58 protein-coding genes are annotated in these 55,250 nt (G+C 58.8%); 32 read left to right on the forward strand and 26 right to left on the reverse strand.

What is annotated here, in order from left to right:
* Positions 1-306 precede the first annotated feature (306 nt).
* From AC2FLE_RS13885 to AC2FLE_RS13905, 5 genes are read left to right on the forward strand one after another with little or no spacing between them, the layout of a single operon-like run.
* The gene (locus AC2FLE_RS13885; protein ID WP_142640087.1) at positions 307-957 is read left to right on the forward strand and encodes a histidine phosphatase family protein; all 651 of its coding nucleotides are present in this window, start codon (positions 307-309) and stop codon (positions 955-957) included.
* A 21-nt stretch (positions 958-978) separates the two neighbouring features.
* Positions 979-1,593 (forward strand): glutathione S-transferase family protein, encoded by a 615-nt coding sequence (locus AC2FLE_RS13890; RefSeq protein WP_496697712.1) that lies wholly within the window; start codon positions 979-981, stop codon positions 1,591-1,593.
* A gap of 15 nt (positions 1,594-1,608) precedes the next feature.
* Positions 1,609-2,655, forward strand: coding sequence for a saccharopine dehydrogenase (locus tag AC2FLE_RS13895; protein WP_496697714.1), 1,047 nt, complete (start codon positions 1,609-1,611; stop codon positions 2,653-2,655).
* 12 nt (positions 2,656-2,667) lie between these two features.
* On the forward strand, positions 2,668-2,916 hold the full coding sequence (locus AC2FLE_RS13900; RefSeq protein WP_496697715.1) for a SemiSWEET family sugar transporter: 249 nt from the start codon (positions 2,668-2,670) through the stop codon (positions 2,914-2,916).
* Positions 2,917-2,938: 22 nt separating this feature from the next.
* Positions 2,939-4,081, forward strand: a complete 1,143-nt coding sequence (locus tag AC2FLE_RS13905) for a saccharopine dehydrogenase family protein (protein ID WP_496697717.1) — start codon at positions 2,939-2,941, stop codon at positions 4,079-4,081.
* Between the two features lie 41 nt (positions 4,082-4,122).
* Here AC2FLE_RS13905 and AC2FLE_RS13910 read toward each other — a convergent pair whose 3' ends face one another.
* The 3 genes from AC2FLE_RS13910 to AC2FLE_RS13920 all read right to left on the reverse strand — a co-directional run bounded on the left by AC2FLE_RS13910 (position 4,123) and on the right by AC2FLE_RS13920 (position 6,501).
* Positions 4,123-5,193 carry a tetratricopeptide repeat protein gene (locus AC2FLE_RS13910; protein ID WP_496697719.1) on the reverse strand — a complete coding sequence of 357 codons (1,071 nt, stop codon included), beginning with the start codon at positions 5,191-5,193 and terminating at the stop codon, positions 4,123-4,125.
* Positions 5,194-5,327: 134 nt separating this feature from the next.
* Positions 5,328-5,645 (reverse strand): DUF3775 domain-containing protein, encoded by a 318-nt coding sequence (locus AC2FLE_RS13915; RefSeq protein WP_142640076.1) that lies wholly within the window; start codon positions 5,643-5,645, stop codon positions 5,328-5,330.
* Positions 5,646-5,724: 79 nt separating this feature from the next.
* Positions 5,725-6,501: a DUF1365 domain-containing protein gene (locus AC2FLE_RS13920; protein ID WP_496697720.1), complete on the reverse strand. Its 777-nt coding sequence runs from the start codon at positions 6,499-6,501 to the stop codon at positions 5,725-5,727.
* 147 nt (positions 6,502-6,648) lie between these two features.
* Between AC2FLE_RS13920 and AC2FLE_RS13925 the strand changes: the two genes are divergently transcribed.
* Entirely contained in the window at positions 6,649-7,305 is a 657-nt protein-coding gene (locus AC2FLE_RS13925) for a sigma-70 family RNA polymerase sigma factor (protein WP_496697722.1), read from the forward strand.
* A 10-nt stretch (positions 7,306-7,315) separates the two neighbouring features.
* Positions 7,316-7,966 carry a ChrR family anti-sigma-E factor gene (locus AC2FLE_RS13930; RefSeq protein WP_496697724.1) on the forward strand — a complete coding sequence of 217 codons (651 nt, stop codon included), beginning with the start codon at positions 7,316-7,318 and terminating at the stop codon, positions 7,964-7,966.
* A 60-nt stretch (positions 7,967-8,026) separates the two neighbouring features.
* On the opposite strand, the gene AC2FLE_RS13935 is transcribed toward AC2FLE_RS13930, so the two are convergent.
* From AC2FLE_RS13935 to AC2FLE_RS13960, 6 genes are all read right to left on the reverse strand, one after another.
* Positions 8,027-9,256 carry a DNA recombination protein RmuC gene (locus AC2FLE_RS13935; RefSeq protein WP_496697726.1) on the reverse strand — a complete coding sequence of 410 codons (1,230 nt, stop codon included), beginning with the start codon at positions 9,254-9,256 and terminating at the stop codon, positions 8,027-8,029.
* Positions 9,257-9,308: 52 nt separating this feature from the next.
* A complete protein-coding gene (gene mutL / locus AC2FLE_RS13940) occupies positions 9,309-11,159 on the reverse strand; it encodes a DNA mismatch repair endonuclease MutL (protein WP_496697727.1) in 1,851 nt (616 codons plus the stop codon).
* Positions 11,160-11,441: 282 nt separating this feature from the next.
* On the reverse strand, positions 11,442-12,371 hold the full coding sequence (locus AC2FLE_RS13945; protein ID WP_496697729.1) for a metal ABC transporter permease: 930 nt from the start codon (positions 12,369-12,371) through the stop codon (positions 11,442-11,444).
* A complete protein-coding gene (locus AC2FLE_RS13950) occupies positions 12,368-13,573 on the reverse strand; it encodes a metal ABC transporter permease (RefSeq protein WP_496697731.1) in 1,206 nt (401 codons plus the stop codon). Before AC2FLE_RS13950 ends, AC2FLE_RS13945 begins: the two co-directional genes overlap by 4 nt.
* 3 nt (positions 13,574-13,576) lie before the next feature.
* The gene (locus tag AC2FLE_RS13955) at positions 13,577-14,380 is read right to left on the reverse strand and encodes a metal ABC transporter ATP-binding protein (protein ID WP_496697733.1); all 804 of its coding nucleotides are present in this window, start codon (positions 14,378-14,380) and stop codon (positions 13,577-13,579) included.
* A 3-nt stretch (positions 14,381-14,383) separates the two neighbouring features.
* Complete coding sequence (locus tag AC2FLE_RS13960; RefSeq protein WP_282022376.1) at positions 14,384-15,337, reverse strand: metal ABC transporter solute-binding protein, Zn/Mn family; 954 nt, start codon at positions 15,335-15,337, stop codon at positions 14,384-14,386.
* Positions 15,338-15,535: 198 nt separating this feature from the next.
* On the opposite strand from AC2FLE_RS13960, the gene deoC reads away from it, so the two are divergent.
* From deoC to AC2FLE_RS13975, 3 genes are all read left to right on the forward strand, one after another.
* Entirely contained in the window at positions 15,536-16,534 is a 999-nt protein-coding gene (gene deoC, locus AC2FLE_RS13965; RefSeq protein WP_496697735.1) for a deoxyribose-phosphate aldolase, read from the forward strand.
* An 11-nt stretch (positions 16,535-16,545) separates the two neighbouring features.
* Positions 16,546-18,879, forward strand: coding sequence for an aldehyde dehydrogenase family protein (locus AC2FLE_RS13970; protein ID WP_496697737.1), 2,334 nt, complete (start codon positions 16,546-16,548; stop codon positions 18,877-18,879).
* A gap of 177 nt (positions 18,880-19,056) precedes the next feature.
* A complete protein-coding gene (locus AC2FLE_RS13975) occupies positions 19,057-19,788 on the forward strand; it encodes a Crp/Fnr family transcriptional regulator (RefSeq protein WP_281996041.1) in 732 nt (243 codons plus the stop codon).
* 3 nt (positions 19,789-19,791) lie between these two features.
* On the opposite strand, the gene AC2FLE_RS13980 is transcribed toward AC2FLE_RS13975, so the two are convergent.
* From AC2FLE_RS13980 to AC2FLE_RS14010, 7 genes are all read right to left on the reverse strand, one after another.
* Complete coding sequence (locus tag AC2FLE_RS13980; protein WP_496697739.1) at positions 19,792-21,096, reverse strand: M16 family metallopeptidase; 1,305 nt, start codon at positions 21,094-21,096, stop codon at positions 19,792-19,794.
* Positions 21,093-22,433, reverse strand: a complete 1,341-nt coding sequence (locus tag AC2FLE_RS13985; RefSeq protein ID WP_142640049.1) for a M16 family metallopeptidase — start codon at positions 22,431-22,433, stop codon at positions 21,093-21,095. The genes AC2FLE_RS13980 and AC2FLE_RS13985 overlap by 4 nt, the downstream gene beginning before the upstream one ends.
* Before the next feature lie 81 nt (positions 22,434-22,514).
* The gene (locus tag AC2FLE_RS13990) at positions 22,515-23,033 is read right to left on the reverse strand and encodes a DUF3035 domain-containing protein (protein WP_271952136.1); all 519 of its coding nucleotides are present in this window, start codon (positions 23,031-23,033) and stop codon (positions 22,515-22,517) included.
* A gap of 50 nt (positions 23,034-23,083) precedes the next feature.
* The gene (gene lspA / locus AC2FLE_RS13995) at positions 23,084-23,554 is read right to left on the reverse strand and encodes a signal peptidase II (protein WP_496693040.1); all 471 of its coding nucleotides are present in this window, start codon (positions 23,552-23,554) and stop codon (positions 23,084-23,086) included.
* On the reverse strand, positions 23,554-25,143 hold the full coding sequence (gene purH, locus AC2FLE_RS14000) for a bifunctional phosphoribosylaminoimidazolecarboxamide formyltransferase/IMP cyclohydrolase (RefSeq protein WP_496697742.1): 1,590 nt from the start codon (positions 25,141-25,143) through the stop codon (positions 23,554-23,556). The genes lspA and purH overlap by 1 nt, the downstream gene beginning before the upstream one ends.
* A 22-nt stretch (positions 25,144-25,165) precedes the next feature.
* A complete protein-coding gene (locus AC2FLE_RS14005; RefSeq protein WP_496693042.1) occupies positions 25,166-26,905 on the reverse strand; it encodes a heparinase II/III family protein in 1,740 nt (579 codons plus the stop codon).
* Between the two features lie 90 nt (positions 26,906-26,995).
* Complete coding sequence (locus AC2FLE_RS14010; RefSeq protein ID WP_496697744.1) at positions 26,996-28,252, reverse strand: RsmB/NOP family class I SAM-dependent RNA methyltransferase; 1,257 nt, start codon at positions 28,250-28,252, stop codon at positions 26,996-26,998.
* Between the two features lie 89 nt (positions 28,253-28,341).
* Here AC2FLE_RS14010 and AC2FLE_RS14015 point away from each other — a divergent pair, with 89 nt between their 5' ends.
* Positions 28,342-28,524: a DUF1674 domain-containing protein gene (locus tag AC2FLE_RS14015; protein WP_142640036.1), complete on the forward strand. Its 183-nt coding sequence runs from the start codon at positions 28,342-28,344 to the stop codon at positions 28,522-28,524.
* Here the strand turns inward: AC2FLE_RS14015 and AC2FLE_RS14020 are convergent, their stop codons facing one another.
* Complete coding sequence (locus tag AC2FLE_RS14020; RefSeq protein ID WP_281973775.1) at positions 28,525-29,382, reverse strand: LysR family transcriptional regulator; 858 nt, start codon at positions 29,380-29,382, stop codon at positions 28,525-28,527.
* A gap of 98 nt (positions 29,383-29,480) precedes the next feature.
* Between AC2FLE_RS14020 and tmpA the strand changes: the two genes are divergently transcribed.
* The 3 genes from tmpA to AC2FLE_RS14035 are packed head-to-tail and all read left to right on the forward strand — an operon-like array spanning position 29,481 to position 31,866.
* Positions 29,481-30,617: a 2-trimethylaminoethylphosphonate dioxygenase gene (gene tmpA / locus AC2FLE_RS14025; protein WP_282022384.1), complete on the forward strand. Its 1,137-nt coding sequence runs from the start codon at positions 29,481-29,483 to the stop codon at positions 30,615-30,617.
* Positions 30,614-31,204, forward strand: coding sequence for a (R)-1-hydroxy-2-trimethylaminoethylphosphonate oxygenase (gene tmpB, locus AC2FLE_RS14030; RefSeq protein WP_496697746.1), 591 nt, complete (start codon positions 30,614-30,616; stop codon positions 31,202-31,204). Before tmpA ends, tmpB begins: the two co-directional genes overlap by 4 nt.
* Complete coding sequence (locus AC2FLE_RS14035; RefSeq protein WP_496697748.1) at positions 31,201-31,866, forward strand: ureidoglycolate lyase; 666 nt, start codon at positions 31,201-31,203, stop codon at positions 31,864-31,866. Before tmpB ends, AC2FLE_RS14035 begins: the two co-directional genes overlap by 4 nt.
* 25 nt (positions 31,867-31,891) lie before the next feature.
* On the opposite strand, the gene dapB is transcribed toward AC2FLE_RS14035, so the two are convergent.
* Positions 31,892-32,701: a 4-hydroxy-tetrahydrodipicolinate reductase gene (dapB, locus tag AC2FLE_RS14040; RefSeq protein ID WP_496697750.1), complete on the reverse strand. Its 810-nt coding sequence runs from the start codon at positions 32,699-32,701 to the stop codon at positions 31,892-31,894.
* Between the two features lie 91 nt (positions 32,702-32,792).
* On the opposite strand from dapB, the gene rbfA reads away from it, so the two are divergent.
* From rbfA to AC2FLE_RS14110, 14 genes are all read left to right on the forward strand, one after another.
* Positions 32,793-33,188 (forward strand): 30S ribosome-binding factor RbfA, encoded by a 396-nt coding sequence (rbfA, locus tag AC2FLE_RS14045; RefSeq protein WP_142640024.1) that lies wholly within the window; start codon positions 32,793-32,795, stop codon positions 33,186-33,188.
* On the forward strand, positions 33,185-33,922 hold the full coding sequence (locus tag AC2FLE_RS14050) for a phosphodiester glycosidase family protein (RefSeq protein ID WP_496697752.1): 738 nt from the start codon (positions 33,185-33,187) through the stop codon (positions 33,920-33,922). Before rbfA ends, AC2FLE_RS14050 begins: the two co-directional genes overlap by 4 nt.
* 60 nt (positions 33,923-33,982) lie before the next feature.
* Positions 33,983-34,888, forward strand: coding sequence for a tRNA pseudouridine(55) synthase TruB (truB, locus tag AC2FLE_RS14055; protein ID WP_496697753.1), 906 nt, complete (start codon positions 33,983-33,985; stop codon positions 34,886-34,888).
* Positions 34,889-34,909: 21 nt separating this feature from the next.
* A complete protein-coding gene (locus tag AC2FLE_RS14060; protein ID WP_496697755.1) occupies positions 34,910-35,413 on the forward strand; it encodes a DUF1643 domain-containing protein in 504 nt (167 codons plus the stop codon).
* A gap of 94 nt (positions 35,414-35,507) precedes the next feature.
* Positions 35,508-36,521 (forward strand): calcium-binding protein, encoded by a 1,014-nt coding sequence (locus AC2FLE_RS14065; RefSeq protein WP_496697757.1) that lies wholly within the window; start codon positions 35,508-35,510, stop codon positions 36,519-36,521.
* A gap of 145 nt (positions 36,522-36,666) precedes the next feature.
* A complete protein-coding gene (gene rpsO / locus AC2FLE_RS14070; RefSeq protein WP_142640015.1) occupies positions 36,667-36,936 on the forward strand; it encodes a 30S ribosomal protein S15 in 270 nt (89 codons plus the stop codon).
* Positions 36,937-37,625: 689 nt separating this feature from the next.
* Positions 37,626-37,835, forward strand: coding sequence for a hypothetical protein (locus AC2FLE_RS14075; RefSeq protein WP_496697759.1), 210 nt, complete (start codon positions 37,626-37,628; stop codon positions 37,833-37,835).
* Between the two features lie 315 nt (positions 37,836-38,150).
* A complete protein-coding gene (locus tag AC2FLE_RS14080) occupies positions 38,151-38,504 on the forward strand; it encodes an ArsR/SmtB family transcription factor (RefSeq protein WP_496697761.1) in 354 nt (117 codons plus the stop codon).
* Complete coding sequence (locus AC2FLE_RS14085) at positions 38,485-38,907, forward strand: SRPBCC family protein (RefSeq protein WP_281973782.1); 423 nt, start codon at positions 38,485-38,487, stop codon at positions 38,905-38,907. Before AC2FLE_RS14080 ends, AC2FLE_RS14085 begins: the two co-directional genes overlap by 20 nt.
* Positions 38,904-39,272 carry a DUF1761 family protein gene (locus tag AC2FLE_RS14090; protein WP_142640007.1) on the forward strand — a complete coding sequence of 123 codons (369 nt, stop codon included), beginning with the start codon at positions 38,904-38,906 and terminating at the stop codon, positions 39,270-39,272. Before AC2FLE_RS14085 ends, AC2FLE_RS14090 begins: the two co-directional genes overlap by 4 nt.
* Positions 39,273-39,508: 236 nt before the next feature.
* Positions 39,509-41,659, forward strand: coding sequence for a polyribonucleotide nucleotidyltransferase (gene pnp / locus AC2FLE_RS14095; RefSeq protein ID WP_496697763.1), 2,151 nt, complete (start codon positions 39,509-39,511; stop codon positions 41,657-41,659).
* A 174-nt stretch (positions 41,660-41,833) separates the two neighbouring features.
* On the forward strand, positions 41,834-42,106 hold the full coding sequence (locus AC2FLE_RS14100; RefSeq protein ID WP_496697765.1) for a PepSY domain-containing protein: 273 nt from the start codon (positions 41,834-41,836) through the stop codon (positions 42,104-42,106).
* 23 nt (positions 42,107-42,129) lie between these two features.
* Complete coding sequence (locus AC2FLE_RS14105; protein ID WP_496697767.1) at positions 42,130-42,660, forward strand: helix-turn-helix transcriptional regulator; 531 nt, start codon at positions 42,130-42,132, stop codon at positions 42,658-42,660.
* A gap of 48 nt (positions 42,661-42,708) precedes the next feature.
* The gene (locus AC2FLE_RS14110; protein ID WP_282027884.1) at positions 42,709-43,440 is read left to right on the forward strand and encodes a glycosyltransferase family 25 protein; all 732 of its coding nucleotides are present in this window, start codon (positions 42,709-42,711) and stop codon (positions 43,438-43,440) included.
* 71 nt (positions 43,441-43,511) lie between these two features.
* Here the strand turns inward: AC2FLE_RS14110 and AC2FLE_RS14115 are convergent, their stop codons facing one another.
* Entirely contained in the window at positions 43,512-44,162 is a 651-nt protein-coding gene (locus tag AC2FLE_RS14115) for a peroxiredoxin (RefSeq protein WP_142639998.1), read from the reverse strand.
* Positions 44,163-44,369: 207 nt separating this feature from the next.
* On the opposite strand from AC2FLE_RS14115, the gene AC2FLE_RS14120 reads away from it, so the two are divergent.
* Complete coding sequence (locus AC2FLE_RS14120; RefSeq protein ID WP_496697770.1) at positions 44,370-45,809, forward strand: aldehyde dehydrogenase family protein; 1,440 nt, start codon at positions 44,370-44,372, stop codon at positions 45,807-45,809.
* 12 nt (positions 45,810-45,821) lie between these two features.
* Here AC2FLE_RS14120 and AC2FLE_RS14125 read toward each other — a convergent pair whose 3' ends face one another.
* From AC2FLE_RS14125 to AC2FLE_RS14135, 3 genes are all read right to left on the reverse strand, one after another.
* On the reverse strand, positions 45,822-46,721 hold the full coding sequence (locus AC2FLE_RS14125) for a cation diffusion facilitator family transporter (protein ID WP_496697771.1): 900 nt from the start codon (positions 46,719-46,721) through the stop codon (positions 45,822-45,824).
* A 76-nt stretch (positions 46,722-46,797) separates the two neighbouring features.
* Entirely contained in the window at positions 46,798-47,649 is an 852-nt protein-coding gene (locus AC2FLE_RS14130; protein ID WP_496697774.1) for a bifunctional helix-turn-helix domain-containing protein/methylated-DNA--[protein]-cysteine S-methyltransferase, read from the reverse strand.
* 76 nt (positions 47,650-47,725) lie between these two features.
* A complete protein-coding gene (locus tag AC2FLE_RS14135; RefSeq protein ID WP_496697776.1) occupies positions 47,726-48,769 on the reverse strand; it encodes a heme-binding protein in 1,044 nt (347 codons plus the stop codon).
* A gap of 210 nt (positions 48,770-48,979) precedes the next feature.
* Between AC2FLE_RS14135 and nth the strand changes: the two genes are divergently transcribed.
* Together nth and AC2FLE_RS14145 are read left to right on the forward strand one after the other, a co-directional pair.
* Complete coding sequence (nth, locus tag AC2FLE_RS14140; RefSeq protein WP_496697777.1) at positions 48,980-49,624, forward strand: endonuclease III; 645 nt, start codon at positions 48,980-48,982, stop codon at positions 49,622-49,624.
* Positions 49,621-50,610, forward strand: a complete 990-nt coding sequence (locus AC2FLE_RS14145) for an adenosine kinase (protein ID WP_496697779.1) — start codon at positions 49,621-49,623, stop codon at positions 50,608-50,610. The genes nth and AC2FLE_RS14145 overlap by 4 nt, the downstream gene beginning before the upstream one ends.
* 55 nt (positions 50,611-50,665) lie before the next feature.
* On the opposite strand, the gene trhA is transcribed toward AC2FLE_RS14145, so the two are convergent.
* Both trhA and AC2FLE_RS14155 read right to left on the reverse strand, forming a co-directional pair.
* On the reverse strand, positions 50,666-51,313 hold the full coding sequence (gene trhA / locus AC2FLE_RS14150) for a PAQR family membrane homeostasis protein TrhA (RefSeq protein ID WP_496697780.1): 648 nt from the start codon (positions 51,311-51,313) through the stop codon (positions 50,666-50,668).
* A 1-nt stretch (position 51,314) separates the two neighbouring features.
* Positions 51,315-51,800 (reverse strand): RNA pyrophosphohydrolase, encoded by a 486-nt coding sequence (locus AC2FLE_RS14155; RefSeq protein ID WP_271952074.1) that lies wholly within the window; start codon positions 51,798-51,800, stop codon positions 51,315-51,317.
* A 138-nt stretch (positions 51,801-51,938) separates the two neighbouring features.
* Here AC2FLE_RS14155 and AC2FLE_RS14160 point away from each other — a divergent pair, with 138 nt between their 5' ends.
* Complete coding sequence (locus AC2FLE_RS14160; protein WP_496697782.1) at positions 51,939-53,966, forward strand: 2,4-dienoyl-CoA reductase FMN-binding domain-containing protein; 2,028 nt, start codon at positions 51,939-51,941, stop codon at positions 53,964-53,966.
* Positions 53,967-54,017: 51 nt separating this feature from the next.
* On the opposite strand, the gene AC2FLE_RS14165 is transcribed toward AC2FLE_RS14160, so the two are convergent.
* Together AC2FLE_RS14165 and AC2FLE_RS14170 are read right to left on the reverse strand one after the other, a co-directional pair.
* Positions 54,018-54,626 (reverse strand): LysE family translocator, encoded by a 609-nt coding sequence (locus tag AC2FLE_RS14165; RefSeq protein WP_496697784.1) that lies wholly within the window; start codon positions 54,624-54,626, stop codon positions 54,018-54,020.
* Between the two features lie 127 nt (positions 54,627-54,753).
* A complete protein-coding gene (locus AC2FLE_RS14170; RefSeq protein ID WP_496697786.1) occupies positions 54,754-55,194 on the reverse strand; it encodes a DUF4399 domain-containing protein in 441 nt (146 codons plus the stop codon).
* Positions 55,195-55,250: the final 56 nt, after the last annotated feature.

A 55,250-nucleotide genomic window follows, 5' to 3' on the forward strand; every position in this document is an offset into this window, starting at 1 on the left:
CAGCCCGCAAAATCAACCAACTTCCCACCCAACTCAACATGCAAACCATGCAAAGGCGTGCGCTTAATATCCGTCATAAATAAACCCTTTCCCAAGCCAGTTTTCCGAGGTCATCGAATAGCTTGCAACGATGAATTTGCAGGACAGTCTGATATCACCAAGGTTCCTGTGGACGGTCTTGCGAGTCAACAACAATACCGCCCGGCCAGATTCGGGGGTGAGCGAGAATAATTTCCAAACCGCAACGAACGGCTCTGGCCCCGGACCTAGACCTGTCCTAAGACTTGCCACGCAAGAGGGACCGACATGTCACATATCACACTGGTGCGTCACGGGCAGGCCAACACCACCGCGCGCGACGAAAAGAACTATGACAAGCTCAGCGATCTGGGACATCAGCAGGCCCGCTGGCTGGGGGCGCATTTGCAGGACACACGCAGCCATTTTCCCCGGGTCTATTGCGGCACCCTGATCCGCCACGCCGAGACCACCGCCAGCATGGGGCTGACTGATCCGATCCGCGATCCGCGGCTGAACGAGATCGAGTATTTCACCATCGCGCAGCTGTTCGAGGAACAGCACGGAGTGAAAGTGCCCACTGATCGCGAAGGTTTTGTCGAGCATCTGCCCCGCACCTTTGCCGCCTGGGCCGATGGCGCCATCAAAAACACACCGGAAACCTTCGAGGAATTCGAAACCCGGGTGCGCGACGCGCTGACCGATATCGGAACCGAAGGCGGCCCTGCCATCGTTGTGACCTCGGGCGGGTTGATTTCGATGGTTGTCCGGCAGGCGATGGGCCTGGATATCCCGGCCATGGCGCGGGTGGCTCTTGCCATCATGAACACGTCAATGCACCGTTTATACCCGATAGGTACTCAGCTCAGCCCGGTTCTGTTCAATGCCGTTCCGCATCTGGAAGCACCAGACCGGCAGTTTGCACAGACCCACCTGTAACCCCAAACCAGAGGCTTTGTGATGCAACTTTACTATGCCCCTCGCACGATTTCGGTCGCCGTTGCGATTGCACTGGAAGAGGCCGGGCTGGACTATGAAGCGATCCAACTGGACTTTACCGGTGGAGAGCAAACCAAATCCGCCTACAAGCAGATCAACCCAAAAGGCCGGGTTCCGGCGCTGGTGGTAGACGGTGGGATTTTGACCGAAACCGGGGCACTTTTGGAGTTCATCGCAGCAATGGCTCCGAAGGCCGGGCTGGTGCCTGCGGACCCGATCATGGCCGCCCGGATGCGCGAGGTGATGTATTACCTTGCCTCGACCATGCATGTGAACCACGCCCATAAGCTGCGCGGCGCACGGTGGGCCGACAAGAAATCCAGCTGGAAGGATATGACGGCAAAAGTCGCGCAGACCATGGCAGCGTCCTGCGACTATATCTGTTCGAACGGTCTGCGTGGACCGTTTGTGCTGGGCGAGGCGTTCTCACTGGCCGATGCCTATTTGTATGTGGTTTGCAGTTGGTTGGAAGGCGACGGCGTCGACGTCGCAGCCTACCCCAAGATCGTCGCCTTTCGTGAGGCGGCAGAGGCGCGCGCTTCGCTGAAAGCCGTACGTGCCGCCGGAATGCTCTGATAAAGGGGACAAAATATGACGCATCTATGGGTCCGGGCCGAACAGCGCCCGAACGAAGAACGGGTCGGGCTGACCCCTGAAGGCGCTTTGGCGCTGATCGCTGCTGGCATCCGCGTAACGGTCGAGGAAAGCCATGTTCGCGCCATCCCCATCGACGGTTACAAGGCTGCTGGCTGCGAGATCGCGCCCGAGAATTCCTGGCCAGATGCACCTAAGGACGCGATCATCTTTGGCCTCAAGGAACTGCCCGAGGATGGCACGCCCCTGCCCCACCGCCACATCATGTTCGGCCATGCCTATAAGGGTCAGCATTCCGGCCGGGCGCTGCTAGAACGGTTCAAGGCCGGGGGCGGAACGCTGTATGATCTGGAATATCTTGTCGAGGAAAACGGCCGCCGGGTCGCCGCCTTTGGCTATTGGGCCGGCTATGCCGGGGCTGCGGTGACACTCAAGACTTGGGCCGCGCAGCAGCGGGGCGCGGAATGCCCTCCGGTTGGTGTTTATCCCAGCAAGGACGCGTTGAATACCGAGCTTCTGGCTGAACTAGATGCCATCGAGGCCAATAAACCAAGGGCCATCGTCATCGGTGCTCTTGGCCGCGTGGGTACCGGCGCCAGCGACCTTTGCACGGCGATGGATGTCAGTGTCACCAAGTGGGACATGGCCGAAACCGCCGGCGGTGGGCCGTTCCCTGAAATCCTGGACCACGACCTGTTCCTGAACTGTATCTTCGCGCGCCCAGGTACGCCGATTTTTGTCCCACATGAGGCACTGGCCGCTGACCGCAAGCTGACCGCCATCGGCGATGTCGCTTGTGACCCCGACAGCGATTATAACCCTGTTCCGGTTTATGACCGAGCAACAACTTGGGACGCACCTGCCCTGCGCGTGGCGACCAATCCGGTTCTTGATGTAGTTGCAATCGACAATCTGCCGTCGATGCTACCGGTCGAAAGCTCGGAAGATTATGCAGCACAGCTTCTGCCTTCTCTGTTGACCCTGACCGATCTGGACAGCGGCGTCTGGGGCCGGGCCCGCGATACGTTCGACAACCATGTCTAGGAGTAGCCACGCATGGAACACCTGATCGGAGGCGCGGCAGCAGTTCTAGGCACTGTATGTTGGCTTCCTCAAACCCTAAAGACCTGGCGCTCCCGCGAGACCAAGGATCTGTCTATGCCGGCGAACCTGTTGATTCTGGCCACGTTGAGCCTGTGGCTGATTTACGGAGTGATGATTGCGGCATGGCCGCTGATATTGGCTAATGTGATCTCGATCCTGCTTGTCAGCGCGATCGTGATTGCAAAACTGAGGTTTGGCTGAACAGCCGTAAAGGAGTTTTCACATGACGATTCACTGGTGTGGCACCGGCCTGTCGGCCATTCCCGGCTTACGCCGCCTGATCGAAGGCGGGCAAAAGGTCACGGTCTGGAACCGGACAATCGAAAAGGCCAAGGCCGAAGTTGGTGACCTGACCAGCGATATCCGCGTTTTTGACATCGACGCCTTGGCGGCGGTGCTGGAACAGGACGATGTCATCGTTTCGATGTTGCCCGGCGATTGGCACGTGCCCTTGGCCGAGCTTGCAATCGCGAAACAGGCGAATTTCGTCTCATCCTCCTATATCGCGCCCGAGATGCGCGCGTTGGACGACGCGGCCCGCGAAGCCGGGGTGGCGCTGGTCAACGAGGTCGGGCTGGACCCGGGCATCGATCACTTGATGGCTCATGCACTGATCGACGACTATCGCGCTTCGGACGCGTTCGACCCGCAGAACCACCTGAGTTTCATCTCTTATTGCGGGGGTATCCCCAGGCATCCGAACCCGTTCCGGTACAAGTTCAGCTGGTCACCGCTGGGTGTGCTCAAGGCGTTGCGTTCACCATCGAAATCAATTCGCAATTATGCTCCGCTGGACGTGGCGCGCCCATGGGATGCGATTACCAGCTATATCGCACCCCTGCCCACACCCGAAAGCTTTGAGGTCTACCCGAACCGCGACTCGATCCCGTTCATGGCGCAGTACCATTTCGAGGATCACTGGCCGGTCAAGGAATTCGTCCGCGGTACGCTGCGTCTGAATGGCTGGGCCGATGCGTGGTCAGATGTGTTTGCCGAAATCGAAACCCTGTCAGGGCCCGAAGGCGATGCACGCCTGAAGGAGATGTCGGACCAGTTCTGGGCCGAAAACGCCTATGACGAGGGCGAGCCGGACCGTGTGGTTCTGTGTGTGGGCCTGAAGGCGGAAAAAGACGGCGTTCCGGTCTGGCACAAAACCTATGTGATGGATGCCTGGGGTGACGACCGCGGCACGGCAATGGCGCGGCTGGTTTCGGTCCCCGTTTCACTGGCTGTCGAAGCCGTCTTGAACCGCGCTATCCCGGCAGGCGTTCATGCGGCCCCCAATGATCCAAAGCTGGTGCAGAGTTGGATGGCTGAAATTGACCGGCTGGCGCAGCATCTGCAGGTGGTGGATCACGCGGGCTGAAAACTAAGCCCGCACCAACCTGGATTGGCCGGGTTGGTACATCAATTCAGATGCGTATACGCGAGATCGACAAGGTTTCTACGCAATTCCGGTCCAAACAAGTGTTCAGCTGCATAGCGGTATTCTTCGGAGCCCTTATCCGAGCCCGAAAAGTAATATTCGCCACCCGAAACACACTCAAACATGGCGCTGTCTACTATCAACCTATTTGCATATTCTTTTGACGCAGTCTGCTCGAATCCGATTGCTGTGCCGAGGTAAACAACCTGCACCAGGACCTTTGCACGCCAATCACCTTGGTCGATCAGGTCATACGGCGTATCAAAACCAGCTCCGCTGTGAAAACCTGGATATTGCTCTGCAAATTGCAATGCAATGTCTTCGCAGCTAAGCTCAGCATAGCTCGCGCGTTTTTCAGGAAACAGAGGCGGGCAATCTGGGCCAGCAAGTCGGCAGGCCTCAAGGAACTTGCGGCGATCATATGCATTGTGTGGATCGGCATGTAATGCTTCGGAAAAGGCCAAAGCCGAAGGTCTATACTCCTTTGCCCGCAATCTGAAATAGCCAGCATAGCTCCAGGCCCACGGGCCCACTTTATGGTTGGCTATGGCGTCTTCAACCAGAGGCTCAACCTCTGACAACCGATCCATCCGGCGCAAGAGTTTGGCTTTTGTCTCTAGCGAATAGTCATTACCCGGGGCAATCTCCAGCGCTGCCTCAATTGCCTCCATCGCCGCTGGGTATTCTTCGGCGCGGGCGTGGGCCAGCGCCTTCCACTGCCACGGCACGCGGCTTTCAGGGTCTTCTGCAATAGCCAGATCAGCCTCGCTTTGGGCAGCCTCCCAGTCTCTATTCCACATATGTGCCCGCATCTTGTGTCGATGGATCAGCGACCGGGTTGACGGGTTATATGCCGCCCATATCAACAACGTATCACAGGCGGCCAACTTGTCTTCCAAGTCAGCCTTACTGAAGTTGCAGGTAGCCATCAGCTTTTTACGTTCTTGGCCTAGCACCAAAACCCCAACGATTGCGATCAAGACAATACCCGTTAGAACACGGGCGAGCTTCGATTTTCTGTGTCGCAAAGAAGCTGGGGTATCGGATGTCATTCATTCAACCAAAAGTAGTTCACCCGAACCTAAATCAAACCTGGCTGAAATTGTCCACGACCATCCCTTTATCCGATTAAAACGCCAGACAAGAAGGTGTGGAAAACTCTGTCCTCGATCCGTTGCGCAATCGCCTACATCAGATCGTTTTCCACATCTTCCGCCGATACCCCCAGCGCATCCAAACCATTTTCCAGATGATCTGACATGTGCGGCGTGCCGATCAGGTAATCAGCGCAGGGGGTTGAGGCTTCGGCCCTTGCGGTGGCGATGGCTTCGACCAGATCCTCGGCGAAGAAGCTTTCACGCCCGATCCACATGATAGCCACCAGTTCGGCCTGTTCGTCCTCGCTCATGTGATCAATGAACGCGCGCAACTCGCCCTCGGCCCGATTCAGCTCGCGCCCCATCAGCGCAACCTGAGCAACTTTTCTTGCTGAAATTTCCAACATGACCCGACTCCTGTGTTCGCGGCTTTCGAATGAAACAACCACTAGGCAGAGCCCGAGTCTTTGATCTTGAACAAACGCGTTAGCGCAGGCGCACACGCGAAACCGGCTGATCCGGCACCGGTGCGGTTCTGAACGGGCGAAAGGTGGCTTTTTTCACCCAAAGTTTAAGTGCCTGCCAGATGATCAGCGCAAAGGTCCGCCGCGCACCAAATGGGCGGCGCAGCAGCGACCACAGGATCACCCGGTTGGTCAGCGGACGGCGTGTCCCGGTCAGGGTGGCGATCAATCCGCCCTCGGGGCGGGTATAGTCGATCCAAACGCCAACACGTTCGGGGCGGTAGTCGAACCGGAAGGTGTAACTTCCTTCGATTTTCTGGAAGGGCGAGACATGCAGCAGCTTGTCAGCCACCATCCTGTCGGTTGCCTTGATGGGTGAAAAGCCGGGATTGTGGCACAGATAGCTGTGGCGCGTGCCATAGGTATTGGTCACCTCGGCCACAACCGCATAGAGCGCACCCTGCCCATCGAAACAGAACCAGAAGCTGACCGGGTTGAAGACATGACCCAAAACCCGGGGCTGGGTCAGCAACATCAGGCGCGCCGGTTGCGCCACCTGCATCTGATCGAACTGGGCGCGCAGCCATACGGCAGCGCCGCCTTGGCCCGGCGCCCCCCCGTGGTCCTGCGACCGCCAGTTGGTAACGTTGGCCCGGTTCACCGAAAACAGCACTGGTGTAGTCAGATCACATTCGGGGTTGAGAAGAATGTAGTCGACCGAATAGCGGAAGGCGTTTTCGATCGCCCCCTTGCGCCCGTGAAAAGTATGGCCCGCAACGTGATCAACGGTCTGTGTCATTCGATATGGTCCGACCCGCTTGTAACCGCCCGGAGGGGCGTGGTTTTCTGAAGGTTTCTGTTACTTAGAATACGGCATCCAGCCAGGATTGGATCAAAAATATCGCTTCAGAGTGATCCGGCTTGGGACACCAACCGTATTGTGGTTATGTTTACCGAGATAGACACCGTGACCTTGGACGAGCCGGCGGCTACACCCGCCGTCCTCAAGCCATGGCGCGCAAGAAAACGCATCAAGGGTAAACAGGTGAACGGAACACAAAGCAGTTGCGACACCAGGATTGAGTGGGTGGACCATGTCAGGCGCATTCGGGATGCGCAGGATCAGGCGGCTTTTGCCGAGCTGTTCCAGCATTTTGCGCCGCGTATCAAGGCGTTCCTGATGAAGTCAGGCTCGGACGCGACCATGTCCGAGGAATGTGCGCAAGAGGTGATGGCGACCTTGTGGCACAAGGCCCATCTGTTCGATCCGACCCGGGCAACGGTGGCCACATGGGTGTTCACCATCGCACGGAACAAACGCATCGACGCCCTGCGCAAGCAACGGCGCCCCGAACCGGAAGAACTGGGATGGGGCCCCGAGTCCGAACCTGATCAGGACGACGTGATCGTCTTGCAACAAGAAACCGCGCAGCTGCGCACTGCCTTGAAGGCGTTGCCTGACGCGCAAAGAGACTTGATCGAAAAGGCCTATTTCGGAGACCTGAGTCACCGGGAAATTGCGTCTCAGACTGGATTGCCTCTGGGAACGATCAAATCAAGAATTAGGCTGGCGCTGGATCGCCTGCGCCACGCAATGAACTGAGACAGAGACGATGAGCAAACAGATTAAGCATCACCTGACGGAAGATCTGCTGATGGCATATGCCGCCGGCAGCCTGCCCGAAGCGTTCGATCTGATGGTCGCGACCCATCTGTCGCTGTGTGACCATTGCCGCGCGCAGGCTGAAAGCTTTGATGCGGTTGGCGGACAGATACTGGACGAGCTGCCCTATCCTGCCCAAATGAGCGACAGCGCGCTGGCTGCGACGATGGCGCTGATCGCCCAAGGCGCACCGACCCCCAAGCCCGTGAACAAGGGCTGCGCCGTGCTACCTGCCCCCCTGCAGGACTACGTCGGCGGCACTGTCAATGACATCCGATGGCGGCCCATCGGAATGGGCGTCAGACAAGCTATTTTGCCGACGAGCGGCGACGCTTCGGCACGTCTGCTGTTCATTCCGGCCGGAACCGCAGTTCCGGATCACAGCCATAACGGTATGGAATTGACCATGGTTCTGCAGGGTGCTTTCTCGGATGAGGTTGATCACTTTGCACGCGGCGATGTCGAGATTGCCGATGAAGATCTGCATCACACCCCGACCGCAGACATTACCGCAGATTGCATCTGTCTGGCCGTTACCGACGCGCCGCTAAAATTCACCAAGCTCATGCCCCGCTTGTTCCAGCCCTTCCTGCGTATCTGATCTCTGGGACCTGACGCGGTGCGCTGGCCAAATCCGGCCAATGTCGCATCGAACAGCTTGTCAGATTTCGTGCCGCGCCAGCGGTACAACGCCCGGCGTGTCGTCAGGTGCGATCTCTTCGAAATCGAAATTGTCCAGTCGCTGCGCCCGGCGCCCTGCCTTTTCAGCGCTGATCTTGATTTCCGAGATATCCTTGGCCGCCTGCCCGAAATGACGGTCCAGATTGGAAACCCGATCGCCCAGGCGATCTACATCCTTGTGCAGCAGACCCAGCTCTTTGCGGATAGCACCCGCCTGTTCCCGCATCCTTGCGTCCTTCAGGATCGCGCGCATCGTGTTCAGCGTTGCCATGCAGGTGGTGGGCGAGACGATCCAAACGCGTTTGGTAAAGCTCTCCTGCACCAATTCGGGAAACTTGGCGTGCAACTCGGCATAAACCGCTTCAGAAGGTAGGAACATCAACGCGCCATCGGCGGTTTCCCCGTCCAGAATGTATTTCTCGGAGATGTCGTTGATATGCTTGCGCACAGTTGTTCGGAACATCTGCACCGCTGCTTTCAGCTCCGCATCATTGGTCGACCCGATCAGCGCCTCATACGCTTCCAACGGGAATTTGCTGTCGATCACAATGGGGCCTGGTGGGTTGGGCAGGTGGATCAGGCAATCTGCCCGACGCCCGTTCGACAAGGTCGCCTGCAGTTTGAAACTGTCCGAGGGCAACGCCTTGGAGACGATATCGTTCAACTGAATCTCTCCGAACGCACCGCGCGTCTGTTTGTTCGACAGAATATCCTGAAGCGACAGCACATCGCCCGACAGTTTGGTGATGTTATCCTGCGCCTTGTCGATGGCCGCCAGACGCTCCTGCAACTGGGTCAGTGACGTCGCCGTCTGTTTCGACGAGCCGTGAAGCGATTCCTTCATCCGCTCCTGCATCTCGGCCAGCGCACGCGCGGATTTCATCGCATTATCTGCCAGCCGATCGTTCATCTGCTGCTGCACCGAAGACAGGCGGGATTCAACCGTCTGGATCACCTGCAGCTGCGCATTGGCCTGCGTGTCCGAGACATGCTGCAGACCACCGCGCAGCTGCTCTTGTCCTTGTCCCAACTGCTGAACATGCTGACCCAGATGCGCCATTTGCCGCGACAGTGGCTCGGCCATCCTGGCTGACCGGTTGGCCGCTCGCAAAGACAGGAACAGCAGCAACAGGATCAATGCCACCACCCCGCCAACGACCAAGATCACGGGGTCGTTCAAGGCAAATTGGGTTCCTGCAATCTCGATCATATCGCCTCGGGTGTTCTTGTTTTATTCTTCATAGCCCGCGCACCCCGCGGGATCAACTGCGTCCGAACAAACGTTCGATATCGGTCAGCTTCAGTTCCACATAAGTTGGCCGCCCGTGGTTGCACTGGCCGGAATGAGGCGTTGCCTCCATCTCGCGCAGCAGGGCGTTCATCTCTTCGGCCCGCATTCGGCGGCCCGAGCGGATCGAACCGTGACAGGCGACACGACTGAGGATCGCCTCAATCCGCGCCTGCACCATCTGGCTTTCACCCTGATCGGACAGCTCATCCAGAATATCCAGAATCATTGCGCGGGCGTTGACCTCACCCAGAATGGCCGGGGTTTCACGCACGGCAACCGCACCGCCGCCGAAGGGCTCGAGCGTCAGGCCAAAGCGCGAAAGGTCATCTGCCACCGCCATAAGTCGCGCGCAGTCGCCTTCAGACAACTCTACGATCTCGGGGATCAGCAGCGCCTGCGCCGCCACGCCGTTCGCCGCCATCTGGGCTTTCAGCTTTTCATAGACCAACCGCTCATGCGCGGCGTGCTGATCGACGATCACCATGCCATCAGCGGTCTGGGCGATGATGTAGTTTTCATGCACCTGCCCGCGCGCGGCTCCCAAAGGCAGGTCTTCGGTCGGCGCCTCGGAAGCGGGCTCCGCGACCGGCTCGACCACGCTGCCGCTGTAATCGCGGGTCAGTTCAGCAAAGCCCGGCGCCTGCGCCTGATAAGCCATCTGGCGCGCGGCGGGTGAGGGGCGATCCATCTGATACACCCGCGCCGGGGTGGAGTGAGACGGCTCGGGTCGCATCGCGCCAAGCGTCGCGTTTGCGACGGTCGAGGACGCCCGGTGCCCCGCTTCGGCCAGTGCGTGCCGCAGGGCCGAGACGATCAGCCCGCGTGCGACGCCGGGATCGCAGAACCGGACCTCGGATTTCGCGGGGTGCACGTTCACATCCACCAGCGTCGGATCACAGTCGATGAACAGAGCCGCCGCCGGATGCCGATCACGGCTGAGAAAGTCGAAATAGGCCGCCCGCAATGCACCGGTCAGCATCTTGTCACGCACAGGCCGTCCATTGACGAACAGGTACTGCGCCACCGCTGCGCCCCGAGAATAGGTCGGCAGAGCGGCATAGCCATACAGCCGGATACCCTCACGCGTGGCGTCAATTTGCAACGCGTTCTCGGCAAACTCGCGCCCGATCACGCGGGCCAGTCGGGCATGCAACGCGTTAAACAGATCACCATTCTCGCGGTCAGCACGGAAGGTTACGCGCCCCTCGCCGCCGCCCGAGACATCGCGCAGGGAAAAGGTGACCGAGGGCTCGGCCATGGCCAGACGTTTGACCGTATCGGCGATGGCCTGTGTCTCGGCGCGGTCGGTACGCATGAATTTCAGACGCGCAGGCGTGGCAAAGAACAGATCGCGCAACTCGACCACGGTACCCGCGCGCAGAGCCGCGGGTTTCACCGCGGACATTGTGCCACCAGCGACCTGAATCTGCGCCGCATCCGCCCCCGGAACACGACTGGTTATGGTCAAACGCCCGACCGCGCCCAGCGACGGCAACGCCTCACCGCGAAATCCGAAAGTATGAATGTTCAGCAGATCCGACCCGTCGATTTTCGAGGTTGCGTGGCGGGACAAAGCCAACGGCAAGTCCGTCGCCGCAATACCACAGCCGTCATCGGTGACGCGAATCAGCGTCTTGCCCCCATCGGCGATCTCTATCGCAACCCGCGTGGCACCTGCATCAATGGCGTTCTCGATCAATTCCTTGACCGCAGAGGCCGGTCGCTCAACCACTTCGCCGGCTGCGATCCGGTTGATTGCAGCATCGTCCAACTGCCGAATTACCGGTCGAAACTCGCTGATATTGGGGTTTGCCTGCTCCATACCCCTAGACCTAGCACATGCGCACACGATTCTGCCACCGCTATGGTATTCAGATTTTGTGCAAGAGGGGGGCGTTCGGACAATCGCGCCATGTCGGCCTGCAAGGCGACGACCTTGATCACGATTGCCCGAACAAGCCGGGGTGAGTGGTGGTCAGTTACTTAACAATACAACAACCTTAGCACGATCTGCAGATTAAGGCTCATTAACTCTGGCCGTGCTGTTCGAGTTGGCAAAGTTCAGCCGAAATACGGCATCAGCCAACAGCAGGAATTTGCCGGATCAGACAGTGCCTGGAGCGCCGGCGCGGGTCCGGCAGGGGCCGAAAACAGCCGCAAGCGCCAGAATCACACCCGATACCGTTGCGATCATTCCGGCGGCACTCACGGCATCGCGGGCACCCATCCATAATGGGCCATAGCCCGCCAGAACATAGCCCATCACCGCCGAAACCACGGCAAATACAACACTCCATGCGATTTGAGTTTCCAATCGGTTGGTCATCAACCGCGCCGCAGCGGGGGGGCAGATGAACATGGCGATCACGATGATCGAGCCAACCGCGTCGAAGGCTGCGACGGCAGCTATCGCCGCTGTGATCACCAGCGCAAACCCCAAAGGACCGGTCCGAATACCAATCGTGCTGGCAAAACCTTCGTCAAAGGTCGAAATCTTCAATGGTCGCCAGAATACCCAGGTAAACAGCGAAACCCCCGCAAGCGTCAGCGCGATACGCGGCAATTCCGGGGGCAACCCCGCAAGCGCGGCCGGGTCCCGCAGCGAGACCCATCCCGTTGCGTCCAGCCAGATCAGACTTTCGAGATTGCCATACAGCGCGTGTTCCACATCCAGATGCACGGTCGAGGTGTCCGTCTGCTCCAACAAAAGAACGCCCGCCGCAAATAGGGTAGTAAAGACCACGCCCATTGCCGCACCGGGTTCGATCTGACCCAGCCTGCGGATCGCCTCGATCATCACCACAGCAACCACGGCAGCACCCGCCGCGCCCAGCATCATTGGCCAGGTCGAGATCGCGCCGGTCAGAAGAAAGGCAACCACGATACCCGGCAGCACCACATGGCTGATGGCATCCCCGATCAGCGCCTGTTTGCGCAGAACCAGAAAGTTCCCCGGAAGGGCGCAGGCGATGGCCGCAAATGTCCCGATCAGCAGCGGTGTCAGTGACAGGGGAACGAATTCTTCGCCGCTCATGGTGCTATCCCCTGCGGGCCGCCGATCTGGCGGTCGATCTCGGTAATCTGGTCGCGGGTCAGCGCGGTTTCGATATCGCGCAGCCCATCATACAACGCCGCTGTTGCTTCGTGGGCCTGGTCCGTGCGAACGACCTCCCACCGCTTTTCGTCGCGCAGGGCTTTGGCGGCGCGGGCCTTGCCAGCCTCGGTTGCCACGCCGTCGGGGCGGGCCAACCCGGCCCGGCGTAACAAACGCAGGGTCAGCGGCTCATAGATTTTCTGCCCTTGTGCCAACGCAAGCAAGCCCTGCCGGATATGAACCCGACGCTGGAATTGCAGGTGCCGCAACACCGCCGCCAGAACACCGCGAACCGGCGCCAACAGCAACGACAGGACAAACACGGCAAAACTGACAAGAACGATAAGCGGACCCGTCGGCAGATTGGGAGCCGCCGCCGACAGCGCCGCACCGATATAGCCCGAGACGCCCCCGATCAGACCCGCCAGCAACACTACTCTTTCGGACCGCTCAGTCCAAAACCGGGCTGTCACCGGCGGAATGATCAAAAGCGCAACGATCAGGATCAACCCGACAACTTTCAGGCCAACCACTGTGACGGCCATTACCAGACCCATCATTGCAAGGTCGATGCGATGCACCGGCAGGCCCCTGGCTGCGGCAAATTCAGGGTCAAAGGCCACGATCGTCATTGGACGGCGGATAATCATGACAAGCGCCAGCGTTGCCGCGCCTCCGATCGCAATGATCATCGCATCTGCCCAAAGCATCCCAGCGGTCGAGCCCAGCAGAAACCCTTCAAGCCCCGCCTGTCGGCCCACACCCATGGTCTGGATCACCGTCAGCAGCACAATGCCGAAACCAAAGAATACAGATAGGACCGCTCCGATCGCGGCATCCTCGGCCAGCCGCGTGTGCCGCGTCAGCCAGTTCATACATAAAAGGCCGATCCAAGCGGATATTGCCGACCCAACGAGCAGGCCGATCAGGTTTCTGCCGTCCCCACCGAGGGCCACAAGCACCATAAAGGCCAGACACACACCCGGCAATGTCGCATGGCTGATCGCATCGCTGACCAGTGCACGTTTGCGCAAGAACAGAAATGTGCCGGTTACCCCGGCGGAAATGCCCAGCAGGCTTGCGCCGATTGCGACAAGCGTGGCGTTATAGCCAAGCTGAAGGGTCAGAGCATCCCAATGCATGACTCACCCCAGCGCGCGTGAGATCTGGTCGATCTGCGCAGTAGCCAGACGGCCGCCATAGGCAGATTGCAATGTCTTGGCCGTAAATGCCTCGGCCACGGGCCCCTCGGCGACTTTGCGCGTGTTGATCAGGAAAACATGGTCGAAATAGTCGGTGACGGTCGCCAGGTCATGATGCACCGCAACCACGGTCTTGCCCGCCTCTTTCAGCGATTTCAGGACGGAAATGATGGCCTTTTCCGTTGCCGCATCAACCCCGGCAAAAGGTTCGTCCAGCAGATACAGATCGGCGGCCTGGGCCAAGGCGCGCGCCAGAAAGACCCTCTGCTGCTGGCCGCCTGACAACTGGCCGATCTGCCGGTCGGCAAAGTCACGCATCCCTACACGGTGCAGACAATCCATCGCCTGCGCCTTATGCCGGGCGCGCACCCGCCCCAACAGCCCCAGTTCGCGCGACAAGCCCATCAGAACCACGTCAATCACGCGCGTCGGGAAGTCCCAGTCCACGCTGGCCCGCTGCGGCACATATGCGATCCGGGACCGCTGTCGATCCAGCCGATCGCCAAACACCGTCACCTGACCGGACAGGGGTGAGACAATCCCCAAAGCCGCCTTCAACAGGGTCGATTTACCTGCACCGTTTGGCCCGATGATCGCTGTCATGGCACCCGGTTGCACGGTCATATCAACCGAGAAAACCGCCGGCTTCTGCCCGTACGAGACGGTCAGGCCACGAACGGCCAGCGGACTTTCTCCAATGTCGTTTTCCGAAAGGGGGATGCCCTGATGTGCCGCCAGTTCCAGCATCTCCTAAAACCCCGCCGACAAATTGCCGCTCATGCCGGTTTTGGGAATATCAGCCCCCAGAGCGCCTGCAATTACAGTGATATTGTGATCCAGCATCCCGATGTAGGTACCCTCATAGGTGCCGGGCTCGCCCATCGCGTCCGAATAAAGCTGTCCACCGACTTCAACCTGATGTCCCCTGGCCGCTGCGCCCTCGATCAGCGCACGCATCGACCGATCCGAGACCGAGCTTTCCACGAAAACTGCCGTCAGTTGCCGGTCAACCAGCGTATCGACCAATTCGCTAATCCGGTTCAGTCCCGCCTCGGATTGGGTTGAAATACCCTGAATTCCAAGCACATCGTACCCGTATTCAGCACCGAAATACCCAAAGGCATCATGTGCCGTCACCAGAACACGGTTGTTTTCCGGGACCGCTGCAAGCACTTGCTTGCCATAAGCCTCCAGTTCCGCGATCTGCGCAAGAAAGGCCTCTGTGTTTGCCGCAAAGATGTCCGCGGCCTCGGGGCGCGCCTGAGTCAGGGCTTTTTGCACTTCGATTACGACATCACGCCACAGGGTCGGGCTCATCCAAAGATGGGGATCGTATTTGTCAGCATAATTGTCGTGCGCGTGCAGCTTTGACTTATCAACGCCTTCGGCTACCGCAACGACCATGCGTTTACGCCCAAGGTCATGGAAGAACTCTTCCATCTGCGCCTCAAGATACAGACCATGCCACAGGATCAGATCGGACCTGGTCATAGCGACGATATCACTGCGGGTCTGACGATAGGCATGCGGGTCGACGCCAGGGCCCATAAGGCCCTTCACCTCGACCTGATCACCTCCGACCTGACGGGCGGCATCGGCAATCATACCGGTCGTGGCCACCACTTTCAGCGGCGCATCGGCCCAGGCCGAGAATGGGAATGCAGCGGCGAATGCCAGCGCTGCAAGGAAACTACGACGAATCATGTCAGACCCCGGAAATGGTATCTTGCTAAGATGAATATGAGAACCGCTCGCAACTAAGTCAATGCTATTGAGAATTATTCGCAAGAAAACGCCTATTTTGTCCATTTGGTCAAAAAATTTACCCTTCCAATGCCGGATGGCCTTCCATTTGCATCTTACCCGTGCGAATTTGATACAAACCTCCCAAAGGATGTGAAAATGGAAACGCAGAGCTCAGAAAGCCCCGTGCGCACCGCGCATCTGCCGCAAGTGACCGAGCCCCGGAACCCTGGAATGGAGCTTGATCTGGATTGGGTGCGGGCCGTACAGGTCAACACCTCGGCCGTTGAGCGCCGCGCAGCCACCCTGCCGGGTCGGCGCTCGGTGAAAAAGGACTACCAGGCGGCGTGGCTGCTCAAGGCGATCACCCTGATCGACCTGACCACCCTATCGGGAGACGATACCGTCGGCCGTGTCCGGCGCCTGTGCGCCAAAGCGCGGCAACCCGTGGCTTCTGCAACACTTCAGGCGTTGGACATGCCACCGATCACCACCGGCGCGGTCTGTGTCTATCACGACATGATCGAAACCGCTGTGGATGCGCTGAGGGGCACCGGGATTCCGGTGGCCGCCGTATCGACCGGATTCCCTGCAGGCTTGTCCCCGTTCCACCTGCGCGTGGCCGAGATCGAAGAAAGCGTCAAAGCCGGAGCCGAGGAAATCGACATCGTAATCTCTCGGCGTCATGTGCTGTCGGGCGACTGGCAGGCCTTGTATGACGAGATGAAAGCGTTCCGCGTGGCTTGTGGCGACGCGCATGTCAAAGCCATCCTTGCAACCGGCGAACTGGGCAGCCTACGCAACGTGGCGCGCGCCTCGCTGGTCTGCATGATGGCGGGGGCGGATTTCATCAAAACTTCGACCGGTAAGGAAAGCGTCAACGCCACGCTGCCCGTGTCGCTGGTGATGATCCGGGCGATCCGCGATTATTATGACCGCACCGGGTATCGTGTCGGATATAAACCCGCAGGCGGGATTTCCAAAGCCAAGGACGCACTAGTTTACCTGTCGCTGATCAAGGATGAGTTGGGCGACCGTTGGCTGGAGCCGGACCTGTTTCGCTTTGGCGCGTCGTCGCTGTTGGGCGATATCGAACGGCAGCTAGAACATTTCGTAACGGGTGCTTATTCCGCCGGTTACAGGCACTCGATGGGCTGAGGACGAAAACAATGACAGTCAAAGAGATTTTCGAGACCATGGATTACGGCCCTGCCCCTGAAAGCTCAGCCGAAGCGCTGGCCTGGCTGGTCGATCAGGGTGACAAATTTGGTCACTATATCGACGGGGCCTTCACCAAACCGGGCAAGGGGTTCGACAGCCGCAACCCGGCGACCGGAGAGGTTTTGGCCAAGCTGACCCAGGCCAGGCAAGCCGATGTCGACGCCGCCGTATCCGCCGCCCGCAAGGCGCAGCCAAAATGGGAGAAGATGGGCGGTGCGGGTCGTGCGCGCTACCTCTATGCCGTCGCGCGCCTGCTGCAGAAGCACTCGCGTCTGTTTGCAGTGCTGGAAAGCTTGGATAACGGCAAGCCGATCCGTGAATCGCGCGACATCGACATCCCTCTGGTACAGCGCCATTTTTACTACCACGCCGGCATGGCGCAGTTGATGGAAAGCGAACTACCCAACGCCGAAGCGCTGGGAGTGTGTGGACAAATCGTTCCTTGGAACTTCCCGCTGCTGATGCTGGCTTGGAAGATTGCTCCGGCGCTGGCCATGGGTAACACGGTCGTTCTGAAACCTGCCGAATATACCTCTCTGACCGCGCTGCTGTTTGCCGATATCTGCTCACAAGCCGGGCTGCCCAAGGGTGTGGTCAACATCGTCACGGGCGATGGCGCGGTGGGTGAGATGATCGTGGCCTCGGACGTGGACAAGATCGCCTTTACCGGCTCAACCGCAGTGGGTCGGCGCATCCGTGAGGCGACCGCCGGTTCGGGTAAGGCGCTGACTTTGGAGCTGGGCGGCAAGTCCGCCTATATCGTCTTTGACGACGCCGATATCGATTCCGCCATCGAAGGGCTGGTCGACGCGATCTGGTTCAATCAGGGTCAGGTTTGTTGCGCAGGTTCGCGTCTGTTGGTTCAGGAAGGCATCGCCGATCGGTTCCACGAGAAACTGCGCGCCCGAATGGACACTCTGCGCATCGGTGATCCATTGGACAAATGCATCGACGTGGGTGCTGTGGTCGACCCGGTCCAGTTGCAGACCATCAAGAGCATGGTCGACAGCAACTCCGCGGGTCACGTTTATCAGGCGGCTGGCGCGCTGCCCGAAAATGGCTGTTTCTACCCGCCAACGCTGATCTCGGGCCTCGAAACCTCCGATCAACTGATGCAGGAGGAAATTTTCGGTCCGGTGCTGGTGTCCTCGACCTTCCGTACTCCGGAAGAGGCGGTTGAGCTGGCCAACAACACCCGTTACGGGCTGGCGGCGACGGTATGGACCGAGAACGTGAACCTTGCACTGGATATCGCACCGAAGCTGGTCGCGGGCGTTGTCTGGGTGAATGCCACCAATCTGTTCGATGCCGCAGCCGGGTTCGGCGGTGTGCGCGAAAGCGGCTTTGGCCGCGAAGGTGGCTGGGAAGGTCTGACCGCTTACACCAAGCATAAAGGCAAAGGCAAGCCATTGGCCAAGGCCGAGGCCGCGATGGGCGAAGGTGCCCCGGTCGATCCGATTGACCGTACTGCCAAAATGTATGTCGGCGGCAAACAGGCCCGTCCTGACAGCGGATATTCGAAACCCGTCTGGGGCAAGTCTGGACTGCTGGGCCATGTGGGTCTGGCCAACCGCAAAGACGTCCGCAACGCGGTCGAGGCCGCAGCGGGGGCCAAGGGTTGGTCCAAGACCACCGGCCATCTGCGGGCACAGATCCTGTATTACATCGGCGAAAACCTCTCGGCCCGCGCGGGTGAATTCGCTGCGCGCCTTGATGCCATGACCGGCAGGAAAGACGGCGCGAAAGAGGTCGAAGCCTCGATCCAGCGCCTGTTCACCGCCGCTGCCTGGGCCGACAAGTATGACGGCCAGGTGCACGGCGTTCCGATCCGGGGCGTGGCCATTGCCATGAAAGAACCTGTCGGCGTGATCGGCGCGCTCTGTGCTGACGAGGCGCCGCTGCTGGGTCTGGTCTCGGCCATGGCGCCTGCTGTTGCGATGGGCAACCGGGTGGTTCTTGCGGCAAGCGAGCCTTACCCGCTGGCGGCGACGGATTTCTACCAAATCCTCGAAACCTCGGACGTGCCCGCTGGCGTGGTCAACATCCTGACTGGCAGCCACACGGAACTGGCGAAGCCGCTGGCTTCGCATCTGAATGTGGATGCGATCTGGTCATTCTCGTCTACCGATCTGTCGGCCGAGATCGAGCGGGCTTCGGCCGGGAACCTGAAACGGAGTTGGGTTAATAACGCCATGGCAACCGACTGGCACGAGGATCAGACTCGCCGCTTCCTGCAGGCTGCGACCGAGGTTAAAAACATCTGGGTGCCCTACGGCGAGTAGGGCCCCAGCCCCGGAAAACCCAGGGGTGCAAACAGTTTGTTCGGGTACAGATGGCGCGCTGCTGCATAGAGTGATCATTGAATGAACATAACGATGATTAACATGTGACATTGTTCATATACAGCGCCGCCACTATCCCTCAGCTTGGACCCAGTCTTAACAAGGTTGGATCGGTCCATGCTGAGTTTTCCATACGAGTTTCCTGAACTGGTACAGGTCGCCACGATGATCGGCGTCTTTGGCGCGGGCCTCTACATCACCAGCTATTTTCTGCTGCAGATGGGGATCATCCGGGGCAACGGCAGCCTCTACCCCCTGCTTGTGATCGCCGCAGCCGGATGTGTTCTGTTCAGCATGTCGGAAGAATTCAACCTCGCGGGCTCGATCATTCAACTGGCCTATATCTCGATCTCGATCCTGGGCCTGCTGCGCGGGTTTCTGTCCCGACATCTGCTTCGGTTCTCAGACGACGAACGTCAGTTCATCGCCCTGCACCTTGAATCGCTGAAACCCCATCAAGCCCGGAAACTGTTGAACACCGCCGCCGTCAAGACCTATGAAAACGGTGACATCCTGATCGAAGAAGGCAAGACAACCGACTTTTTGGGCTTTGTCTTAAAGGGGCGGACCACGATCCTGAAAAACGGCCGGGTCATCAACCAATGTGGAGAAGATGAGATTTTGGGAGAGCTGACCTTTGGCCTTGGGCTGCCTGCCACAGCCACGGTAATAGCCACCGAACCCACCAAATGCCTGGTCTTCGACAATATCAGCCTGATGCGCTTGCTGCGGCGGAGCCGCCATATCGACGATGCATTGAAAGCAGCGCATTTCCGACATACACGGCAAAAGCTGTTGAACAGCAACAAGCACACGCTGCAGGCCCAGAGAAGACCTGCAGCGGCCTAAGGGTCAGCCGTCCAGACCTTCGGGTTTGCCAACGATGGTAAAGTGCAAACCATCTGGGTCCAGCAGTTCGGAGGCCACCCGGTTCACATCCTCAAGCGTCACTGCATTCACCTTGTCATTGCGTGTGGCGATATAGTCGATAGGCAAATCCTCCATCTGCATACCCACCATGATCCCGGCGATCTGGCTGTTGCCATCAAAGCGCAGCGGATAGGCACCGGTCAGATAGGTCTTGGCGTCGTCCAACTCCTTCTGAGTGACCCCTTCGGATGCGGCGCGCGCCCATTCGTTGCGGATCACATCAACGGCTTCGGCGATACGGTCATTGGCCGAGGACACCGACCCAAGATACACAGAGGCCAGATCCTTTGGCACCAGATAGGTCGCCACGCCATAGGTCAGACCGCGTTTTTCGCGCACTTCCTGCATCAGGCGACTTTCGAAACCCCCGCCGCCAAGAATGTGGTTCAACAGATAGGCGGAAAAGAAATCCGGGTCGTCGCGGTCGATCCCGGCATGGCCGAACAGAGCCACCGATTGCGGCGTATCGAACTCGATCACGCTCACTCCGCCAGTGATCGTCACATCGGCCCGCCTAGGGATCGGTTTGCCGGTATCCGGCAGATCAAGCAAGAGCTCGTCCAGCACCGCGCCCAGTTCCTCTGGGGTGATATCGCCGACCGCGCCTACATACAGTCGATCCTTGGTAAACACGTTCTCATATGCCGTGACCACATCATCGCGGGTCAAGGCGCTGACACTCTCGATCGTGCCCTTGCCTTCGGAACCGTAGGGGTGATCGCCATAGGCCATTTCCGCGAAGCTGCGCCCGGCAATGTCACTGGGGCTGGTCTGATCTGACCGCAGACCCGACAGAACCTGAGCGCGAACACGGTCTACGGCATCCTGATCGAAACGCGGTTCGTGAATCGTGGTCCGCAGCAGGTCAATCACCTCATCCCTGTTTTCGGTCAGAAACTGTGCCGAGATCGACACTGAATCGTCCGAGGCGCTATACCCGAACGACGCGGCCAGAGATTCCAGCTCGCGCGCATAGGTGCGGGCATCCATCTCGCCTGCGCCTTCTTCGATCAGGCCGCTCATCAGATACACCGCGCCGCGCTTTGTCGGGTCGTCCAGCGACGTGCCACCGCGGAACCGCAGCTCCAGGGCGGTGAAGGGGATCGAGTGATCCTCGACCAGCCATGCGGTGATGCCACCCGGCGAGGTGACTTCTTCAATCTCGATCTCGGCCCATGCAGGAACTGCGATGACCAAAGCAATCAGAGTTACAAATATCCGCTTCATTGCGTTACCTCATCGTCTCGCATCAGCCAGCCCGTGACCGAGGTTTCAGGCTGCAGCACTTCGCGCGCGGCGGCGATGATCTGATCACCGGTCACCGCCTGCAGGACATCAGGCCAAGCCTGTACATCTTCGACCGTCAGCCCGCTGGTCAGGGCACGGCCATAGCGATTGCCGATCCCGTCCACATTGTCACGCGCATAGGTCTGCGCGGCGCGCAGCTGCATTTTGATCCGATCCAGATCCTCTTCGTTCACACCTTCGGCGATGAAATCGGTCACGGCCTGATCCATCGCATCTTCGGCCTCTTGCAGCGACACGCCTTCGGCCGGAACAACCAGCAGATCAAATGTGGTATCGTCAAGCGACACGCCACGGTAGAACGCGCCGGTATAGACGACCTTTTGCTGCTCGAACTGCAGTTTTTCATTCAGGTACGACGTCGTGCTGCCCCCCAGTAGTTCAGCCAGAAGGAACAGGGCGGCGGCTTTTTCCTGCGCACCTGCGTCCCGTTCGGGTGCAAGATAGCTGCGCTGAACATAGGGCTGCGATACGCGCGCATCCTTAAAGGTCAGACGGCGTTCAGCGGTTTGTGGCGGCTCCTGTGATCGCACCCGTTCGGGCAGGTCCGGGTTTGCCGGGATTACCCCGTAATATTGCTCGGCCAGGGATTTGACCTCGTCTGGCTCAACATCGCCGGTCACCACCAGGATGGCGTTATTTGGCGAATAGTGGATCTGATAGAAGGACAGTGCATCGTCCAGGTCCAGCGTTTCCATCTCATGTTTCCAACCGATAACGGGGACACCATAGCGGTGGTTGAGGTATTGCGCCGCGCTGACCTGTTCACCGAACAGGGCGCGCGGGTTGTTTTCGGTACGCTGGTTACGTTCTTCCAGGATCACGTCGCGCTCGGTGGCGATGTCATCATCGGACAGGCGGATATTGCGCATCCTGTCTGACTCCATCCGCATCATCAGCTCAAGCCGGTCGGCAGCAACACGCTGAAAATAGGCGGTGTAATCATACGAGGTGAACGCGTTGTCATTGCCACCATTGGCCGCGACGGTGGCAGAAAACTCGCCCGCCTCCAGCGTGTCGGTGGCCTTGAACAACAGGTGTTCCAGAAAATGCGCCACACCGGACGAACCAACCGGCTCATCCGCCGATCCGGCGCGATACCAGACCATGTGCTGCACGACTGGGGCGCGGTGATCCTCGATCACGACAACGTCCATACCGTTATCCAGCGTAAAGGTGGTGACCGCCTCGTGCCCATCTTCGGCAAAAACCGGGGTGGCGGCGATCAGAGCAGCCGACAGTGCCAGAGCCCGAACCATGGGGCATCCTCCGTTTCGTTTCTGGTGTTAAAACTACGGTGGTGCCGCCCGGGTTCAACCCCGATGACGGAAAGTTAAGAATTATTCATTGACCGGCGGCGCCGATGGCGTTTCGATCCCAGCGTTCCGCGCAGCCTGGGTTTGCTTGTTCGGGTCGATAGCCCAGCGACGGTAAACCTGCGAATATCGATCTACGTTGAACAGCCGCAAACGGGTCCAGCGCCCCTGACGCTTGCGGAAATCCGCATCTTCTTGGTTGACGACCTGCCGTGTGTTTGACGGAACGCCATATCGGCTAGAGGCCGTGACAAGCGCGCCATCAGAGGCAGGCACAGCGGTATTTGGATTCGAAGCAGCCGGATTCCCGCCCAGCGCGGCAATAGCATCCCCTGTGGGATTGGCATCGGTCAGGTTGGTGCCACCCGGTGTCGGTGCGGGCAAGGAGTTGTAGTTCTCTGGCTGGGTCAGAGGTTTGACCGGTAAAATCGCAAACTCGTCCGGGCCCGGGCCCGGCGGCTCGAGGTGGCGCAGACCGATATCCGAACATCCCGCAACCGCAAGACTCATAGTCACAACAAATATGGAACGCGGCAACCGCATGAAAGTCTCCAGCCTGTTTCAGGCGCTTTTATCGTATTTCCAAACCCGCGTCACGAGGGCTTTTTCCTATCAAACAGCACCAACCCGAACGCACCTGCGAATATGAATACATCGGCCAGATTGAACACATAGGGGTTGTCGAAACCACAGCAGGACATGTTCAGAAAATCCAGCACATATCCGTACAACACGCGGTCCACCACATTGCCAAGCGCACCGCCGATCAGCAGGCCGCCACAGACCAACATGAGCTTTGAGGGGGCCGTGCGCATCAACCAAATCAACACGCCCACTGAAATCACCAGTGAAACTCCGATCAGAGCCCAGCGCGCGGCGTCGCCATTGCCCTGAAACAGGCCGAAATTGATGCCGCGATTCTCGCCATATCTGAACACCAGAAAGGGCGGCAGAACGCTGATCGGCTCTTCGGCCACGCGCATCACATGAACGACCAGGTACTTGCTGATCTGGTCGATCAGAAACGCGGTCAGCGCCGCCCAGAGGAGCAATCGGGCACGCATCAGTGACGGAAATGCCGCATGCCGGTAAAGACCATGGCCAGACCGGCCTCATCTGCGGCGGCGATCACGTCGTCATCTCGCATCGAGCCGCCAGGCTGAATCACGCAGGTGGCCCCGGCCTCTGCGGCCTCCATCAAACCGTCGGGAAAGGGGAAGAACGCGTCCGACGCCACCGCTGAGCCGATGGTCAGCGGCTGTGGCAGGCCTAGAACATCGGCCATGCGCTCGGCCTTTTTGGCCGCGATCAGGGCCGAATCCACGCGGCTCATCTGGCCAGCGCCGACACCCACGGTCGCGCCGTCCTTAACATAGACGATGGCGTTGGATTTCACGTGCTTTGCCACCTTCCAGGCAAACAGAAGGTCGCGCATCTGTTCATCCGTCGGGGCCTTCTTGGTGACAACCGTCAGGTCATCCATGCCGACGAAACCGTTATCCTTGTCTTGCACCAACAGACCGCCCGCGACCTGACGCACGGTTTTGCCACCGGCGGTCACATCCGGCAGGCCTTCGGTCGTCAGAAGGCGCAGGTTTTTCTTGGCGGCAAAGATCGCCTTGGCCTCATCCGAGGCGCCAGGTGCGATCACAACCTCGGTGAAAATCCCTGTGATCTCCTGCGCGGTTTCAGCGTCCAGCGGCTGATTCAGGGCCACGATCCCGCCAAAGGCCGAGGTACGGTCACAGTCGAACGCGGCCTTATAGGCGTCCAGCAGCGTGCCTCCTGTCGCAACGCCACACGGGTTGGCATGTTTGATGATGGCACAGGCCGCACCCTTGACGGGATCGAATTCCGCAACCAGCTCAAACGCCGCATCAGTGTCGTTAATGTTGTTATAGCTCAGTTCCTTGCCCTGATGCTGAAGGGCGGTCGCCACACCGGGTCGGTTGGTACCGTCGGTATAAAATGCAGCGGTCTGATGGCTGTTCTCGCCATAGCGCAGTGTCTGTTTCAACTCGCCCGCAAAAGCGCGGCGTTTGGGGGCCTCAAGCAGCAGCGCATCGGCCATCCAGTTCGACACGGCGGTGTCGTAAGCAGCGGTGCGGGCATAGGCCTTTTGCGCCAGCCACTGACGGAAACCATATGAGGTCTTGCCATAATTCTCGTCCAGCTGATCCAACAGCGACGAGTAATCCTCGACATCGACCACGACATTGACAAACGCGTGGTTCTTGGACGCGGCGCGGATCATCGCCGGGCCGCCGATGTCGATATTCTCGATACATTCGTCATAGCCAGCGCCTTTAGCCACGGTCGCCTCGAACGGATAGAGGTTCACCACCAGCAAGTCGATCGCGTCGATGCCGTGTTCGTTCATCGCGGCGACATGGGTGTCATTGTCACGCAAGGCCAGCAAGCCGCCATGCACCATCGGGTGCAGCGTTTTGACCCGGCCATCCATCATCTCGGGGAAACCGGTGATCTCGCTGACATCCTTCACCTCCAACCCCGCATCGCGCAACGCTTTTGCTGTGCCGCCGGTCGACAACAACTCGACCCCGCGGTCGGCCAGCGCCTTACCCAGCTCGATCAGCCCGGTCTTGTCGGATACGGAAAGCAACGCGCGGCGCACGGGGTGAAGATCGGTCATGGGTCCAAAGGTCCTTTTGGCGTCAGTCAAACTCGGGCTCGTCCCGGTGCAGGTCGCGCACGGCAAAGGCTGTATCCTGCGCCTTGCTCAACGTCCACCGGATGCGCGTCGCATACTCCATTGCGCGGCCAGATAGAACGATCTGTTTTGTCGCGCGTGGCTTCAAACGGCCCTTTTCAAGGTAAACACTTGGCTCGATTGACAATTTCCCCACACCATCATGGCGGAACACCCAAATCTCACCGCTTTTGAGCGCCATGGACACCGCCGCACCGCCCAAATCTATCGCCGCATCCACGTCCGGATGCAGATGGAACCGTATGTCAAAGCCGATACCAGTCAGGTTCGACGCATCCAGCGCCTTGTCAAATTGCCGCTTGGCCCTGTCACTTGTGGTAAGCAGAATATCTTCGCCGGTCAGCTCCCGCCCGTCAAAGCGCAGCTCGAACGTTCGGGCATGGGTCAGGCCGAACACTTTCGTATAGCCATCATGCCCGGCCATGAACCGGGTTCCCTCGAACGCGTCTTCGAACTCGACCGGAACATCCTTTGGCGCGTCGACCAGCCCTTCACGTTCCGTACCAGGAACAGCTGAGGTCAGACGCGCACTTGAAAAGCCGTCAAGACAAAGTGTCGAATGCGACGGCGTGGCGCGCCCGGCCCGACGCCATTCCAGCCCAAAGGTTTCCCCAGACCCACAATTCACAATCAGAGGTCGGCGGCCCGAGGTCAGCTCGAACGCCAGGGTCGACGCATGTGCGTTATATGACGCATCCCCTTTGGGCGGCGAACTGGCATCAATAATCACACTGGTCCGTGCCGCATAGAGACGGGCAAATCCCATGGACAGGCCGTTCTCGCTCTGCGGTCTGACGCCGCTTTGCGCCAGAGCCTGATCCAGACGCCCCTCGACCCCGCGCCCGCCCCCGTGGAAACGGGCCAGTGCACCATCCGAATGACGCAGATTGCGCATGGTCGGGGCCATCCGTTTAATCGCATTCGCCTGCGCCCCAGGTGTACCCCGCCCCAAATCGCTAAGTGCCGCCGATGTCCAGGCGAGCAGCGTGAAGACTTCCAGCAGCTCCTCGGGGTTACGCGTGGAGATACCACCTTTTTGATCTATCTGACTGTCACATTCCCGCGCCAGAGCGCGCAGGGCGGGCTCTGCCATCTGCTCAAGCCCTTCCAAAGCCAAACCGGCCTGCACCAGACCGGCTAGCGCCTCGAACCGGGGCAGGCCAGGCGTCGCAGCATGCCAGCGTTTCGACAGGAACCAGGCCTGCTGAGATAGCGAACTGAAAAAGACCTTGCTTTGTTGCTCATCCACACCGCGCAGCAAAAAGATCGCGTGATTGATCCAACGCATCACTCGCCGGCCTGTCAGATCAGGTGCCCAACCGGGCCCGTGCCCGCGCCCATGTGCTTCGATCCAGCCCCAGACCCAGCGTTGCGCCTTTTCGCGCGCCCGGATGTCGCCAACAGCCGCCAGATCATCCAGCCAGGCAAAACCGTGGCGTTCATCGTCGAATCCGGTGCTGGGCGCGGTGACATCCCATAAGCCTGTATCCTGCGCCTCAACCAGATAGCCCGAGAACAGCAGGTTCCCAGCCACCAACTGACGCCCGCGCGCAAATGATCCAACCGTGCGTGGTTCCGGATCGCCCACAAATCCGGTAACGGCTTTGCGCCGCTGACTGAGCCGCGCATAAAGCCGGTTCTGAAACCGCGACCATCGGTTTGCCATGGTGTCCGAATTTGACATGACGCTCGTTACTCTGCCCCTTGCGCTCTGCTGGCGCCTGAGACCCAACGATAGACCGGAGCAATCGTCAAGTCATCGAAAAGCGTGCCTTCAGGTCGATTTCGTCAGGCAGGCGATATAGAAGCCGTCCATGCCGCCTGTCCCCGGCCAATAGTCAGGCCGCAGACGCAAACCGCCCTCTTCGGTGATCCAGCCGGCTTCGACCCCCGCGACCTGCAAAGCGGCCCGGTCCGCTTGCATATCAGGATACATCTGTAGCGCCTCTTCAACCTGCACCTCGCCCTCATCGGGCAGTAACGAGCAGGTGCAGTACACCAACCGCCCGCCCGGTTTCAGAAGGGTCCAGGCATGGGCAAGCATCTGTGTTTGCAGCTCGATCAGCGCGCCAAATTCCGACCCGTCCTTGGCAAAGGGCAGATCAGGATGGCGGCGGATCGTGCCGGTGGCGGAACAGGGCGCATCCAGCAGGATGGCGTCATACTGACCCTGGTGTTCCAGCGCGTCAGCCGCGATGACCGTAGCCATCAGGCCCGTCCGCGCCAGGTTCTCGCGGACTCGTTCCAGCCGCGATTCCGAGATATCCAGCGCAGTCACATCGGCCCCCGCAGCCGCCAGCTGCAACGACTTGCCACCGGGCGCAGCGCAAAGGTCCAGAATTTTCTCTCCGGCCTTGGGCGCCAGGACTCGGACAGGCAGTGCGGCGGCGGCATCCTGAACCCACCAGTCACCGCGATCATATCCCGGCAGAGCGGACACCTGCCCCGCATCCCGAACCCGCATCGAACCGGTCGGAAGCATCTCACCCGGCGCGGTTGCCCCTGGCTTGACCGAAAGATCCAGCGGCGCGCCCTCGAAATGCGCCAGTTCCATGCCGGTCACGGCCTCGGCACCCCAGGCCATGATCAACGGATCGCGCAGCCACTCGGGCAGGCGCGGCACGCGCATTTTCGGCCAAGCCTCTGGCCCTTCCGCCGCGACTTTGCGCAGAACCGCGTTCACCAACCCCTTGAGCCGCCCATGCTTGCGCGAGCGACCGACAATCTCAACCATGGAATTTACGACGCCATGCGCTGCCTCGCCATGGCACAGCTCAACCGCTCCCAGACGCAGGGCATTATGCACGGTCACGGCGGGGGTGCGGTTCAGGTGATTGTCCAACAGACGGTCGGCGCGTTCGAGCCCACGCAGCGTTTGCAACGCCAGCCGCTGTGCCCGCGCCCGGTCTTCTGGTGCCAATCGCTCCAGCGCACCTGCAGCCAGACATTCTGACATCAGCCGCCCCTCACCCAAGATCTGATCCAGAAGGAAGATTGCGCTGCGTCGCGCGGCCGTTGCGTTATCGGACATTGAATCGCCTTTGATGTGACCCTCGTCCGCATTGCCAAGGGCGGACGGGGGCGTATATCAAGCCAATGCACTGAAAGGAACCCGATGTCATGAGTGACGAGCCCAAAGACCTGCCGCCTGCCGCACAACGCGCGCTGGCCGAGGCGGAGGACCGCCGCCGCAAGGCCGAAGCCGACGCAAAAGCGCGACCCAAAGAGCTGGGCGGACGCGACGGCCCCGATCCTGCACGTTATGGCGACTGGGAAAAGAAAGGCATCGCGATAGATTTCTGATCAATCCCCGCGCAGGGCCTGCAGAAAATCCGCGATGAGCGCCCGTTGCTTATTGGATTTCGCACGCTCTTCGGGCCAGGTCAGCCAATAGCCATCTTTTGCGTTCAATTCGGGCAAATCCAGTCGACGCAACCGCCCCGCTCGCAAGTCCGATTGCGCCAAGGGCATGGATCCCAACACAACGCCCAAACCCTGCCGAGCCGCCGAAATCGCATGTTCCATCGAATCGAAGCTCATTTTCGAGGGCGGCAGGTCGGTCTGAGTGGTGTTTTTCGCCCAATCACGCCAGCCGGGCCTTTCACCGCGCAGATCAATCAAGGGCGCGGACCAATCCACACCCGGCGCTGCCATCGGCACTAGCACTTCGGCCGCAATCAGTTCGGCATCGCGCCCGGGCCACGCCCCACGCCCATAGCGGATTTGAAGCCAAGTCCTCTCTTCATCCAGCGAAGACCGTCGCGCTACAGAATCTGTCAGCACCCGCACTTTGGGGCGCAGGACGTGAAAACGTGCAAGAGCGGGTATGACGAGGGCCTTAATATGGGAAGACAGGCCAGCCACCCGCAATTCGCGCGGGGATTTTCCGAAAAGGTCTTCGGTATTGCGTTCGAGCGCCTGCAAGCTGTCCTGAACCAGCGGTAGATAGCTTTCGCCCTCGACGGTCAGCGATACACCGCGCGCCTCGCGCACAAACAGCGTGCGGCCCAACCAGGCCTCAAGGTTGCCGATGCGCTGACTGACGGCAGCCTGTGTTAGCCCAAACTCGCGCGCCGCTGCCGAGAATCCACCCAACCGCCCCGCCGCTTCGAATACGCGCAACCAGTCTAGCGGGGGCAAGCCGATCTTCTTTTTATCCATAAGTTTTTCCAGGCCTCAGCAGCAACAAGGATTAATTGTCGTAATGCCACAGGGGGCGTATATCCTCAAGCAAAGCCCGCGCGAACAGGAGAAACCCCATGCTGCGCTCTGCCACCCATACTCCGTCAATCGTCACCGTGGAATTCGATACAGGCCCAAGTGCCCGCTTTCACGCCATCTGGCTACGCGACAACGCGCTTGATCCTGACACACGGGCACCGGGCAACGGACAGCGCCTGATCACCATTGGCGATATCCCCGCCGATACCATGGTCAGCGCTGCCTCAGTGGCCAACGGCGACCTCACTGTCACATTTCAACCCGAAAACAAGACTGTCACTTTCCCCGCCGATTGGCTGGCTGCGCATAGCTATGACCAAGAGGACAGCCGCACCTTTGGCCGCACCGCGCCCGGGATCACCACCTGGGAGCAAGGGCTCGACGCGCCCAGCGCCGACTGGAGCGACGTCCACGCCAACCCCGCAGCCAAGCGCGGCTGGCTGGCAATGGTCGCCGAATACGGGTTTGCCAAACTGACCAGTGGCCCGACCGAACCGGAATCCCTGTTGAAGGTGGCTGATCTGTTCGGATACGTCCGTCAGACCAACTATGGCCCCTATTTCGAGGTTCGAACCGAGGTGAACCCGACCAACCTGGCCTTTACAGGGCTTGGCCTGCAGGCGCACACGGACAACCCTTATCGCGACCCGGTACCGACATTGCAGATCCTGTACTGCCTGGAGAACAGCGCCGAGGGTGGCGATTCCATTGTTGTGGACGGGTTCCGGGCGGCGGAAAAACTGCGCGATCAGAACCCCGATGGATTTGCGCTGTTGGCAGGTTTCCCGGCCCGGTTCGAATACAAGGGCTCGGACGGGGTCTGCCTGCGGTCGCGCCGCCCAATGATTGAGCTATCGCCCGATGGCGAGTTGATCGGTATCCGCTTTAACAACCGCTCGTCGGCTCCGTTTGTGGACATCCCTTTCGATCTGATGGAGGCCTATTACGCCGCCTATCGCCAGTTGGGTGAGATAATCGACGATCCGGCCATGGGCGTGTCGTTCAAGCTGGAGCCGGGCGAAAGCTTCATCGTTGACAACACCCGCGTCCTGCACGCGCGTCTGGGCTATTCCGGCGCCGGATCGCGGTGGTTGCAAGGCTGCTACGCCGACAAGGACGGCTTACTGTCAACCCTGGCGGCGATGGAACTGGCGACACTGGAGGCGGCGGAATGAAACCTGATTTCTCGACCCTGACCCCCGACAATATCGTGGCCTTCATCGGGGATATCTTTGACCGCCGCGGCGGCGAGGAATATCTGGGCGAACCCGTCACCATGGCAGAACACATGCTGCAGGGCGCGACCATTGCCGAACAGAACGGCATGCCCGAAGAGATCATCGTAGGGGCATTGCTGCATGATATCGGTCATTTCACATCCGAATTCGGCACGTACCACCCCGACGACACCGAAGACCGCCATCACGAAGATGCAGGCGCCGAGGTGCTGGAACAGTTCTTTCCGTCAGTTATCACCGATTGCTGCCGCTATCACGTGGCGGCCAAACGGTATCTTTGCGCTACCAAGCCCGAATATTTCAACCGCCTGTCCACGGCTTCGGTTCATACACTGGAACTGCAAGGCGGGCCGATGAGTGCCAGAGAAGTTGCCGAATTCGAGCAGAACCCGAACCTGAAAGAGATCATTCAGGTGCGTTATCTGGACGAAGCAGGTAAACGTGCAGACATGGAAATCCCCGGTTTCAACCATTTTGCGCCGATGGTGCAGCGAATGGTCGAAAAATATCAGGAGCTCACATGAACGCGCCAGAATACATTTTTGAGGCCAACACCAAACCCTCCCTGCCTTGGCACGAGGTCCCCCTGATCCGTGCTACAGACAAGTCGGTCAAGGACTATGGCTGTCTGGTCGACGACCCCGAATTCGAAATTGAAATCGTCCGTTGGCCGCAACAGGGTTGGCGGTCCATCGACGAAGGTACCGGCGATGAAGCCGGTTGGGTCGAAGGCACATTTCATGGTGAGTGGAAAGGGGACGTCCTTTACGGCGAGAACGAAGCGGTCAACGGCCACTATGTCCTCGGCTGGTCCACTGATCCGCAACAGGCCAACGCCAACCGGCAAACTGCTCCGCGTGATCAAGTTCTGCTTTGGCACATGAACTATCACCCCGATGGCGGACAGATGTTCTGGCCGATCGACAACAAGCCTTTCATCATCCCTGCCGCATTGCCGGGCGACAATCTGACACCGGAAAAAGTGGTGGCCTTTTGGTGTGATGGGTCACGCGGGCTGTATATCCATCCTGGCATCTGGCACGAGGGGATATTCCCGGTCGAGGACAATCAGCGTTTTCTGGATCGGCAGGGCAAGGTTCACGCGCGGGTCAGTGCGGATATCGGCAAAGAATTCGGCGTCTATCTCGCCTGCCCTTTGCGCGCAGATAAGATCCGAGAGTTGTAGTCGGTCTGTCGGCTCCCGGGCGGTGTCAAAGCCCCAGAACGTCCACCATGTCATATTGGCCAGGCGCTTTACCCTGCCCCCAAAGTGCGGCTTTCAGGGCGCCGCGCGCGAAAATGGCGCGGTCAGTGGCCAGGTGGCGCAGCACGATGCGTTCGCCCGGTGCCGCGAATAGCACGTCATGCTCACCCACGATGTCGCCGCCGCGAATGGCATGGAACCCGATATCGCCCCGTTTGCGCGCGCCGGTCATACCATCGCGGCCCCGATCGGACACCTCAGCCAGATCTACACCACGCCCTTCGGCAGCGGCCTCGCCCAGCATCAGCGCGGTGCCCGAGGGCGCATCGACCTTGTGGTGGTGATGCCCTTCGATCACCTCGATATCGAAATCTTCATCCAACGCGGCAGCGACCTTTTTGGTCAGCTGTACCAGCAGGTTCACACCCAGGCTCATATTTCCCGCCCGCACGATCACCGCATGACGTGAGGCCGGCTCCAGAGCGGCAATCTGCTCGTCACTCATCCCGGTAGTGCCGATCACATGCACACAGCGCGCCTGCGCCGCCAACGCGGCGAATTCCAGCGTCGCCTCGGGTGCGGTGAAATCAATCACGGCCTGCGCCTGGGCAAAGGCCTCCAGCGGATCGTCGGTCACCGTGACGCCCAGCGCTGCACCGCCCATGGCCACGCCCACATCCTGCCCAACCCAATCATGACCCGTGCGCTCGATCACGCCGACCAGACGGGCCTGATCACTGTCGGTCACGGTCCTGATCAACATCTGACCCATACGGCCCGAAGCCCCTGTGATGACGATCCCCGGAATATGGGTCATTGCGCTGGTCCTTTTGCATTGATTGGCTCAAAGCCTCCTACCCGGTTCGCACCCGCTTGGCAAAGCCCCGCTTTGCGCTTAGATCGGGGATATGGCTAAGAACAAATTCCACGATGGCCCCGGCCCGTCCCAACGACAGCTGCGTGTCGGCGAACTGATCCGCCGCACCCTGTCCGAGGTTCTGGCGCGCGGAGATGTCCACGATCCCGACCTGAATCGCATGTCAATCACTGTGGGTGAGGTGCGCACCTCGCCCGATCTGAAGATCGCCACCGCCTTTGTGCTGCCCCTGGGCGGCAAAGGGCAGGAGGATGTGATCGAACTGCTGGCCCGCAACAAACACGAGCTGCGGCGCATGGTTGGTAAAAAGGTCGGGCTGAAATTCTCCCCCGATCTGCGATTCCGGCTGGATGACACATTCGACCGTCTGGATGACACCCGCCGCATGTTCGATCAGGACGCGGTGCGCCGCGATCTCGACGAGTGATCCGGGCATTTGTCACTTTGGTCGCTTTCCTGTGGGCGGCGCAAGCCGGGGCAGTGACATGCGAAAAGGTCACGCATAGTGACAAACGCTACACTGTCTGCGAGGTGGATGCCGCGAATGAGGACATGCGCTTGTTCCTCAATGACGAGAATGGCGACCTGCTAGGGCATTTCTCGGCGGTGAATGAGGCGCTGGAGCCCGTTGGCAAGCGTCTGGCCTTTGCGATGAACGCAGGCATGTATCACGACGACCGCTCGCCCGTCGGCCATTATGTCGAGGACGGGCAGGAGCAGATGCGTGTGATCCCGAACCCCGGTCCCGGAAACTTCGGCCTTCTGCCCAACGGGGTGTTCTGCATCCGCGAGGGCCGCGCCGACGTGTTTGAAACGCTCGAATTCATTGAACAGGCCCCCGAATGCCGCTTTGCCAGCCAATCCGGCCCGATGCTTGTCATCGACGGAGAGCTGCACCCAAGGTTCCTGCCTGATTCGACGTCGGTTTATGTGCGCAATGGCGTGGGCACCAGCGCCGATGGCACCCGCGCGGTGTTCGCCATTTCCGAGGATTACGTCACCTTCCACCAATTCGGCAGCCTGTTCCGCGATGTGCTGGAAACGCCGAATGCGCTGTTCTTCGACGGCAATATCTCTCGCATGTATGACCGGGCGAACAGCCGATCCGATGTCGGGTTCTCGCTGGGGCCGATTGTCGGTGTGGTTGAAGACACGCCCTGAAATTGACAGGGCCAGACCGATCCGCTAACTCGCGCGCCTCGGCATAGAACAAGGTGCACAATGGGACGCAAACGCAAGGGTCGCGACATTTCCGGTTGGCTGGTGGTGGACAAGCCCGCGGGCATGACCTCGACCGCCGTGGTCAACAAGGTGCGCTGGGCAATGGACGCAAAGAAGGCGGGACATGCGGGGACGCTGGACCCCGAGGCCACCGGCGTTCTGGCCGTGGCTTTAGGTGAGGCGACCAAAACCGTTCCCTATATCACCGACGCACTCAAGGCCTATACCTTCACCGTGCGACTAGGTCAGGCCACCAATACCGATGACGCCGAGGGCGAGGTAATCGCAAGCAGCGATGCGCGCCCTTCGGATCATGACATCAAAGAGGCCCTCGCGCCCTTTATCGGTGAAATCATGCAAGTTCCGCCGAAATTCTCGGCGGTGAAGATCGACGGGCAGCGTGCCTATAAGCTGGCCCGCGATGGCGAGGATGTGGAACTCGCTGCGCGCCCTCTGTGGGTCGAGGAACTGGTTCTGGTTGATCGCCCAGATGCCGACCACGTCATGCTGGAAATGACCTGCGGCAAGGGTGGTTATGTCCGATCGATCGCGCGTGATCTGGGCGCGGCGCTGGGGTGCTACGGCCATGTCCGCGAGCTGCGCCGTATCTGGTCCGGCCCGTTCGAGACCAAAGACGGGCTGAGCATTGAACAGATCGACGAGATGGCCAAAACCACCGCGCTGGATGACTACCTGCACCCGCTGGAAACAGGCCTATCGGACCTGCCCGAACTGAAATGCACGCCCGAAGGTGCGACCCGTCTGCGTAACGGCAACCCTGGTATGGTTCTGGCGTCCGATGTGGAATACGGGGATGAGGCCTGGGCCTCGCTGGATGGTCAGGCTGTGGCGGTCGGCATCTATAAATCCGGCGAATTGCATCCCAGCCGGGTGTTCGTCACGTAATCTGCGTGCTAGTCGAAACCCATGATCACGCGCACACATACCAAGGGCGACGCGCCCTCGACCGCTGTTTATTCGGATTGCGAGAGATACCGCTATAGCCTGACGCGCATCTGGGATCCGGCCGGGCGCAAGGCGCTGTTTGTGATGCTGAATCCCTCCACCGCGACCGAGGTGCAGAACGATCCCACGGTTGAACGCTGCGAACGCCGGGCGCGCGCGCTGGGGTTCGGCGCGTTTCAGGTCACCAATATCTTTGCATGGCGCGATACTGATCCACGCAAGATGCGGGCCGCTGCCGATCCGGTGGGGCCAGAGAATGACATGGCCATTCTGAATGGCGTGGACTGGGCCGATCAGGTCATCGCTGCCTGGGGCACCCATGGCGCGCATTTGGATCGAGGCACCGCCGTCGAAACCCTGCTGCGCGGCACCGGTCAGACGATGTACCACCTTGGGCTTACCAAGGACGGCCACCCCAAGCATCCGCTCTATATCGCTTACACGCAAAACCCCGAACCCTGGTGACAAAGGGTTAACCACAAGCTCAGCTAGGCTTTGACCAAAGCCCTGATTGCATGAGACATTTCACCCTCGAAGCAATGCGTTCAAGGAGGTTGTCATGTTTCTGATCGGATTGCTGAGTCTGGCAGCTGTCGGCGGGGCGGCCTATGCCATCGGCGATGTCTTTGACATAGATGAAGATCCTGGTGAGGACGATGTCGTCGACGACCAGCCTCCTGCGGTCGAAACCGGCGAATTCCTTGACGTCGGTGAGAATGTCGAGGAACCCGAAGCGCCCGAGATTTCGACCGGGACGATCATATCCGAAATCGAGGGCGACATGATCATCGCGGGTACCGAGGATCTGGACATCCTGACCGGTCTGGAAGGCGACGATCAGATCAATGGATATGCGGGGGATGACACGATTTATGGTGGCGAAGGCGATGACACCCTGCATGGGGGAGGAGGCGCTGATACGATCTTTGGCGGCACTGGCCAGGATGTCCTTCACGGAGGGGCGGGCGACGATCAAATCTCGGGCGATGAGGGGGATGATGCACTTTACGGGCATTTCGGCGCAGATCACCTGGACGGCGGGATGGGCGAGGATGAGCTGTATGGCGGGCAGGATGACGACATTCTGACCGGCGGTGAGGGCGATGACGCACTGCATGGCGGGTTTGGTGATGACCGGTTGTGCGGTGGCGAAGGCGAGGACGTGCTGTTCGGCGGTGATGACGACGATATTCTGGACGGTCAGGATGGAGAGCACCCCGACGCGGTGGATTTCCTGAACGGTGGCGCCGGGGATGATACGATCATTGCTGAAAGCGGGGATATCGTAACCGGAGGCGAAGGCGATGATGACATCGCTGTTTCGCCCGAACCGGATGACGACGCCGTAACCGTCATGGATTTTCAGCCCGGTCAAGACAAGCTACTGATCTCATGGGAAGGTCAGGAAAACCCCGACATTCAGATCAAGACAGACACCGAAGACGAGAACCTGACCCAAGTAATTGTCGACGGGCAGAACGTGGTGCAGCTGATCGGGGCAGACGGAGTCAGCGCCGATGACATTCAACTGATATCCTCAGGCGACCTGGCGCAGCTCAGCGCGCTGGGCTGAATTTCCAGAATCCCTTTGCCATTGACCGCAAATGCGCCTATACGCGCGCATCCGTGTCGGAATCGATGCGGTTTTCTCCATGGGCCTGCGCTGGACGACATCCCGGCCTGTGCCATCAACCCTAACCTTTTCAAAGGAGACCCCGATGTCGATTACTGCCGCTGAAAAAGATCGCGTCATGAAAGAATTCGCAACCAAGGACGGCGACACCGGTTCGCCAGAAGTCCAGGTTGCCATCCTGACCTCGCGCATCACCACCCTGACCGAGCACTTCAAGACCCACAAGAAAGACAACCACGGTCGCCGTGGTCTTCTGAAGATGGTTGCCCAGCGCCGTAAGCTGCTGGACTATCTGAAAGGCAAAGAAGAAGCACGGTACCAGGACCTGATCAAAAAGCTGGGCATCCGCCGCTAAGCGCGCGCTGCTGTTTTTGATACAGAGGCTGAAAAGCCTATTGATCATGATACGCTCGCCATTCGGCGGGCGTATTTGGTTTTGGGGTTCTCTCCGACCTTGAAGAAAAGCCTTTCGCTGCCTTCTCGATGACCGATCACGACAACATCTCGGACGATGGAAACTTTTTTCGCGCCGTGTGATCCACTTCACCGACAAGCTGCTCAAATCGCTGCAGTCTAGGAACTGTAGTGAGTAGGCGCTTATTTTTTTTCGAGCGTTAGGTTTTTCATAGTCCTCCCTTTTCAAGGCGCGCCCACAATGGGCGCGCCCGTTTTTATTGGGAGCCACGGTTCCGCCTGCTTGCACGATAGAATCGCCCCTAAAGACGGCCGCTTTTTTGCCTTCAGGACCGTTGAATTTGCCCGTGATGAACAGGTGTCAAATTGTGACGTTGCGTCGCAGAATCTCAGCGCTGGTTTAGAAAGTTGACGTAAACGTAAGCAACGTTGTGTTTTTTTATCAGAGAGTCAAAAAATGACGCGAAAGGCCAATATCTTCCCCCTTTGCACAGGATCGGTCGGTTCCTAAATGCCGCCTGTCGCTGCGGGTACACACTCACGGCAAACGGTCTTTGAGCCCTCCCACCCTCGTGGTTCGGACTGGCCCGCAGCGACAGTGTCTGACGACTATTTTACTGGAGTTTAACAATGCCTCTAAAATCAGTTTTGAACCGCGTTTTTGCAGCTAACCTTTCCCAGGCTCCTAAATCAGAAAAAAAGTCAACAATGGTCTCTGGCACAGATAGCATCGTAAAAAGAATGTCCGAGGTGGAAACTGCCGCAATCCTCCGCGGCATACTGAAAGAAGAAGAACTGGGGTTTCCCCAACCGCGTAGCAAAGAAGATTCGTTGCAATAGGCCCAGACCCGCTTTGATCCCGGATATATGAAAACCGCTTTCTGCACGATCATAATAGAATGGATCTTCTTCTTTAAGCTGGAGACGGGGCCAATACGGTTCGATCTCACCCGTAATCAGTGGCTCCACCAAAATCGTTAGCCACACTTGTCCTCCCCAAATTTTACCTGACTCAGACTGTATTCGGCCACATCTGCACCGATCAGGGCCAAACCCTTATCCAAAGGGTGCATTTGGCGACTGGTCAATCAGGGTTTCAACATGTTATTCACCCAAATGGTTGACTGAAGCAGAATAAGGTTGTAATTCATCCAAATGGTTGAACGAGAGAGTCGATATGACCTCAATGTAATATTGAAGGCCGCGTCCGACCCGACCCGCCGCGCTATTCTGACGATGCTTGCGCAGCAGGGACCTTTGCGGGTGACGGACATAGCGCGGCAATTCGATATGAGCCTCAACTCGGTCTCCAAGCACATCAAGGTGCTGGAAAACGCCGAGCTGGTGCAGCGCCGGACCGAATGGCGCGAACATCTGATCGAGGTTCAGATGGCTCCTTTATCAGCCGTTGATTCTTGGTTTGCCGGGTTGCGTTCGATTTGGGCGCTTCGGCTGGACGCCTTGGAAACTGCTTTGGAGGACCCAGAAGATGACGGACCTGTCACTTGAAATAACGCGCGCCATTCCACATCCACCCGAAAAGGTGTTTGATGCCTGGCTCAACCCCGAGATGCTGGCAAAATTCATGCTGCCGGCACCGGGCATGACCGTGCCCGAAGCGCATTCCGACGCCAAGGTCGGCGGCCGGTTCAAAATCATCATGCGCGCGCCCGAGGCTGGCGATCTGCCGCATGAGGGCGAATACAAGGTCATCGACCGCCCCAACCGTCTGCAATTCACCTGGAATTCGCCCTACAGCCAAGACGATTCTACGGTCACACTGGATTTCACACCCACCGAAAAGGGCACCGAGCTGCGGCTGCACCACATCCGCTTTCCCTCGCAGGAAAGCCGAGACAATCACGAGGGCGGCTGGACCGCTATCCTTGCGGCGCTGGAGACAGCACTATGATCAACTGGCTGGCCCTCGGTGCAGGGGTGGTCGCTGCCTTTTTGTTGGGCTGGCTGGTCTACGGCCCTATGGGCTTTCAGAAACGCTGGGCCGAAGGCACCCGCATCGACCCGACGCCGCCCGAAACCCCGCCACTGGGCGCGATGGCCACACAGATCGTGTTCCTGATCCTGCTGGCTGCGGTAATCGCGGTGACCGAGACCACCAATAGCCTGGGCGTCGCCCTGCTTGCGATCCTTGCGGTGGCGGCGCAGACAGCCTCGGTCGGGACATGGGCGCAAAAAAGCGGCTTCGCCATTGCGGTCGACACCGGCTATGCGCTGGGCTGTGGTATCGTCATGATCCTGGCCCACGCGATCCTGTAGGATCGCAGCGCATGCCCGACCCTCGATGGATCGGGCATGCGCCCTTTATACCCTTACTCTTCCTCGGAACTCCTGCCTTTCCAAAGCCCCCAAACTGCTGTATGGGCGGTCCATCTGAGACGTTGTGCCCTGACCCCGGCACTCGAATGGAAGATAAAGTGGGGTCGGCGGCAATGGGGCCGCCACGCAAACGGGAGACCCGCAGGGGCGGGAGTGCTCCCTTCTAGGATACGCAAATGTTTGATGTAACAAAGAAATCAATTCAGTGGGGCGAAGAGACGCTGACACTGGAAACCGGCAAGGTTGCCCGTCAGGCGGACGGCAGTGTGATTGCCACGCTGGGCGAGACCAGCGTGATGGCAAACGTGACCTTTGCGCGGAAGCAAAAACCCGGTCAGGACTTTTTCCCGCTGACCGTCCACTACCAAGAGAAATATTATGCCGCCGGTAAAGTTCCGGGTGGCTTTTTCAAGCGCGAGGCGCGCCCGACTGAAAAAGAGACGCTGACCGCGCGTCTGATCGACCGGCCGATCCGCCCGCTGTTTGTTGACGGCTTCAAAAACGAAGTTCTGGTGATGTGCACCGTGCTCAGCCACGATCTGGTCAACGACCCCGACATGGTTGCGATGATCGCAGCCTCTGCCGCGCTGACCATTTCGGGCGCACCGTTCAGAGGCCCGATTGCTGGTTGCCGCGTTGGTTTCGAGGATGGCGATTACATCCTCAACCCGACCGTAGACGACATGCAGGACCTGCGCCTGAACCCTGAACAGCGTCTGGATCTGGTTGTTGCCGGCACCAAAGACGCCGTGATGATGGTTGAATCGGAGGCTTACGAACTGTCCGAGGCCGAGATGCTGGGTGCGGTCAAATTCGCACACGAGCAGATTCAGCCGGTGATCGACCTGATCATTTCACTGGCCGAAGACGCGGCAAAAGAGCCGTTTGATTTCCAAGCGCCCGATTATTCTGAGCTTTCCGCTGCCGTTAAGGCCGCAGGTGAAGAACAGATGCGCGCAGCCTTCGCGATCACCGACAAGCAAGAGCGCACTGCCGCTGTTTCCGCTGCCCGCGATGCGATCAAGGAAGCCCTGACCGAGGAACAGCTGGAAGACGCGAACCTTGGCTCGGCGATGAAAAAGCTGGAAGCAGGCATCCTGCGCGGCGACGTCGTCAAAGGCGGCAAGCGGATCGACGGTCGTTCGACCACCGATATCCGTTCGATCGTTGCAGAAACCTCGATGCTGCCGCGGACACACGGCTCGGCCCTGTTCACCCGTGGTGAAACACAGGCGCTGGCTGTAACCACGCTGGGCACCGGTGATGATGAGCAGTTCATCGACGCCCTGCACGGCAACTTCAAATCGAACTTCCTGCTGCATTACAACTTCCCTCCTTATTCGGTTGGTGAAGCGGGTCGCGTGGGCCCTCCGGGACGTCGTGAGATTGGTCACGGCAAACTGGCATGGCGCGCGTTGCAGGCGGTTCTGCCTGCGGCAACCGACTTCCCCTACACGATCCGCATCGTGTCCGAGATCACCGAATCCAACGGCTCCAGCTCGATGGCTTCTGTTTGCGGCGGTTCGCTGTCGATGATGGATGCGGGCGTTCCGCTGAAAGCACCGGTTGCTGGTGTTGCCATGGGTCTGATCCTGGAAGATGACGGCGATTACGCAATCCTGTCGGACATTCTGGGTGACGAAGACCACCTGGGCGACATGGACTTCAAGGTTGCGGGTACCGAAAACGGCATCACCTCTCTGCAGATGGACATCAAGGTTGCGGGCATCACGCCCGAGATCATGGAGAAAGCCCTGGCGCAAGCCAAGGACGGCCGGATGCACATCCTGGGCGAGATGGGCAAAGCCCTGTCCGAGACCAATGATTTCTCGGTCCATGCACCGCGCATCGAAACCATGAACATCCCGACCGACAAGATCCGTGAAGTGATCGGTTCCGGCGGCAAGGTCATCCGCGAAATCGTCGAAGTTTCGGGTGCCAAGGTCGACATCAACGACGATGGCGTGATCAAGATCGCCTCGCCCGATGGTGAATCGATCAAGAAGGCATACGAGATGATCCATTCGATCGTTGCCGAACCCGAAGAAGGCCAGATCTACACCGGTAAAGTGGTCAAGATCGTCGACTTTGGTGCTTTCGTGAACTTCTTTGGCAAGCGCGACGGTCTGGTCCATGTGTCCCAGATCGAAAACCGTCGCCTGAACCATCCGTCGGATGTTCTGAAGGAAGGCCAGGAAGTGAAGGTCAAGCTGCTGGGCTTTGACGACCGCGGCAAAGTGCGCCTGTCGATGAAAATCGTCGATCAGGAAACCGGCGAAGAGATCGCACCTGAGAAGAAAGAAAAGAAAGAGGAAGGCGCAGAATAATCTGCTCGCCCCTCTGATTTCTCGAAAGACCCCGGCTTTGTCCGGGGTCTTTTTTTTGTTCAGTCAGCATAAACCTTGGACCAATTCCGCCCAATTCAACCGAAATCCAATCGCACCACCGGCCAGGTGAACCCACGTCTCCTACATCGACGCAACAAATCTAGGAGATGCGAAATGGAGACTTTCAAAATGCTGACTCTGGTCGGACTGATCGCGACCGCCCCGGTGCTGGCTTTTGCCAACGTGACAGTCGGGGACAAGCTGGGCACCACCGAGACCGATATCCGTACCACTCTCGAGGCGCAGGGATACCAGATCGAAGAGATCGAATTCGAAGATGGCGAGATCGAGGTTGAACTCGTCAAGGATGGCGTGGAAACTGAACTGGTCCTGAACAAGACCGATGGCGTTGTCACCGCGATCGAGCTTGAAGAGGACGACGACTGACCAGACAATCTTAAAGGAGCGCTATGAAGATTTCACAGACGTCTTTTCTCTGGCTCCTTCTGGTGGTGCAGGCTGTCTGCGCCACCTTTTTCCTGACCGATGCGGCGCTTGACTGGTTTGGTGGCGAAACTGCCGGGTTCCGGCATCTGCACGAGTTCGAACTGTTCCTGTCCCTGGCTCTGATTGGTGGTCTGATTGCAACAATCACGCTGATCCGGGCGCAAGGCCTGCGCGTACAGGACATGCAGCGTCAATTGGGCGTGGCGCAGGGCGCATTCTCGCAGGTCATCGAAAACCAGTTCACGCAATGGCAGCTCAGCAATGCGGAACGCGATGTCGCAATCTTGTCTATCAAAGGTTTGTCGATCGCAGAAATCGCCGAGATGAGACAGACGAAAGAAGGGACTATCAAGGCACAAAGCGCTGCGATTTACCGCAAGGCGGGTGTCTCGGGACGGCTTCAACTGCTCAGCTTTTTTGTCGAAGAGCTTTTGTCCGAACCCCTAGTCAACACGTCCTCGTCGTCAGAACCCGCCGACCAGAGCCAGGCTTAATCCACGGTTGCTCTTTCCCCGCCTGACGCGGTGTTCTATGCACGGGGCATGCGATCCTTTGTCATCCATATGTCCTCGAGCACCGCGCGCCGTCCCAATGCTGATCAGCTCTGCGCGGCCCTGCCCAATGCTGAACTGTTTGAGGCCGTAAATGGCCGCGACCCTGACCAGATTTCCGGTGTCGAACTGCATTCCGGAAATCTGCACCGCCCGCATTACCCATTCCCCTTGCGACCCGCAGAAATCGGCGTGTTCGAAAGCCATCGACGCATCTGGCGCAAGCTGGTCGAGGACGATATCGACCTGGCCATCATCACCGAGGATGACCTGCGCATAGATCGGGCGCGAATGGAACAGGCGCTTGGGTTGTTGGCCTCAATCGCCACCCCCGATCACTATATCCGCATCCCCGTAAAACAGCGCGAAGTACCGGCAGAGGTCTTGGCAGAACAAGATGGCCTGCGGCTGATCCTACCCAAGGTGATCGGCCTGCAATGCGTATGTCAGATGGTGGGGAAAAACGCCGCCGAACGCCTTTTGGCGACCACCGACCAAATCGACCGCCCTGTCGATACCTTCTTGCAGATGCACTGGCTGACAGACCAGCCGGTTCACGCCTTGCAAGGCAGCGGAAATCAGGAAGTGGCACAGGAAATCGGCGGCTCGACCATTCAGACAAAACCGCCCCTGTCAGACAAATTAACCCGAGAGTTCAAGCGCGCAGCCTACCGCGCCAAGCTGCACCTGCACCCGCAGCGCCCGCCTGCTTCATCTGGCTGAAAATACCTTCCGGGGGGAATCGCGCCACGAGGCGCGATGGGGGGCAGACAGCCCCCCTGACCTGGGCCGTCTTACGACGGCGCCTTGGTCTTGCGCAGATAGGGGAAGATAGTCTCGAACTCGCCAAACTTTGCTTTGGCGTCGTCGTTTGAGACAGCAGGCGGAATGATTACGTCTTCGCCAGGCACCCAGTTCGCCGGGGTAGCCACGCCTTTCGACGACATCTGCAACCCGTCCAGTGCACGCAGAATCTCGGCAAAGTTACGTCCCACAGTCATAGGATAGGTCATCGACAGCTTCAGTTGCTTATCCGGCCCGATGATAAAGACCGACCGCACGGTCGCGCTGTCGGCCGGGGTACGCCCGTCCGGCAAATAGGCCTCGGCGGGCAGCATGTCGAAGGCCTTTGAAACGGCCAGACCATCATCGGCAATGATTGGAAAACCGGGATGCGCGTTGCCATAGGCCTCGATATCCTTTTTCCACTTCTTGTGGTCTTCGACGCCGTCAACCGAAACGCCCAGGACCTTGGTGTTGCGCGCGGCCCACTCATCGCTTAGCTGCGCGACGGCCGAAAACTCGGTGGTGCAGACAGGAGTGAAATCCTTGGGGTGCGAGAACAGAATGGCCCAGCTATCCCCAATCCAGTCGTGGAACTGAATGGTGCCCTGATCCGTTTCTGCAGTGAAATTGGGGACTGTGTCGTTGATGCGCAAACCCATGAAGCATCTCCTTTGCTAATTACAAAACCGAGTCGGTTGTCCAGAACCTAATCACTTTGCGCCGATGTTAAACAGTCAGCAAGTCACTTTAGCCCTAGGCCAGACCTCAAAATTCCATTTGATCAAATCGCGCTTGCCGGTTTCCTGAAGGCCTGACACAGTGGCGCCGAACCAAGAATCCCCGTCGCATGGTCAGGAGGATGCACCATGATCGAGAAACGCAATTTTTACATCAACGGTCAGTGGGTTGCCCCATCGGTTACGCATGATTTTCAGGTCATCAACCCCTCGACCGAAGAACCATGTGCCGTGATTTCACTGGGCGATCAGGCCGATACGGACGCGGCTGTTGCAGCGGCCAAGGCGGCGTTGCCCGGCTGGATGGAAACCCCGGCGGAAACCCGCATCGCGATGGTCGAAAAGCTGATCGAGCTTTATGCCGAACGGTCCGAGGATCTGGCCCAGGCAATGTCGTTGGAGATGGGCGCCCCGATCGACATGGCGCGTAGCCAGCAAGTCGGAGCAGGAAGTTGGCACCTGGCAAATTTCATCCGCGCTGCCAAAGCGTTTCCTTTCGAGCGGCCGCTGGGCGATCACGCTCCCAACGACCAGATCATCTATGAGGCCGTCGGTGTCGCCGCCCTGATCACACCGTGGAATTGGCCAATGAACCAGGTCACGCTGAAGGTCGGTGCGGCTGCGATTGCGGGCTGCACAATGGTTCTGAAACCCTCGGAGCAAAGCCCGCTGAACGCGATGATCTTTGCCGAGCTGATGGATGAGGCCGGATTCCCACCCGGTGTCTTCAACCTTGTCAACGGTGACGGGGTTGGCGTCGGATCTCAGCTGTCCACGCACCCCGATGTGGATATGGTCAGCTTTACGGGATCCACCCGCGCGGGCACGGCTATTTCCAAAGCCGCAGCCGATACACTGAAGAAGGTGCATTTGGAACTGGGCGGCAAGGGTGCAAACGTGGTCTTTGCCGATGCGGATGAAAAGGCCGTCAAACGTGGCGTGCTGCACATGATGAACAACACCGGTCAAAGCTGTAACGCCCCTAGCCGGATGCTGGTTCAGCGTCCCATCTATGACGCGGCGGTGGAAACCGCAGCTGAGATTGCCAAAGGTGTCACCGTTGGCCCGGCGATGGAAGAAGGCCGCCATATCGGCCCGGTTGTGAACGAGCTGCAATGGGGCAAGATTCAGGACCTGATCCAAAAGGGTATCGACGAAGGCGCGCGCCTTGTCGCTGGTGGCACTGGCAGGCCCGAAGGGCTGAACAAGGGCTATTACGTGCGGCCCACGGTCTTTGCCGACGTCAACAACCAGATGACCGTCGCCCGCGAAGAGATCTTTGGACCGGTTCTGACCATGATCCCCTTCGATACCGACGAAGAGGCCATCGAAATCGCCAATGACACACCTTATGGGCTGACCAACTATGTCCAGACACAGGATAACGTCCGTGCCAACCGCATGGCCCGCGCTCTGCGGTCGGGTATGGTCGAGATGAATGGCAAATCCCGCAGCGCGGGTTCCCCGTTCGGCGGCATGAAACAATCCGGCAACGGGCGCGAAGGCGGCGTCTGGGGGCTGGAGGATTTCCTTGAGGTCAAGGCCGTCGGCGGCTGGGCTGCCGAGTAACCCACCTGCCGTCTAACCTGTTTTCGGGGCCCGTGCGCTATCTGCGCCGGGCCCTTTAGACTCTGAATCCGGCTCAAGATGAATCACAAAAACCGATCCGGGGAACTGATCGGTCAAAGCGTCTTCGATATCGTCACAGATATCATGGGCCGTCGCCACGCTCATGCTACCGTCAACGACCAGATGGAACTCGACAAAGATCATGCTGGCGGATCGGCGGCCCCGCAGGTCGTGATATTCCAGCGCCCGGCCCAGATTTGCATCGATGATGCTCCGCACTTCATCCAGTTCGGGATCAGTAAGGGACACGTCCATCAGACCGTCAATCGACTTGCGAATGACCTTCCATCCCTCCCACAGAATGTTCAGGGCGACCAGAATGGCCAGGATCGGGTCCAGGATCAGCCAGCCGGTGGCAAGGGCCAGCACCAATCCGATGACAACGCCCACCGAGGTGAACACATCGGTAAAGATATGCTTTGCGCTGGCCTCAAGCGCCGGAGAGGCGTACTGCCGCCCGACCCGCAGCAACATATAGGCCCAGGCACCGTTCAGAGCGGTTGCCAGCACATTGATTGCCACCCCTGTCAGCGGGGCCTGGTCCAGATGCGACGATGACAGCGCGGCAACGGCCTCTCGCAGGATTAGAAGCGCCGCCAGCACGATCAGCACACCTTCGACAACAGCAGACAGGTATTCGGCTTTCTTGTGCCCAAAGGGGTGATTATCGTCAGGAGGTTTGCCGCCGATCGAAACCGCAAAGAACGCCAGCAAGGCCGCGACCACATTGACCACGGATTCCATCGCATCGGACAACAAGGCGACCGATCCCGTCAACCACCAGGCCAACAGTTTCAAGGCCAGAACCGCGATGGAAATCGGGATCGACCACAGGGCAAATTTCTGGATCATCGCATTGGTGTCCTGCAACCTTGGGACAGGTCTATCACTTTGTTCGATGATCCCTATGGCTTTTTCTGATCAGAAATCAAGCGTCTGCTTGTGCCGCCTCATAGGCCAGCATGGCGCGTTTCACCGGCAGGCCCCAATGATACCCACCCAGCCCCCCGGATTTTCGCAGCGCGCGGTGGCAAGGGATCAGCCAACTGACCGGGTTTCGACCCACGGCCGTCCCGACGGCGCGCACAGCTTGCGGTGATCCCACCCGTTGCGCGATCTCGGAATAGGTTGTGACCTGGCCCGAAGGGATATGCATCAGCGCTTCCCACACTTTGATCTGCAGGGGCGAGCCTATCAGATACAGAGGCGTTGGTTCCAATCGGTCGCTCATCGCGCCAAATGCACTGAGCGCCCAGGGCCGCAGGCGCATCGGGTCCTCGACGAAATTGGCATTGGGCCAACGCGACAACATATCCGCCATGGCATTTTCTTCGCCGGTTTCGGCCCCAAAGGCCATTCCGCAGATGCCCTTGTCGGTGCCCATCACCAAAGCAGGACCAAAAGGACATTCAAACCATCCCCAATAGATGGTCAAACCGGCACCCCTACGGGCATATTCGCCGGGGCTCATGGATTCCCATTTCAGGAACAGATCATGCAGGCGACCGCTGCCGGACAGGCCAACATTCAGAGCGGTTTCCAGTGTCGTGAACCGCTCGCGCAGCAACGCCTTGGCATGGCCCAGCGTCAGATATTGCTGATACCGCTTGGGCGATACCCCGGTCCAACGTGAGAACAGGCGCTGGAAATGCGCGGGGCTCATATCCATCTGCTGTGCCAGTTCCTCAAGACTCAGGGCCTCTCCACCCTGATCAATCAGGTCAATCGCCCGGCGCATGACATTATAATGATAGCCGCTTTCTGGGGTCTGGACATTCATGGTCGCACTCCTTCGATAGACAGAAGATGGCCTGTTACCGACCAGAGTGCGACCCGATTCTTGCGCTATCTGCCCCTCAGACCTGCGGGATAACGGTATAGGGTGCCGCCTCTTCCGGGGGTGCAACCTTTTCCATGACGTTGATGCTGACATGCGGCCAGCGGATCAGACCGGGCTTCCCGTCAAAGCGTGGGAAGAAATCCAGACCGACATTCTGCAGATACATCATCAGCAGCTTGGGTTCACCGCCAATTCCCGGCTCGTCCAGCTCCATGATCCAAAAGATCGAATCCATCACCGCCGCGTTGGCTTGTTTGACAACAAACGGAATGTTGACGATCCCGGCATCCTCAAGCGCGGTGTTGAACGGCAATATCGTGGTTTTTTTCACATTGTTCGGTATTCCAGCTGCCAGCAACAGATGCGGGTGCACAGGATCGAAGCCTGGGAACCCCGGGGCGGTCACAACGCCGTTGAACGGATTATCGTGATAATGTTTGTAGGGCGAAAGATATCCGCTGTTCAGGTCCTTTGTGGCCCCTTCGGGCAGCCCGTCGACCACCGGAATCGTTGGCGGTCCATCGATCTCGCTCGCTTCTCCAAGACCTAACAGCGAGTCGCCATGTGGCACCGTTCCCAAACGTGCAACGTTCAGATTGTTTGTGGTCAGATTGGTCATATGCAGGAACAGACCGGGCTCGTGATGGATGGCCAGATCGGCAGGTCCCGCCAGTCCGCTGTCGGGGCGATCTTCAGCCGAGAGCTGCGCGATGGACTGCTGATAATCCAGTGTAACCACAAACTGATCGGTGTTAACGGTCGGGTCTCCTGAGGCCGGGTTCGGACGCTCAATCCCGCGGTTTGGAACCGCTTTGTCAACGGTCGTGAATTGAAGCGTTTCCTCGAATTGATTAACCAGCAGACGATAGTTGAGACGGCTGCCAGGCTCGGTCGCAAACGGAAGGGCGATCATGTTCCAGCCACGTCCGCGCGTGCTGTCGCCGTTCTTCCAAACTCCGGGCAGTAATTTCAGGGGGCCGAGGTCTTCGTCACCTTGATGGGCCAGCTCAACAGACCGATAACGGGACTGCAGTTTTGCGGCAAGATCTGGGTTCGCCATGGATCAACCTTTCAATAATTAAATAAAATATCCGCCAATGCGGGAAAAATGCGCTGAAATAAAAATAGGCTGCGCATCGCGAGAATAACACGAATCAGGCTTACCCTACGTAATCCAAAACCCACAGCTATCCGCTAAGCAGATTCTTGCTTGTGTGGTTACCCGAGCCATCGGCTTGCCCTGCGCCGCAATACGTGCATACGTCGCCGCATGGCCAAGCAACTTGATTACCACACGATCCGAGAGATTTTTACCCGCTTTCAGCAGGCTGACCCGGAACCTGAGGGTGAGCTAGAGCATGTGAATGTCTATACTCTGGTCGTAGCGGTGGCGCTGTCTGCACAGGCCACCGATGTCGGCGTCAACAAGGCTACGCGCGCCCTTTTCAAAACCGCCGACACCCCGCAAAAGATGCTGGACCTGGGCGAAGATGGCCTGATCGAGCATATCAAAACCATCGGTCTATTCCGCCAAAAGGCAAAGAACGTCATCAAGCTCAGCCGTATTCTGGTCGAAGAGTATGACGGCGAAGTTCCCAATTCCCGCGCCGCGTTGCAATCGCTGCCGGGCGTCGGGCGTAAGACCGCCAATGTGGTGTTGAACATGTGGTGGCGCTATCCGGCGCAGGCCGTGGATACGCATATTTTTCGTGTCGGAAACCGAACAGGCATCTGTCCGGGAAAACATGTGGATGCGGTTGAACGCGCAATCGAAGATAACATCCCGACCGACTTCCAACTGCACGCACATCACTGGCTTATCTTGTATGGCCGGTATCACTGCAAAGCACGCAAACCTATGTGCGGAACCTGTATCATCCGCGATCTCTGCCAATTCGAGGACAAGAACCTATGAAAACCTACCAGCTCACCGGTATTGGAAACGCCGTTGTGGACGTGATCTCTCAGGCCGATGACAGTTTTCTGGAACTGATGGGCATCGAGAAGGGCATCATGCAGCTGATAGAACAGGAGCGGGGTGAACTTCTTTACGCCGCTATGGAAGGCCGCGTGCAAACGCCGGGCGGATCCGTTGCGAACACGATTGCCGGTGCCGGCGCACTGGGACTGAGCGCAGCCTTTATCGGACGCGTACATGATGATGCGTTGGGACGATTCTACGCAGAGGCGATGCACGAGGACGGTGTGGATTTCGTGAATCCGCCCGTACCGGGTGGAGAGCTTCCGACCTCGCGCTCGATGATTTTTGTCTCACCCGACGGTGAACGGTCGATGAACACCTATCTGGGGATTTCCTCGGAGCTTTCCTCGGCGGATGTGTCAGCTGGGGTCGCGGGTAACAGCCAGATCATGTTCCTTGAAGGCTATTTGTTCGACAAGGAAAAAGGCAAAGCTGCGTTCCTTCAGGCCGCACGGGATTGCCACAAGGGCGGCGGCAAGGCCGGGATCGCCATTTCTGACCCGTTCTGCGTTGAACGGCACCGGGTCGATTTCCTACTGCTGATCGAAAATGAACTGGATTTTGTGATCGGCAACGAGGCCGAGATCAAATCCCTATTCGAAACCAATGATCTTGAGGATGCACTGGCGAAAACCGCCGATATCTGCCCACTGGTGGTCTGCACCCGGTCAGGCGACGGGGTAACTGTGCTGAATGAAGGTCAGCGCTTTGACATTCCGGTGGAAAAAATCGTTCCCGTCGACGCCACCGGCGCAGGCGACCAATTCGCAGCCGGGTTCCTGTTTGGCATGGCCACTGGGCGAGACTATGAGACCTGCGCCAAGATGGGCAATGTCTGCGCCCGTGAGGTGATCAGCCATATCGGCCCGCGCCCCAAGGCGGATATGATCGATTTGCTCAAGCAGGGCGGCTTGCTCTAATCGGATCAGGACTGGCCTATAGTTTGTGGGAGGGGCAGAGCCCCTCCCCTCACGGTTATCCCTGCACGAACAGAGCGATCCAGATGCCTACGAACATGAATATGCCGCCAAGATTGACCCAAGCGTGCCAAATCGCATAGCGGAAAGGCAGTGTCTTGCGGGCATAAAAGACCGTGCCGATCACATAGCTTGCCGCCCCGGCCAGAATGCACCACAGGACTGAAACGGGGACATCTTTCAGATCGGGTATGGCGCACAGCCCCAGCGCGCCCAGACCCAGATAGGATGCTGTTGACCATCGGGACTTGACCGTCTTGTTGGCGATCTTGTTCCAGATGGCCACCACAGTCAGCCCCCAGCACAACCAGAGCAAAGTCATGGTCCAGCCGGTACCGGCCAGCAGGAAAAAGGGTGTGAAGGTGCCGCAGATACTGGAATAGATTGCGGCATGGTCTATGCGTCGTAGCAGCTGCCGACGCTGGTGCCAGCGGGAAAAGTGATAAAAACACGAGGCCAGATTAGAGCCCAGCGCACAGGCTACATAAACCAGAACCGCAAGAATAAGCCCGCTGTCGAGCATCAGGTACGATTTGCGGATCAGCGCTCCGCCAGCGGTCAAAATCAACGCCAGACCGATAAGATGCACGACCAGATCGGCGCGGCGGTGGCATGGGTCCGGACTGGGATAGGTCTGTGGGATCATGTCAGTTCAGGTGATCCGAAAACGCTGCAACCACGCGTTCATACACGTCGCGTTTGAACGGTACGATTTCGGCAACCAGCTGGTCCGGTTCCTGCCATTTCCAGCGGGTGAATTCGGGATGCTCAGTCTGAATGTCGATCTGATCGTCGCGGCCAGAGAACCGCATCAGATACCATTTCTGCTCTTGCCCCCGATACCGACCTTTCCAGATCTTCGGCACGATGTCATGCGGCAGATCATAGGGCAACCACCCCTCGGTCTCGGCGATGATCTCGACCAGATCTGCCGTGACGCCGGTTTCTTCCCACAGCTCGCGCAGCGCCGCATCGCGCGGGTCTTCACCCTGGTCCACACCACCCTGAGGCATCTGCCAGGCGTCCTTGTGGCGGTCGTTGCGCTGGCCGACGAATATCTTACCCTCGGCATTCATCAACATCAGCCCGACGCAGGGGCGGTAGGGCAGTTTGGCAATCTCTTCGGGGGTCATACGCGGCCTCGTGAACATGCTTTGGAGCGTCTGTAACAAGCAGCGGGCCCAAGGCAAAGGGTATGACGTTAGGTTTTGCGTGACAAAGATGACGCGAAGGTCAATCTGGCAGCCAAATTCTATAAGGGAGAGTTCTGGATGACTGCATACCCAAACATGCTGGCCCCGCTGGATCTGGGCTTTACCACGCTGAAGAACCGCGTGCTGATGGGCTCGATGCATACCGGGCTTGAGGAGACTGGCGATTGGAATCGGGTGGCCGAGTTCTATGCCGACCGCGCGCGCGGTGGCGTGGCGCTGATGGTGACTGGTGGGATCGGACCAAATCTTGAAGGTTCGGTACTGCCGGGGGCATCAATGATGACCAACGACAAAGAAGTGGCAAACCATTCCATCGTCACCCAGCGGGTGCATGAGGCCGGTGGCAAGATCGCGATGCAGATCCTGCATGCGGGGCGCTATGCCTACGGGCCGAAATGTGTCGCACCCAGCCCGGTGAAATCTCCGATCTCTCCTTTCCCGCCGACCGAGTTGGACGAAGAGGGTATCGAGAAACAGATCAGCGATATCGTGAACGCCGCGGTCCTGGCCCAGAAAGCGGGCTATGACGGGGTCGAGATCATGGGATCCGAAGGGTATTTCCTCAACCAGTTTCTGGTGACTCACACCAACAAGCGCGAGGACCGTTGGGGCGGCTCTTATGAGAACCGGATGCGCCTGCCGATCGAGGTCGTGCGGCGCACGCGCGAGGCCGTCGGCACGGAATTCATCATCATCTACCGCTTGTCGATGATTGACCTGGTTCCCAACGGATCTACTCATGATGAGGTTGTGGAACTGGCGCAGCGGATCGAACAGGCCGGTGCCACGATCATTAATACCGGCATCGGCTGGCACGAGGCGCGGATTCCCACCATCGCCACCAGCGTTCCGCGCGCGGCCTTTGCTTGGGTGACCAAAAAGCTGATGGGCAAGGTCTCGATCCCGGTCATCACGTCGAACCGGATTAACACGCCGGAAGTCGCCGAAGAAGTTCTTGCCACGGGGTGCGCCGACATGGTCTCGCTGGCCCGCCCGATGCTGGCAGATGCGGATTTCGTCAACAAAGCCATCGCTGCTGAGGCGGCGACGATTGCACCCTGCATCGCTTGCAACCAGGCCTGTCTGGACCACACATTCCAGGGCAAACTGACCTCGTGCCTGGTAAACCCGCGCGCTTGTCACGAAACTGAACTGGTGATCATACAGGCCGACAGCGTCAAGAAAGTTGCCGTCGTCGGCGCGGGCCCCGCAGGTCTGTCGACCGCAATGACCGCCGCCCAGCGCGGCCATGACGTGACCCTGTTTGACCGCGCCAGTGAGATCGGCGGTCAGTTGAACATGGCCAAGCAGGTTCCGGGCAAAGAGGAATTCTGGGGTCTGGTCGACTGGTACCACACCATAATTGCCGATTTGGGCGTTAAGGTAGAGCTTGAGCGCGAAGTGGGCGCCGACGATCTGGCCGGCTATGACGAGGTGGTGATCGCCACCGGCGTCGTCCCGCGTGATCCGAAAATCCCCGGTCAGGACCGTGACAATGTCGTCGATTATATCGACGTCCTGCGCCACAAGACCCCGGTTGGCAAATCAGTGGCCGTGATCGGAGCAGGTGGGATCGGCTTTGACGTGTCCGAATTCCTGCTGGAAGAAGGCCACAGCATCACCACCGACTTGCCTGCCTGGATGAAGGAATGGGGCGTTACCGACCCGGCCGAGCATCGCTCGGGGCTGGCACCTGAAGGGCCACAACCTGCCGCCCCCGTGCGCCAGGTGACTTTGCTGCAGCGCAAGGCGCAAGCCCATGGCAAAGGGTTGGGCAAGACCACCGGCTGGATTCATCGCGCAACGCTGAAGATGAAAAACGTCAATTTCGTCGGTGGCGTGAATTATGAGCGGATCGACGATGACGGGCTGCATGTGAGTTTCGGCGAAGCACGCGAGAACCCGACGGTAATTGCGGCGGATACGATTGTTCTGTGCTCGGGCCAGATCTCTGACCGCAGCCTGGCCGATACATTGATCGAACGTGGCATTACCCCACATGTGATCGGCGGCGCGGATGTTGCAGCCGAATTAGACGCCAAACGGGCCATCAATCAGGGCACGCGGCTGGCAACCACTTTCTGATATGCCTTGGCCCGGTCCAGAACCGGGCCAATCGCTCTGCTGGTATTGGGGTCAGTCGGCCAGCGCCAGCTTTGCACCCAATGCCCCAAAGGCCCCGGCGAAACAGCGCCTGACCCAAGCCATGACAGTGGGCCGCTGGATCACATAGTCGCGTGCCACCGCAGCGAAAGCGCCATAGCCAACAAAGACGACAAAGGTCATGGCCATGAAGGACAAGGCCAACTTGATCAGCTCTGCTTCGGCGGCACCTGTACCGGCAGGAATGAATTGCGGCAGAAAGGCCAGAAAGAACAAAGATAGCTTGGGGTTCAACACATTGATCAAGGTGCCCGTGATTGCAATCTTCACATACCCTTTTGCGGGTTTCTGGCTCTGTACATCCAATGCTCCGCCTTGCCGGACGATCCCCCAGGCCATGTAAAACAGATACAGCACCCCAAGGTATTTTAGCACCAGAAAGGCCAGCGCGCTGGTATGCAGCAGGGCCGCAAGACCGACGATACTGGCCAGCGCAGCAGGTATGATCCCTATGGTACAGCCAATCGCCGCCGCAAAACTGGCCCAAAAGCCGCGCCCCAACCCAACCGCAAGCGTATAGATCACGCCGGTGCCCGGTAAAAGCACAACGATCAGAGACGTCAGTAGAAACTCTGTCGACATCCTAGCCCTCCCTTTCCTAGCACGCAGAATTTCCGGTTCGAAAGGAAAAGTAAACGCCATACATCACCGTGGCCCGGCGACATTCCTGAAAGCCCACCGGATACCAACAGCAGACGTCTCTTATCGCTTATTCAACGGTTATCGTAATCACCTCGGACACGATGGGCGTGGAATGCGGCACATGACCTGCATCGCCCAGAACCAGCTGAAGCGTATGTTCGCCTGCAGCCATTTCCAGCGTCACCTCGGTCTGACCGCCGCCAAAATGGATATGATTGTCATCTGCGGGCAGACCATAAGACAACTCATCCGCACCGTCCTCTCCCTGCCCCAAAGGCGGTCGGTCGATCAGCAGATGATGATGCCCGGTGTTTTCCTTTTTAGTACCCGCCGGCGCGACCCCCATGCCGCTGAGGCCAAAGACCACGGTGACCGGAGATTGGACAACGTCGCCGTCAGACAATTTCACAAAATAGACCTGCGCTTCGGGGTTTGATGGTGTTTCACCCCCGGCCAGAGCAAATGTCGCCGACAGGCAGGTTGCGGCAATAGCTAAAACAGCTTTCATAATCTTCTCCGTTGTCACAAATTTGCCATCCTCATGGTAGCATGTTTCGGCCCGAA

The sequence above is a fragment of the Ruegeria sp. CDSA077 genome, assembly GCF_059612265.1.

Excerpts from the sequence above, each read along its gene's own strand:
- AC2FLE_RS13885 (WP_142640087.1), top strand. The coding sequence starts at position 307 with ATGTCACATATCACACTGGTGCGTCACGGGCAGGCCAACACCACCGCG.
- AC2FLE_RS13890 (WP_496697712.1), top strand. The coding sequence starts at position 979 with ATGCAACTTTACTATGCCCCTCGCACGATTTCGGTCGCCGTTGCGATT.
- AC2FLE_RS13895 (WP_496697714.1), top strand. The coding sequence starts at position 1,609 with ATGACGCATCTATGGGTCCGGGCCGAACAGCGCCCGAACGAAGAACGG.
- AC2FLE_RS13900 (WP_496697715.1), top strand. The coding sequence starts at position 2,668 with ATGGAACACCTGATCGGAGGCGCGGCAGCAGTTCTAGGCACTGTATGT.
- AC2FLE_RS13905 (WP_496697717.1), top strand. The coding sequence starts at position 2,939 with ATGACGATTCACTGGTGTGGCACCGGCCTGTCGGCCATTCCCGGCTTA.
- AC2FLE_RS13910 (WP_496697719.1), bottom strand. The coding sequence starts at position 5,193 with ATGACATCCGATACCCCAGCTTCTTTGCGACACAGAAAATCGAAGCTC.
- AC2FLE_RS13915 (WP_142640076.1), bottom strand. The coding sequence starts at position 5,645 with ATGTTGGAAATTTCAGCAAGAAAAGTTGCTCAGGTTGCGCTGATGGGG.
- AC2FLE_RS13920 (WP_496697720.1), bottom strand. The coding sequence starts at position 6,501 with ATGACACAGACCGTTGATCACGTTGCGGGCCATACTTTTCACGGGCGC.
- AC2FLE_RS13925 (WP_496697722.1), top strand. The coding sequence starts at position 6,649 with ATGTTTACCGAGATAGACACCGTGACCTTGGACGAGCCGGCGGCTACA.
- AC2FLE_RS13930 (WP_496697724.1), top strand. The coding sequence starts at position 7,316 with ATGAGCAAACAGATTAAGCATCACCTGACGGAAGATCTGCTGATGGCA.
- AC2FLE_RS13935 (WP_496697726.1), bottom strand. The coding sequence starts at position 9,256 with ATGATCGAGATTGCAGGAACCCAATTTGCCTTGAACGACCCCGTGATC.
- mutL (WP_496697727.1), bottom strand. The coding sequence starts at position 11,159 with ATGGAGCAGGCAAACCCCAATATCAGCGAGTTTCGACCGGTAATTCGG.
- AC2FLE_RS13945 (WP_496697729.1), bottom strand. The coding sequence starts at position 12,371 with ATGAGCGGCGAAGAATTCGTTCCCCTGTCACTGACACCGCTGCTGATC.
- AC2FLE_RS13950 (WP_496697731.1), bottom strand. The coding sequence starts at position 13,573 with ATGCATTGGGATGCTCTGACCCTTCAGCTTGGCTATAACGCCACGCTT.
- AC2FLE_RS13955 (WP_496697733.1), bottom strand. The coding sequence starts at position 14,380 with ATGCTGGAACTGGCGGCACATCAGGGCATCCCCCTTTCGGAAAACGAC.
- AC2FLE_RS13960 (WP_282022376.1), bottom strand. The coding sequence starts at position 15,337 with ATGATTCGTCGTAGTTTCCTTGCAGCGCTGGCATTCGCCGCTGCATTC.
- deoC (WP_496697735.1), top strand. The coding sequence starts at position 15,536 with ATGGAAACGCAGAGCTCAGAAAGCCCCGTGCGCACCGCGCATCTGCCG.
- AC2FLE_RS13970 (WP_496697737.1), top strand. The coding sequence starts at position 16,546 with ATGACAGTCAAAGAGATTTTCGAGACCATGGATTACGGCCCTGCCCCT.
- AC2FLE_RS13975 (WP_281996041.1), top strand. The coding sequence starts at position 19,057 with ATGCTGAGTTTTCCATACGAGTTTCCTGAACTGGTACAGGTCGCCACG.
- AC2FLE_RS13980 (WP_496697739.1), bottom strand. The coding sequence starts at position 21,096 with ATGAAGCGGATATTTGTAACTCTGATTGCTTTGGTCATCGCAGTTCCT.
- AC2FLE_RS13985 (WP_142640049.1), bottom strand. The coding sequence starts at position 22,433 with ATGGTTCGGGCTCTGGCACTGTCGGCTGCTCTGATCGCCGCCACCCCG.
- AC2FLE_RS13990 (WP_271952136.1), bottom strand. The coding sequence starts at position 23,033 with ATGCGGTTGCCGCGTTCCATATTTGTTGTGACTATGAGTCTTGCGGTT.
- lspA (WP_496693040.1), bottom strand. The coding sequence starts at position 23,554 with ATGCGTGCCCGATTGCTCCTCTGGGCGGCGCTGACCGCGTTTCTGATC.
- purH (WP_496697742.1), bottom strand. The coding sequence starts at position 25,143 with ATGACCGATCTTCACCCCGTGCGCCGCGCGTTGCTTTCCGTATCCGAC.
- AC2FLE_RS14005 (WP_496693042.1), bottom strand. The coding sequence starts at position 26,905 with ATGTCAAATTCGGACACCATGGCAAACCGATGGTCGCGGTTTCAGAAC.
- AC2FLE_RS14010 (WP_496697744.1), bottom strand. The coding sequence starts at position 28,252 with ATGTCCGATAACGCAACGGCCGCGCGACGCAGCGCAATCTTCCTTCTG.
- AC2FLE_RS14015 (WP_142640036.1), top strand. The coding sequence starts at position 28,342 with ATGAGTGACGAGCCCAAAGACCTGCCGCCTGCCGCACAACGCGCGCTG.
- AC2FLE_RS14020 (WP_281973775.1), bottom strand. The coding sequence starts at position 29,382 with ATGGATAAAAAGAAGATCGGCTTGCCCCCGCTAGACTGGTTGCGCGTA.
- tmpA (WP_282022384.1), top strand. The coding sequence starts at position 29,481 with ATGCTGCGCTCTGCCACCCATACTCCGTCAATCGTCACCGTGGAATTC.
- tmpB (WP_496697746.1), top strand. The coding sequence starts at position 30,614 with ATGAAACCTGATTTCTCGACCCTGACCCCCGACAATATCGTGGCCTTC.
- AC2FLE_RS14035 (WP_496697748.1), top strand. The coding sequence starts at position 31,201 with ATGAACGCGCCAGAATACATTTTTGAGGCCAACACCAAACCCTCCCTG.
- dapB (WP_496697750.1), bottom strand. The coding sequence starts at position 32,701 with ATGACCCATATTCCGGGGATCGTCATCACAGGGGCTTCGGGCCGTATG.
- rbfA (WP_142640024.1), top strand. The coding sequence starts at position 32,793 with ATGGCTAAGAACAAATTCCACGATGGCCCCGGCCCGTCCCAACGACAG.
- truB (WP_496697753.1), top strand. The coding sequence starts at position 33,983 with ATGGGACGCAAACGCAAGGGTCGCGACATTTCCGGTTGGCTGGTGGTG.
- AC2FLE_RS14060 (WP_496697755.1), top strand. The coding sequence starts at position 34,910 with ATGATCACGCGCACACATACCAAGGGCGACGCGCCCTCGACCGCTGTT.
- AC2FLE_RS14065 (WP_496697757.1), top strand. The coding sequence starts at position 35,508 with ATGTTTCTGATCGGATTGCTGAGTCTGGCAGCTGTCGGCGGGGCGGCC.
- rpsO (WP_142640015.1), top strand. The coding sequence starts at position 36,667 with ATGTCGATTACTGCCGCTGAAAAAGATCGCGTCATGAAAGAATTCGCA.
- AC2FLE_RS14075 (WP_496697759.1), top strand. The coding sequence starts at position 37,626 with ATGCCTCTAAAATCAGTTTTGAACCGCGTTTTTGCAGCTAACCTTTCC.
- AC2FLE_RS14080 (WP_496697761.1), top strand. The coding sequence starts at position 38,151 with ATGGTTGAACGAGAGAGTCGATATGACCTCAATGTAATATTGAAGGCC.
- AC2FLE_RS14085 (WP_281973782.1), top strand. The coding sequence starts at position 38,485 with ATGACGGACCTGTCACTTGAAATAACGCGCGCCATTCCACATCCACCC.
- AC2FLE_RS14090 (WP_142640007.1), top strand. The coding sequence starts at position 38,904 with ATGATCAACTGGCTGGCCCTCGGTGCAGGGGTGGTCGCTGCCTTTTTG.
- pnp (WP_496697763.1), top strand. The coding sequence starts at position 39,509 with ATGTTTGATGTAACAAAGAAATCAATTCAGTGGGGCGAAGAGACGCTG.
- AC2FLE_RS14100 (WP_496697765.1), top strand. The coding sequence starts at position 41,834 with ATGGAGACTTTCAAAATGCTGACTCTGGTCGGACTGATCGCGACCGCC.
- AC2FLE_RS14105 (WP_496697767.1), top strand. The coding sequence starts at position 42,130 with ATGAAGATTTCACAGACGTCTTTTCTCTGGCTCCTTCTGGTGGTGCAG.
- AC2FLE_RS14110 (WP_282027884.1), top strand. The coding sequence starts at position 42,709 with ATGCGATCCTTTGTCATCCATATGTCCTCGAGCACCGCGCGCCGTCCC.
- AC2FLE_RS14115 (WP_142639998.1), bottom strand. The coding sequence starts at position 44,162 with ATGGGTTTGCGCATCAACGACACAGTCCCCAATTTCACTGCAGAAACG.
- AC2FLE_RS14120 (WP_496697770.1), top strand. The coding sequence starts at position 44,370 with ATGATCGAGAAACGCAATTTTTACATCAACGGTCAGTGGGTTGCCCCA.
- AC2FLE_RS14125 (WP_496697771.1), bottom strand. The coding sequence starts at position 46,721 with ATGATCCAGAAATTTGCCCTGTGGTCGATCCCGATTTCCATCGCGGTT.
- AC2FLE_RS14130 (WP_496697774.1), bottom strand. The coding sequence starts at position 47,649 with ATGAATGTCCAGACCCCAGAAAGCGGCTATCATTATAATGTCATGCGC.
- AC2FLE_RS14135 (WP_496697776.1), bottom strand. The coding sequence starts at position 48,769 with ATGGCGAACCCAGATCTTGCCGCAAAACTGCAGTCCCGTTATCGGTCT.
- nth (WP_496697777.1), top strand. The coding sequence starts at position 48,980 with ATGGCCAAGCAACTTGATTACCACACGATCCGAGAGATTTTTACCCGC.
- AC2FLE_RS14145 (WP_496697779.1), top strand. The coding sequence starts at position 49,621 with ATGAAAACCTACCAGCTCACCGGTATTGGAAACGCCGTTGTGGACGTG.
- trhA (WP_496697780.1), bottom strand. The coding sequence starts at position 51,313 with ATGATCCCACAGACCTATCCCAGTCCGGACCCATGCCACCGCCGCGCC.
- AC2FLE_RS14155 (WP_271952074.1), bottom strand. The coding sequence starts at position 51,800 with ATGACCCCCGAAGAGATTGCCAAACTGCCCTACCGCCCCTGCGTCGGG.
- AC2FLE_RS14160 (WP_496697782.1), top strand. The coding sequence starts at position 51,939 with ATGACTGCATACCCAAACATGCTGGCCCCGCTGGATCTGGGCTTTACC.
- AC2FLE_RS14165 (WP_496697784.1), bottom strand. The coding sequence starts at position 54,626 with ATGTCGACAGAGTTTCTACTGACGTCTCTGATCGTTGTGCTTTTACCG.
- AC2FLE_RS14170 (WP_496697786.1), bottom strand. The coding sequence starts at position 55,194 with ATGAAAGCTGTTTTAGCTATTGCCGCAACCTGCCTGTCGGCGACATTT.